Origin of the sequence: Lactococcus sp. AK05 (assembly GCF_041026685.1) — a bacterium.
Lineage (GTDB): Bacteria > Bacillota > Bacilli > Lactobacillales > Streptococcaceae > Lactococcus > Lactococcus lactis.
This window is the reverse complement of the sequence record NZ_JBFTEI010000001.1, coordinates 519,045-576,715: the sequence shown is the minus strand read 5'-3', so window position 1 is coordinate 576,715 and position 57,671 is coordinate 519,045. Positions and strand designations below refer to the sequence as shown.

Sequence of the window (57,671 nt, the reverse complement as noted above, 5' to 3'; positions counted from 1 at the left end):
CAAGTGATTACACTCTGGTCACTCCTATAGAAAATGCTGTTTTAAAAAATACAATCAGTCCATCTGTGCTTAATGACGATTCGACAGCGACAATTACTAAGGCAGTCTCAAGTGTCGTCACTGGACCTGATGGAAAAACTTATCCTGCAAGCAATGTAACGGTTGATACCTCTGGTAATGTTTCTATTGATAAATCTATTTTCACAAAAGCAGGAAATTATACTTTGACTGTCACCTATACTGATAGTACTGGTGCAATTGTCACTGCTTATGATAATATTTCAGTTGCAGTTGCGACAAATGGAATGACTGCTATTGCAACTCCTGTCACTGTGAAAAATACTAACGTTCCTAGTGGAACGCCAACAATCAATGTAACTGGGCCTGACGGAAATAAAGTAGATTCTTCTTCTGTGAAGCTTGCGACACAAGGTTCAGATGGTTTAGTGACTTTAGCGGGACAAAATACTCCAGGTATTTATACGATTACCTTGACCTATCCTTCTGGCTTAGTTATTGAAAATTATATTTCAGTCGCACAAGGCGATAATACAACCGTTGGTATTAACCAAACAGCAACGGTTCAAAATACTGTTGATAAAATTATTAGTCAAAACACAACTGATCATGGCAATACGATTACTAATCCTGTACTAGATTTATCTAGTGGCGTCGTGGGCACAATTACAGCTCCAGCTGGTATCACGGTTAATCCGAGTGATGTTACCATAAATTCAGATGGAACAGTCTCACTTAAAGGTCAAAATACAGCTGGTGTTTATACGATTCCTGTGACTTATACCGAAACTTATGCTGATGGAACCGGTCAAAAAGTTACAATGACGGTGACAGTTAATGATGTTGTGACGGTGGTTGAAAATCAAATTCCGGGCTTTGAAATATCAACAGTTGAAGGAAATTCAATCACAGGTTCTAATGATTTATCAACGGTTGATACTGGTCCACTAGGACTATGGGGCGCCTATAAATCAAGTATTAATATTATTTCGGCGACCGCTCACGATAGCGCCCAAACTCCAATAACGACTGGTTTAAATGGGAAGTTAATTACTAGCTCTGATTTCAAAGTGGGTCAAAATTTATTGGAAATTTTGTCTGGAGGCTATACAGGCGATATCACAGCAAGTGATAATTTACCTGCTGGAGATTATGTTATAAAAGCGACTTATATTGGTCAAGACGGAATTCAATCTTCGGTCAATGATATTTTTCATGTTTATGCTAAACCTATGATTTCAAGTACTGATAAAACAGTTATGGTAGGGGATAATTTTACTGACGGTGATACTTTTACTGGTGGAACAGATAGTATGGGGAATCCAATAAATTATTATTCTGCTATCAAAGATGGAAGTTTAGTAGTTACTGACAACGTTGATTTAACAAGTTCTGGGGATTACACAATCACTTATACTTACACCGACCCAACAACTAAAGCTGTGACTACAACTACTTCAACCCTTCATGTACTTGATGTTCCAACCATTACAGCACCTACGATTTCTGATACAAGTGTTGGTTTGACGGTTTCTACTGCTGGTGCAAAAATTACTGATAAAAATAATCTCGGAAATGGTCAAGTTACTTCTCTGACAGTTACTGCACCTGATGGCAGCACAATTTCCACTGATACTGATGGAAATTTCGATCCTAAAATAGCTGGAAATTATAAAGTAATTTATTCTTATGATTACACTAATCCTGATGGAACAAAACAAACGATAAAGGCAATAACAACGGTGTCAGTTGACGATGAAACATTCATTAGCTCAACTCCTTCAAATACGATTCCAACAGGTCTTTATAATCCAACTCGTGATTATGTGTCATCAAAGAATGCTTCCGGAACGGATGGAAATTTTACAAATACAAATAATGCAAAAGTCGTCGTTGTCATTACTGACAGCACTGGAAATGTTATGACACCAAATGCTGACGGAACTTATTTGCTCAATGATGGTTCTTACACAGAAACTTATAGTGTGACTGATAGCAAAGGAAATGTTCACAGTTCAACAACTTTACTGACAAGCCAAGATTTAACTGCGATTTCGTCAAAAACCAGTGATACTTTGGCAACACCTGCTCCAGGTTTGACACAGGTAACTTATAATCCAATAGATGATTATATAAACTCAGTCAATGCAGATGGTTCAGATGGAAATTTTGATAATACAAACAAGGCAAAGGTAACTGTTGTCATTACTGACGGCGGTGATGAAAATGGTCTTGGTGCGGGCAATATCATCAAGTCTAATTCTGATGGAACTTATGTTTTAACTGCTAATCATCGTTATACTGAAGTTTATAGTGTGACAAATTCCAATGAGCAAACTGTTAGCTCAACCACTCAAATTGCAGTTCCAAATGCCGTTGCTGATTCAAGTATTTTGACTTCAAAATCTATGGATACTCTACCTGCAGGTTCTTATAAGCCCCAAACTGATTTGACTACTGTAACCAATGCAGATGGTTCAAACGGACTTTCTTCATTGACATTAAACAACAGTTCGATTCATGCAATTATTAAAGACCCATCTGGAAAAACTGTTTTTGATGGTGATCTAAGTACTGACAGCTCTGTCAATTTACCGACAGGTTCTTATAATGTAACTTTTACTGGTAAAGATGCTTCCGGAAATACAATTGTTACAACTACCACAATTTCAGTAACTGACAACACTGCGATTTCTTCAAAAAATACTGACAAAGTTTCTGTAGGAACTTATAATCCAACAAATGATTATATAGCTTCAACAAATACTGATGCTTCAAAAGCTTCATTGTCCAATACTAACGGGAATCCTGTTCAAATCACTATCACTGATAGCAGCAAAAATCCAATCACACCATCAGCTGACGGAACTTATAATTTAACTGGCGGAGATTATACAGTTACTTACACTGTTAAAAATTCTGACGGAAATTCTGTCAACGCAACCACTCAATTGACCGTGACTGATAACACTAATCTGACTTCCAAAGATGGAAATACAACAGTTGGCAAATCATTCATACCAAGTGACAATCTGACTGGAATGACAAATGCTGACGGAACGGATGGAACGTCAGATTTAATAAATGGAAAAATCGTCACAGTAGAAATTACTGACAAAAATAATCAAGTAATTTATAGTGGTCCTACCAATCAGCCTGTTCCCGACGGAACTTTAAGTGGTGGAGATTACACAATTACTTATAATGTGACGGATTCAAATGGGAAAATAGTCAGCTCAACAAGTAAATTGACCGTAAGTGATAAAACGGCTATTTCTTCAAAGACTACTGACAACTTAGCTTTGGGTTCTGATTACAAACCAAGTACTGATTTTATTGGTTCAATAAATGCTGACGGAACGGATGGCTCTATAGAGAATACCAACAATGCAACAGTTCAAGTCAAGATTACTGACAAAAATGGTCTAATCATTTGGTCTGGAAATGCTGATGATACTGTTTCGACAACTAAATTACCTCAAGGTCAGTACAATGTGACTTATAGTGTTTTAGATAGTAATAAAGTCGCCCATTCAACCACTACTAAGCTCAATATCACAGCGAGTGCGACCATTTCTTCTAAAGATTCTACAATTAATGTTGGTGCAACTTGGAACGGAAATGATAATTTCTCAGCTGGATTTGATAGTCTTGGAAATCCAATTGCATTTTCTGATGTGACTGTTTCTGGAAATGTAAATACAAAAAAAGCTGGAGCATACACTGTCACTTATACTTTTACTGACCAAAATACTGGTCAAAAGGTGACGACAAGTGCGACTGTAAATGTCATTGACAATACAGCAATTTCTTCTAAAACCTCTGATTCTATCTTAGTTGGAAATGATTTCAGTCCAAAGACTGATTATATTTCTTCAACAAATGCTGATAAAACTTCTGGTTCTCTAACCAGTACAAACTCTGCTAAAATCAGTTTAAAAATTACTGATAGCAATGGCAAAACGGTTTGGATTGGAACTGCTGACGAAAATGTGCCAGCAAGTAAATTAACAACTGGAAATTATAATGTAACTTATCAAGTGACGGATACAAATGGCAAAATCATTTCGTCTACCACAGCACTCAAAGTCATTAACATTGACCAAACAGACCTTGTCAGCAAAACCGCAGATAGTAGCCCAGCAGGGACTTATAATCCTAGCACAAGTTATATTTCATCAAGCAATGCTGATGGCTCTAGCGCTAGTTTAGCAAATACAAATGGAAATTCCGTTCAAGTGACAATCGCTGATAAAATAGGTAAAACAATTTATCAGGGCCCCGCTGACCATCAACTTTCTTTAGTTGGGGGAACTTATAGTCTCCTTTATTCTGTCGAAAATGCAGACGGAAACAAGATACTCAGCACGACACAATTAACAGTGACAGATCAGACGGCAATTTCTTCAAAATCTACTGACATGATTTCTGCAGGAAATTACAATCCTAACACAGATTACATAAGTTCAAAAAATGCTGATGGTACGGACGGAACACTCAGCTCGACCAATGACAAGGCTGTCCTGATAACACTTACTGACAAAAAGGGACAAATCATTACTGCAAATGCTGATGGAACTTATTCTTTGAAATCTGGTGCTTATACAGAAATATACACAGTTACTGACAGCAACGGACATTCAGTAAGTTCAAGCACACTTTTGAACAGTCAAGATTTGACCAGTATCAATTCAAAAGCAAATGTTACAACAGATGCACCAAAAGCAGGGCAATTAACTGTTCCATTTGATCCAGCAAGTGCTTTTGATTCAGCAACGAATACTGATGGTTCAGCAGGAAATCTAACCAATACTAACGGCGCAAAAATAACTGTCACAGTACTAGGAAAAAATGGACAAGTCATTCCACAAAATCCTGATTATACTTATTCACTCACACCAAATGAAAATTATACGGTCACTTACACAGCTAAAAACGCAAGTGGTACAAATGTCAGTACAACAACTGAAGTCAATGTTCCAAATGCCATCATTGATAAAACAAATCTCAAATCAAAAACTATTGTCAGCACAAACGTTAGCACTTACAATCCTGTCAGTGATTTGACCAATGTAAAAAATGCTGATGGAACTGATGGTTCAAGGTCATTACTTTTGAATAACAACCCAATCCATGTCACAATTACTGACGAAAATGGCAAAATACTTTTAGATAATCAGCTCACAACTGACAGTTCCGTCAGACTTACTGGTGGAACTTATACAGTCACCTACACAGGTAAAGATTTGCTTGGAAATATCGTGACAACCACAACAATAGTCAATGTATCTGATCAAACATCATTGGTTTCTAATTCAGTTAATAATAATCTCAAAGCAAACCAAATTTACCAACCAGCAACAGAGATTATTAAGGACAAAAATGCTGACGGAACGGATGGTTCTACTGACAAGACAAATAACCAACCAGTCAAAATTATAATTACTGACGAAAATGGCAAAATAATCGTAGCAAACGCTGACGGTACTTACAAACTTCCTGCTGGTTCATACCTCGTCACTTACCAAACAACTGACAGTAATGGTCAAAATATAATTACCACAACAAAAGTGAACATTGCCGATTTTACGAGTATCGTTACCAAAGGAACTGAACAAATTACTGGCGGAGAAGATTTTAACCCACTTATCAATTTGACCTCTATCACAAATGCTGACGGAACGACTGCATCCGCCACTAATACAAATGGAAAATCTGTTAAAGTTACAATCACTGATAAAAATGGCAAAGTTATCTATGCAGGCGATATTGATGCCAAAATTCCTGCTAAAAAACTACCAGTTGGAGAATATACTGTCACTTATCTTGTTAATAATTCAAATGGAAATATAGTCGAAAATACCACAACTTTAACAGTCCAAGAAAAATCTATCCAAACACCTCCAAATACAACCGACAAAACTTCGCTGACAAGCAAAAAACAAGATGAAATCGCTGACGGAGCAACATATAAACCGAGTGATGACCTTCTCAGCGCTACAGACCAAGTGGGAAACAAACTTTCTAGTTCTGATATTTCAGTCGAAATCACTAACAGTCTAGGTAGGATTATTTGGCTAGATATGACGAATAAAGTTATTCCTAGCAATATTCTTTCACCTGGAGATTATCAAGTGACATATAAATACCATGATAAAACTTCAATTACTTTATTAAAGGTATTGAAAAAAGCCCCAGTATCTATTCAACAATCAATTGATAATAATCCAGAAAATCCAACCAATCCAAAAACACATATTGAAAAGACCGAAAAGAAAAATAATACAAACTTACCTCAAACTGGTGAGCAAGCAAACTCAGTAATTTCTCTTATTGGTATTTTAATAACAATTGAAGCATTATTACTTAGAATTTTCAAAAAGCAACAAAATAATGAATGAAATATAAAAAAACGAGAGATATAATATCTCCCGTTTTTAATTATGTTATTACATAAAACTATGACCTTTGATTAAATTTTAAGGAAACGACGCATTGATAAGAGGGCTCCAAATGAACCAATCAAAATACCAATCACGGCCATCAATCCAACAATTGCAGGAATGAATTGATTTGTCGCATACATTTCAAGTTTTTGTGATTGAAGACTTGGTGTCAAGCTAACAAAAGCAAGACGATAAGCCCAAGCAACGATTAGACTTGGAATAATTGAACCTAAAAGTCCAACCCAAGCCCCTTCCAAGAAGAACGGCCAACGAATGTAACCATTTTTAGCTCCAACCAAACGCATAATCTGAATTTCACGTTGTCTTGATAAGATGGTAATTCGGATGGTGTTAGAAATCAAGAAGATAGCAACGAAAATCAATAAAGCAGCGGCAGCAGTTCCCCAAGTTCGAATTCCTTGAGCAATTTGGAACAGTTTTGCAGTATTGGCGCCACCATAAGTAGCTTTTTCAATTCCTGAAAGTTTTGAAATTTTTGAAGTGACTGATTTTACATTTGCTGGTTTATCAGCTTCAACAATATAAGCGTCATAAAGCGGATTGGCATCACCCTTAAAGAGATTCCAGTTATTACCTAACGCTTTTGTCAATTCTTGTAATTGAGCTTCTTTACTTGAAAAAGTAACAGTTTTTACATTAGGAATTTTTTTAATTGAATCGTAAATCTTCAGGTGATCAGGATTATTGATTGTTTTTTTATTATCTTTTGGATCTTGAATTTTTGTCTCTTGATCATGCACATCTAATTTCATGTAGGCAACAATCCGAACATTGTTTTCAATCCCATTAGATATTTTTGAAGTATTCAAGATAACTGATAGGAAAAGTCCAACTAACACTAAAGTAATTGTTACTGATGAAACAGCCGCAACTGTCATCCAACCATTACGTTTTAAGTTTTTGAGCGATTCCAAAAGGTGTTTGAAGAAATTTCTAATCATCGTAGCCGTAAACTCCTTCCTCTTGGTCGCGGACAATTCGTCCGTTTTCAATTGCGATAACACGGTGTTTTAAAGTGTTAACGATTTGGCTATTATGGGTTGCCATCAAAATGGTTGTCCCTTGAAGATTAATTTTTTCAAGCAGATTCATGATTTCCCAAGAGTTTTCAGGGTCTAAGTTCCCTGTAGGTTCATCAGCAATCAATACTTTTGGTGCATTGGCAATTGAACGAGCAATCGCTACACGCTGTTGCTCCCCACCTGAGAGTTCATTCGGAAATGAACGAATTTTGTGTTTCAGACCAACAAGGTCAAGCACTTCATTCACTCGTTTTTTAATTTCACGAGGACTTTTACCAATAACTTCCATGGCGTAAGAGATATTTTCAAAAACAGTTTTCTTTGGCAAAAGTTTATAGTCTTGGAAAACAACTCCAACAGAGCGACGAAGCATTGGCACATCCCGACGTTTTAATTTAGATAAATCATATTGCGCAACTGTTCCAGAACCACGGTCAATCTTTAATTCACGATAAAGTAGTTTGATAAAGGTCGATTTCCCGGCTCCTGATGGACCAACGATATAGGCAAATTCTCCCGGCTCAATTTCAAGCGAGATATTACGCAAAGCCGTTGTTCCATTAGAATATTTTTTGGAAACGTTGCTTAATTTTATAATACTCATAGTACCTTTCCTATGCTAGATTTTTCTTCCAAGTCCTAACAAACGTTAGGCCTCGTCCGTAAAATCCATTTTTTTAATCACTATGGATGTTTTTAAATTCTGCTCTCAAAAAACAAGAAAACGGGCACACACGTACCTTTTCTTTTTTTTTAAAATAACAGAACTTTTAGCCCTACTGACAGCTTCATAGAATGAATCCATCAATTGAACTCTTATAATTATATCAAAATAAAAGTGCTTTAGGTGGCACTTTTATTTTATAACCTTTTCATTAATAACTTTAATGTTTCGTAAACATTTCAAACGTACGAAGCTTTAATTTATAATCTACAAGTTCCAACGGAGATAGGCATTTATAAACCCATCCAATTCTCCGTCCATCACATTTGAAATTTGTCCAGTTTCATAGCCAGTACGCGTATCTTTAACTAATTGATAAGGCATGAATACGTATGAACGAATTTGACTTCCCCAAGAAATTTCTGATTGGTCGCCACGAAGTTCATCAACTTCAGCTTGCTTTTTATCCATTTCTAATTGATAGAGTTTCGATTTCAGCATAGCCATCGCTTTATCCCGGTTACCATATTGCGTTCTATCCATTGTAGATTGCACAACAATTCCCGTTGGGATGTGAGTCAAACGCACACCAGTAGAGACTTTATTGACATTTTGTCCACCAGCTCCGCCTGAACGGAAAGTATCCATTTTAACATCGGCATCACGAACATCTACTTCAATAGAATCGTCCAACTCAGGCATCACATCAACTGAGGTAAATGAAGTATGACGACGATTGGCTGAATCAAAAGGTGAAATACGTACTAAACGATGTACTCCTTTTTCTCCTCGCAAAAAGCCATAAGCATTTCGTCCAACAAATCGAAGGGCAACTGATTTCAATCCGGCAACATCTCCGTCTTGATAGTCAAGAACTTCAACCTTAAACCCATGTGCTTCTCCCCAACGAGTGTACATCCGCATCAACATTGAGCCCCAGTCCTGCGACTCTGTTCCCCCAGAACCTGGGTGAATTTCAAGAACAGCATTCATATGGTCATAAGGTTGATTGAGCATAATTTCAAGCTCATAAGATTCAATTTTTTGACCGAGCGCGATTGTCATTTCCTCTAACTCAGCTTGCATCTCTTCGTCAGCTTCTTCTTGAAGCATCTCAAGCATCGTTTGCGCTTCCTCAAGCATATTATTCATCGCTTGATAATTGTCATACTTGGCTTTCAAAGCATTTGATTCATCAATCACTTTTTGAGCCGCTGCTTGATCATTCCAAAATTCAGGTTGTGCCATATCGTTTTCTAAAAGAGCTATTTCTTCTTCCAAACGCTCAAGATCTAATGATTCTCGAAAGCCATTAATCTTCTCAGCATATCCTTCAAGTAAATTTCTAATTTCTGATAATTCCATAGTAGCATTATACCATATTCACCACTTATAAGCCTAAAGTAAGCTATTCAATAGATAAGGATTCATCAAAAATTTATTTATTAGATAGAACTTCTATCACATGCTATAATTTTATTATGACTAAAAAAAGACGCTTGGCTGTGATTTCTGATTTTCATATGGATTCTAACCATTTTTCTCAAGAAGAAATTGATATTTTTCTGTCTCTTTTAAAGGATTTAAAGATTACAGATTTACATTTTGCTGGTGATATTTCAAATGATTTTCACGGAATTTCCGAACTATTTTTCAAGCAAATAGAATTACTGACAGAGCTGTCAGTCACTTACAATCTTGGAAATCACGATATGGTTGGTCTTTCTGAAGAAGAAATTTCTGTCAGTAATTTTCAAGTAAAAACTTTTGTTTCTACTGCTTTTGTCAGTTTCCACGGTTGGTATGATTATTCTTTCATGACTGGAAAAATTGATATAAAAAAAATCATAGCTTTTAAAAATTCATTTTATTTTGATAGAAAAATTCATCGTCAATTTGATGATATCAAGATAACAAATCTTGAATTACAGAAATTAGAAAAGTTACTGACAGAACTATCAGCAAATCCTAAGATTGATAGAATTATTGTCAGTACTCATTTCGTTCCTCATCAGCAATTTATCATTAATACTCGTTATGAAAAATTTGCCCGATTTAATGCCTACTTAGGTTCGCAACATTTTCATGAAACCTTTAAGAAATTTCCCAAAATCAGTGATGTTGTTTTTGGTCATCTTCATCAAAGACGACTGCCATTAACTTTTGATAAAGTCCTCTATCACGCTCATCCACTAGGCTATCCTTATGAATGGCAGATGATTAATCACTTTTTAGAAGAATATCCGCAATATCAAATTGCCGAAAACTGGCATTTGCGCAAAAGATACAATGCGATTCGCAAAAGTTCTGATTGGTTAAAATTTCGTAAAGCCCATTTGCGGGAAGAATTTCAGTCTGCCTTGACAATTTTTGACTTGGATGACTAATATTTCTTGATAGTATAAAAACACAGTTCTACTACATAAAAATAAAAAAATCCGAACAATTATTAGTAATTTATTGCTTAAACTAAACATTTTTACTGTAAATTTCATTTAAAAAATGGTATATTAATAGATGAGAACTTTGAATTGAGAAAGAGAGAATAGCCTTGAAAATTCCGAAAGAAGGCGACTTCATCACGATTCAAAGCTATAAACATGATGGGAATCTTCATCGCACTTGGCGTGATACGATGGTTCTAAAAACAAATGAAAATTCAATTATTGGAGTAAACGATCACACATTAGTGACAGAATCTGACGACCGTCGTTGGGTGACACGCGAACCTGCTATTGTTTACTTCCACAAAAAGTTTTGGTTTAACATCATTGCTATGATTCGTGAGGAAGGCGTTAGCTACTACTGCAATCTAGCGAGCCCCTTCGTCCTCGATAACGAAGCGCTGAAATATATTGATTACGACCTTGACGTGAAGGTCTTCAAAGATGGAGAAAAAAAATTACTCGATGTTGAAGAATATGAACGCCACCGCCGCAAAATGCACTATCCAAAAGAAATTGATCATATTCTAAAAGAAAATGTCAAAATTCTTGTTGACTGGATTAACAATGAAAAAGGACCTTTTTCTAAAGAGTACGTCGAGATTTGGTACAATCGTTATCATCAGTTAAAAAAATAGTTACTGACTTTCTGTCAGTAACTTTTTTTATTTATTCTTGATTTTTAAGTTCTTCTTGTTCTCTAGCCTGTCTACGATACCCTAAACTGTAAAAACCAGCAACAAAAATTGATCCACCTAAGAGATTTCCAAGATAAACAAACAAGAAATTATGAGCAAAATCTAGCCAGCTCGCTCCATTTTCAAAAATTGCTGCAGGAATAACAAATGCATTTGCAATACTATGTTGAAAACCAATCGCAACAAAAGCCATCACTGGAAACCAAACGGCCAATATTTTCCCTGCCGCATCCTTAGCTCCATAACACATCCACATAGCTAAACCAACAAACCAATTACAACCAATCCCTGATAGAAATTCTTGTGACCAACTCGCATTAATCTTTGCTTGAGCCAAACTCAAAAGTTCCGTCTTATAATCTCCTGTACCAGTCAATCCTACGAGATGTCCAAAGACGAAAGCGACAAAAATTGCTCCAATCACATTAAACAAAGTAATAATCAACCAATTTTTAAGCAAATCACTCAAACTTACCTTTTTAGCAAATAATGAAGTTGATACAGCTGTCATATTTGAAGTGATTAACTCACCACCTCCCAATAAGATAACAATTAAGCCAATTGGAAAGACACTTGCTCCGATTAAGCTCGCAAGACTTCCAAATTCCTCAGTAACGGAAGCTACTACTCTAATATAAAGTAAATAACCAAAGGAAATCATTGCTCCGCCAATAAAACCAAGCACAGCTTTTTCTAAAAATGGACGTTTAATTTTTTCCTGACCGTGGTGAATGGTCGCAGATAAAATTTCTGCCGGATTCATCATGATAATTTTTCTCCTGAAAGCGTATTTATAAAATAACTCATTCATTCTATCATAAATTTCTTATTAATGCTAAGAAATACTGTAAAATCAGGCTTATACGACATTTTGTTGTTCATTTTACAATTTAAAAGTCAAGCTATTCGCTATTTACTTCCTAATATGTCATTCATAAAATCTGCAACTGAACGGCTAGTATTTTCTAATGCTTCAGTTGAATTATTATATAGAGCGTATAATTCATCCTTATTCAGTTTATTATCTTTCTTATTTAAATCTTCTTCTACCACCTCATCAATCGCCTTTTCTTTATCAGGTGACGATATAATTATATGGGTATTCTTCGCAAAATTATCTAAACTTTTCTCATTTACTTCATTGTTTTTAGGATTCAATATTTTAGGTGTGACTGCTTTAGTGGCCAAGACCCCCAGCTCACTCCCCGGTTTTTTTAGATAATTAAAAGCGCCAAATGTCAATATACTTGCAAGAGCAGCAAAAATAATAATTTTTTTCATAATTCTCCCCTAAATCTTAATTTATATATATTTATTTTACTGTACTTAGTAAGTACTATTCTTACACTTTTGAAAGTAATCTATAAAATATCAATTTTCATAAAAAAAACTATCAATTATGATAGCTTTTATATTTATTTTACCCCGTGATTAAATCGCGTCTTCTATAAGCTCCAAAGCCAAGTAAAATTAATAAAACAGATAAAATCAATATGAATAAAACGGTAGGAAGATTCATTTTCTCAACTGGCAATTTAGGAATATAGTTATAAATACTTAAATTTTCAAGCCATTTTGGCAAAGATAATAATTTTCCAAGATAAGTCATAAAAAGTAAGAAAGCAAGATATACCCAAATTAATTCTGCCAAACGAGGCACAAGCCCAAGTAACAGACTAAGTATTGCTAAAACAAATATGACAGCAACAAGCCAAATCATACCAGATTTCATAATTTCTAAGAAGCTCAAAGCATTTTTATTGCCCAACTGTTCAATAAATATTCCAAAAAGCGCTAAAAACTGAGCTAAAATTACTGACAGAATAGCTGTCAGTAAATAAGTGGAATACACTTTTAGTCGTGAAAGTGGTAAAGCATAAAGAGCTTCCAGACGATTTTTTCTTTCCTCGCTTACCATTTTTGTCAGTAAAATTACACCAAACGCTGCGATTAAGATTGACAATATCGAAAACAGAGTGACCATGAAGTTTCCTCTAATCGCACTCGCTGCCGTTTCATTCCCAACAAAAAGCTCCTTAACGGTTTTATTACTTGAAATAAATTGGTCCATTTGTCCAAACATTGAACCATAAACTAAGCCCAGAACAAAACTTGCCAAAAGCCAACCGATAATCATCTTTTTTTCAAGATTCAAAACGAGACCAGGAAATCCGAAATGTCTCTTTTTCCCATGAAGTCGCGCCTTTCTTTCGGGAAAATACCCCACTCCCACATCTCTTTTAAGCTCTAGGATATAGGATATTCCTAAAAGTAGAAAAGCTAAGAGAAAAGTCAAAAAGACAGCTAACCAATTTTCATGACCTTTAACATAAGGAAAAGCTAGATAAGACCAAGACAGAGGATTGAACCAACCTATGGAAAGATTTGTTACATCTGTTAGCATTCGAACAATATAGAACAAACCCAGTAAACCGAATGTCATCCCTTTAGTTGTACTTGCTTCAGAGAAAATTTGACCGAAAAGTAAAGCAAACATTCCCCAAAGGAAACCCTGAGCACTTGTTGTGAAAGCAAATAGAAAATTGCTGTCTAAATGATTCAAGCCAGCCACGTTTTGGGTCTCTATTGAAAGAGCTAATAAGACAGCCATTATTAAATGTAAGAGCAAAAGTTCCATGACTAAAGCAGTCGTATTTGCCAATTTTCCAATAGAGTAAGACCGAAAAAGTTCTGTAATCCCATCATCTTCTTCTTTTCTGCTTCGATTAACAACATAAATAATCGAAATGATAGCGAAAGTCAGCCCCGTAATTAAAGTCATGGTTTGACCAAAAATCGGCCCCAGACTATAATTAGCTGGATTATTTATTGGAGTTGGTCCAAATAATCCGACCATTGCTGGATTTTTGACAAACATTGTATAAAGAGTACTAGCCGTCGCCGGATTCGAGGCAACTTCCATTTTCCCTGCCCCTGAAGCAGCAAAAGCAAGCATGCCTAAAATCCAGAAAACCAACTTAAACCAATCCCTTTTTATCAAAGTCTTAAATAAAACTCCTGTATTATAAAGTGGTTGTTTCATAATAAGCCTCCTATTGATAATGTCGCATAAACAGGTCTTCAAGTGTTGGCGGTGTAGCTTCAAGTTTCTTTACTCCATAAAGTAAGAGTGTTTTTAGAATTTCATCTATTGCATCTGAATCGGCTTGAAATGTCGCTTCATTCTCTTTAATTTGTAAATCATGAACAGAAGATAATTCTTTTAAACCAACAGCTTCTTGCTCCATTTCAACTTTATACTGATATCTGGTCAAATGTCGTAAGTCATCAAGTGTGCCTGTTTCAACAATCTCTCCTTTTCGGATCACCGCTACCCTATCAGCTAATTTTTCAACTTCTGATAAAATATGACTTGATAAAATAATTGCTTTACCAGCAGCTTTTAGTTCTTTTACTTCTTCTTGAAAAACGGCTTCCATAAGCGGATCCAAACCACTCGTTGGCTCATCAAAAATATAGAGCTCAGCCTCAGTTGCTAAAGCAGCAATGAGCGCAATCTTTTGTCGATTTCCTTTAGAATAAGAGCGCACTTTTTTCTTAGGATTTAAATCAAACTTTTTAATTAATTGGTCTCGTTTTTCTTGATTGATTGCTCCATGAAGTTTTAAAAATAAATCAATCGTTTCTCCGCCAGATAAATTTGGCCAAAGGTAAACATCCCCTGGAACATAAGCAATTTTTTTATGAATCTCAATTGAATCTTGCCAGACATCCTTACCAAAAATTTGAACTTTTCCTTGGGTCGCTCGAATGATTCCAAGCAAAATTCTAATTGTTGTTGATTTCCCAGCACCATTAGGGCCAATATAGCCAAGAACTTCTCCAGCATTTACCTCAAAAGAAACATCTTTTAAGGCTTGAAATTGACCAAAGTTTTTTTGAAGTCCTTTTACCTCAACTAGCTTATCCATCTTTCTTCCTCCTGAATTTTATCCTCTATTATCATAAAATGTACTGAATCATTACTTATAGTTCATATTGTACGCTTACATTTGAAATAGTTCAAGAAAAAAGCTATAATTTTTGATAGTAAATACCCAATCCAATCAAGTTGAAAGGAACTTTTATGAATCAAACAGAAAAAAAGAAAAAAGCGATTCTAGAAACCACTTTTCACTTATTAAACCAAAAAACAATTAGAGAAATTACCGTTGACGAAATTGCACACAAAGCGGATGTTTCAAAAGTGACACTCTTTAAATATTTTCATAGCAAAAATCAATTGATTAACCAGGTTATTAGGCAAAATCTCAATCAATTGTCTTTGGAAATTAAAACTCTTATTGAAAGTAATTTAGATTTTAATCAGACTTATCAAGCAATTCTTCAATTAAAAATTCAGCAACTTGAACATTATCAGCCGATTTTTTCAGAAAACATGATGACTCAATATACAAATAGCCCTGAATTACTAGATGATGATGCCCTTTTTTTACAAAAGCAGATTTATCTATTACTTTTTCAAAAAGGCCAGACGGAAGGAAAAATTTCTAGTGATTATAGCCAAGAAGATTTTCTCCTGATTTTAAGTATTTTCAATTCAGGAATGAAAGGTTTATCAATGAATTTACTTATAGAAAAAGCTGAAATCATTTCTCGTTTTTTCCTCAATGGGTGGAAATAAGAGAAAGTATAAAAAAACTAGCAAGAATATCTAGCTAGTTTTTTTAATTCTCAATTTTTCTTAACTCATTAGCTTGCTCAACAAGTTTTCTAAGTCGGTGATTTACTCCAGACTTCCCTAAAGGTGGTTCAAGCAACTCTCCCAACTCTTTAATTGTTGCTTCAGGATTTTCTAGACGTACACGAGCAATTTCCTTTAAATTCTCTGGAAGTTGTTCTAATTCTTTTCTCTCATTAAGAAATTGAATAGCATTAATTGCTTCTTGAGCCGCCATAACTGATTTAGCAATATTAGCATTTTCAAAATTGGACTGCCGATTAGCTAAACCACGCATTTCACGCATAATCTTCGCCTCTTCAAATTTTAATCTTGCTTTCATCGCTCCAATTAAAGTCAAGAAATCCATTATTTCTTCAGCTTTTGATAAATAGAGTATCCAGCGATTTTTCCTTTCAATAACGCGCGCATTTAAACCAAAATCTCGAAAAATTTCTTGTAAATCTTCCGCATGTTCCTGATAGACACTAGCAATTGATAACTGATACTCACCTTTTTCAGGATTATGGAGAGAGCCTGCCGATAAAAAAGCACCTCGTAAATAGTCCTTTTTGATAAATTCATCATTTTTAACAAATTCTGGCACACCATTATCCAACATCAACGAATCTGCTAAACTTAATTCATCTAATAATTCACTCGCACCCTCAGTTATAAAAAACGTATAAACCCGATTTTTAGAGAGCGTAGTCTTTTGATGAACACGAATTTCAGCATGAACATCGTAGAGTTCTCTTAACATTTGATAAATATATTTAGCAGTTCCAGCATTTTCAGTCGTAATCGATAAAGTTAATCCATTAAAAATACCCACAGAGCCATTCATTCTGACAAGTGCCAAAAGTGCTCCAGTTGTTGCTAAATTACTTGTTAATTCTTTTTTTACATCACTTGTGAAACTCATAATTCTTTCTATACAGGACAGGATATTTTTTCCTGCTCTATTCTTTCTGTCAGACTTTTTTCTTATAAAAATTTACTGACAAACATTCTGTCAGTAAATTATTTTAATGTCTAAACTCTTGCCTTTGTGAAATTGCAACAATTTCTTTAGCAACAGCTTCACCATTATGAAAGGCTCCGCCGTCACGAAGTTCAAGGAAGTTATTAGAGATAACGTTGACCTCTTCTGCTTTTAATGCCTCAAAATCATGGTCAACTTGAACCAGATATTCATCAAATTTATTCGTATTCATGTATTCTTCAGGAACTTCTTGAATATTCACCAAGACAGTATCGATCACTTTTGTCCCAATATGTTCATTTAATACTCGAACATGGTCAGCATCTGAAAAATGCTCTGTTTCCCCACGCTGAGTCATGATATTACAAACATAGACGATTTTAGCCGAGGTTTTCCAAAGAGCCTCACAAATTTCTGGAATAACGATATTAGGTAAAATCGAAGTAAAAAGTGAACCAGGTCCCAAGACAATGGTATCTGCTTCCATAATTGATTTCACTACATTTTTGGACGCAACTGGACTATCACCACTAGCTGTTTGAGTTAAATAAACATGGTCAATCAATCCCTTATAGCTAGCAATATGACTTTCACCTAAGACCTCATGACCATCCTTAAAAACAGCATGTAAGGTCAACGCGGCATCAGACGAAGGATAAATTTTCCCTTCCACATGAAAAAATTGAGCTAATGTTTGAATTGCACGATAAGTTGAACCCTGCATTTCAGAAACTGCTGCAATAATTAGATTACCCAGAGGATGACCAGCTAATTCACCATCAGATTTATCAAAACGATATTGTAAAATATCAGCATAAAACTTGGGCATATCTGACATGGCAATCAATACATTACGCAAATCACCTGGCGGTGCAATATTCACCGCTGAACGAATTCGCCCAGAAGACCCACCATCGTCTGCCACAGTTACAATAGCCGTTAAATCAATTTTTTCTTTACGAAGTGCTTTTAAGACAACTGGAATTCCAGTTCCTCCACCAATAACTACAACTTTTGGATTGCTCATGAACGATTTACCGTTTCCTTTCTACGGTCTTTATCTCTATGACTGACATTGAGATGCCATTTATCCTTCAAAGCCGAAGAGACTCTTTCAGCAAAAGCAACCGACCGGTGTTGACCACCCGTACAACCAAAAGCGATTGTTAAAACCGATTTACCTTCTTTTTTATAAGCTGGAAGAATTGGAACTAACATTTTCATCAAATTTTCATAAAATTCTTCCGACTGTGGATGTTCCATAACATAGTCATAAACTTCTTTATCTGTTCCATTTTTATCACGTAATTCAGCAATATAATGCGGATTTGGCAAGAAACGGACGTCAAAGACTAAATCGGCATCTAAAGGCAAGCCATACTTAAATCCAAATGACATAACTTCAATTCTAAATGTAGATTCCGTACTAGAAGCAAATTTTTGTAAAATTCTTGCTCGAAGATTTCTTGGAGTCAATTCGCTTGTATCAATAACCACTTCTGAAAGATTTTTTAAATCAGCTAAAATTTCACGTTCTTTAGTAATTCCATCAAGCGTTCTACCATCAATAGCAAGAGGATGACTTCTTCTAGTTTCCTTATATCTTGAAACCAATTCAGTATCATTTGCATCTAAAAATAAAAGTTTGAAATTAACAGACCCGTTATCCGTCAATTCAGTCACAATACTTTGAATATCTTCAAAGAAAGCGCGTGAACGCATATCGACAACCAAGGCAACTTTATCAATCTTATTATCTGGTGTATTCAAAAGGCCCACAAATTTTTCAATTAAATTTGGTGGCATATTATCTACCGTGAAATAACCCATGTCCTCAAAGGATTGAATGGCAACCGTTTTACCTGCCCCAGACATCCCTGTAATAATCACAATATTGAGTTTATTCTCCATTTCTCTCCTCCATTTTCATCCTACTCTTTTAAATTTTTTCTTCAATAAGTCTTACTACTTCAATTTTTAATAATAGGTATCAGAGCATTGGTGCAATTAAACGAGCTAAACCTTCTTTAAAACGAACTAACTTAGAACGTTCTTCATAACGCTCTAAAGTTAATGGACGGCTCAATTTCAAATCCTTCATAAAATCATTTCGTAATTTTTGAGAAATGTCATAATCATAGATAACAACATTGGCCTCAAAACATAATTGCAAACTTCGATAATCTAAATTAGCCGACCCAACTGAGGCATACTCTCCATCAATAATCAATGTTTTAGAGTGAACAAATCCATTTTCGTAAGTATAAACTTTCGCGCCATATTTAACTAAATCAGCAGCATGGAAATAAGTCGCCCAATAAACCAGTGGGTGGTCCGGCTTATTTGGAATCAATAATTTAACCTGTACACCCGATAATAATGCTAATTTTATAGATTCATGTAAAGCATCAGACGGAATATAATAAGGGGTTTGAATGATAATCTCTCGCTCTGCACCTGAAATCATCTTCATGTAAGTTAATTTAATTTGCTCCTTGTCCTCATCTGGTCCCGAAGTTACAAGTTGAGTCGCTACATGGCCTTCAACAATCGAATCTGGGAAATAAGGCTCTCCCTCGGTTACTTCAAAATGATGTTGAGAATTCCAGTCTAAAATAAAACGATGTTGTAGGCTATAAACAATATCACCAGTCAAACGTAAATGATTATCACGCCAATAACCAAATTTTTTTGTAATTGAAGCATATTCATCACCAACATTAAATCCTCCCGTATAGCCAATCACACCATCAATCACAACGATTTTACGGTGTAAACGATAGTTTGTTCGTGGATTAACTAAAGGCATAATTAATGGAAAAAATTGCGCTACATGCCCACCAGCCTCCTGAAGTTCTTTAAAATTAGACATTTTTGTTTTATTTGAACCCCAAGCGTCAATTAAAAGTTTAACTTCCACTCCTCGTTTTGCAGCTGCAAGTAAAGCTTCATAGATTTCATGACCCATTCGATCCATCCGAAAAATATAATATTCCATATGAACGTGATGTTTTGCTTTATTAATATCATCAATCAGAGCATTAAATTTCTGACGTCCATCATTGAAGATTTTCACACCAGTATTTGTTGAAATAATTGATTTTTCTTCAACATAAAGCATATGAATCAACTGACCAATTACATGATTTTGTCTCATTTTTTTAATAAATAATCGATCTGTGTAAGATTTTTCAGCATGTTCCAATTGTTTTTCAAAACCCAACTGAAACCTTTTTCGGTCTTTAAAAATACGATAATGTGAAATGCCACGTCCAATGAGTAAATATAAAATAAAGCCTATGATAGGCAGTAAATTAACTACAAAGAGCCATGACCAAGTTGCCGCTGTTGATTTTCTTTCCCTAAAAATAATGACAAAGGATAATATAACATTAAGGAAAAAAAGCGCCAGCTCAAAAAGTGCAATAAAACTCAAAATAATCTCTCCCAATCCCCCAGTTTACTTCCTCTATTATATCAAAAAAAGCGGTATTAAACCGCTCTTATTATTCTCATTCATTTTTATTTTGCTTTTTTCAATGCACCAAATAATAGGCCTGAAACAATTGCGCCAATCAAGATGAACAAGAGATAAAGTAAAGGATTGTTTGTCAAAGCGAGAACGAAGACTCCACCATGTGGTGCCATCAATTTAATGTTTGCCATACCAGTCAAACCACCAGCTACTGCTGCTCCAATCATAAATGATGGAATTGCGCGTGCGGGGTCAGATGCACCAAATGGAATTGACCCTTCAGTGATGAATGAAAGCCCCATAACGATATTTGTCAAACCAGCATTGCGTTCTTCTTTAGTAAATTTATTTTTAAACAAGATAACAGCGACTGTAGTTGCAAGTGGTGGAACCATCCCACCAGCCATAACGGCAGCCATTGTTACTGAACCACCAGTTGAAACTGTTGCTGCTAAAGTACCAGTTGCAAAGATATAAGCAGCTTTGTTAATTGGACCGCCAAGGTCAATAGCCATCATTCCACCAACAACTAAACCAAGTACAAGGGCAGATGCTCCTGATAGACTCGCTAAGAAGTTAGAGAGACCGGTATTAATTGCTGCCATTGGGATATTGACAAAGAGCATTAGGAAACCTGTAATAAATGTTCCAACTAATGGATAAATCAAGATAGCTTTAATTCCATCAAGTGAACGAGGAAGTTTTGCAAAAGCTTTACGTAAAAGGATAATGACACCACCGGCAAGGAAACCACCAACTAGGGCTCCTAAGAAACCAGACGGAATCATTTTAGCAGGATCTAAATGACCAAATGCAAGACCAGAAGATGCCATAGAACCAGCGACAAAACCAGCAACTAAACCAGGTTTATCAGCAATAGAGTTGGCAATGAAACCAGCTAGAACAGGTAACATAAAAGCAAAAGCTGCACCACCAACATTTTTAAAGTAAGCTGCTAAAGGATGATAAACTCCTAGATTAGCCAATTGACTTTGAGGAACTCCCATTGCTTGGTCAATCAAGAAAGCAAGAGCAATAAGTATCCCACCACCAACAACGAATGGAAGCATTGCAGAAACCCCACCCATTAAGTGTTTATAGAATGCTTTTCCTAATCCACCAGATGCTTCTTCTTTTACTTCATCAGATCCGTCTGCTTCATAAATTGGTGCTTTACCTGAAAGTGCACGATTAATTAATTCTTCCGTATCTCGAATGGCATGTGCAACTGGAACTTGAACCATTTCTTTACCAGCAAAACGATTCATTTCAACTTTCTTATCCGCAGCTACAATAACAGCATCTGCTTTTTGGATATCAGCTGCACTTAATTTATTATCAATTCCACGCGCACCATTAGTTTCAACTTTAATTCCAACGCCCATTTCCAGGGCTTGTTTTTTAAGCGCTTCTTCAGCCATATAAGTATGAGCAATACCCGTTGTACAAGCCGTTACAGCTACAATATAATGTTCAGCATTTTCAACAGTCTTAATTTCTTCTTGTTTTTCAGAAAAAAGCTGAATGACCTCTCTTGGATACTCAACTTTTCTCAAACGATCTTGGAAACCGTCTTTAAGAAGATAAGTGGAAAGTTGTGCTAAAGCTTCCAAGTGAGTATCATTAGCACCGTCTGGTGCTGCTATCATGAAGAAAAGATTGACAGGTTGTCCATCTAATGCGGCGTAGTCAACACCAACTTTTGATTTTGCAAAGAGAACGACTGGCTCATTAACCGCTATATTTTTACTGTGAGGCATTGCAATTCCGTCACCAAGTCCAGTTGAAGTCTGTGCCTCACGTGCCATAATTCCTGCTTTAAAAGTTGCGAAATCATTGACATATCCTTCAGAAACTAATTTATTGACCATTTCATCAATAACGGCTTCTTTGCTAGTTGCTTGGAGGTCAAGAATCATAACCTCTGTTTTAAGTAAATCTTTTATTTCCATCATTTCACCTCTGAAATATTAACTTTTTTATAAATTTCTTCCAAAAATGCTCGGCTTGGCATATCATCTGAGAATGCCTTTGAAGTTCCACAAGCGATTGCTTGTCTAAATGCTAATAGTGGGTCTTTAGACTGGCTATATTCAGCTAAAAATCCTGCAACGGTCGAATCACCAGCACCAATAGAATTTTTTAACTCTCCTTTAATCCCTTGAGCAAAATAAACTTTCTCATTTGTAAAGAGGAGTGCTCCATCACCAGCCATTGATACGATAACATTTTGAGCACCCATTTCTAAAAGTTTTTGACCATAAGGAATGATTTGCTCATTATTTTTGAAGCTTGTTTCAAAGATTGCTTCTAGTTCTTCTCGGTTTGGTTTAATGAGTAGGGGATTAGCAGGAAGCGAATCAAGTAATTTTTGACCATCAACATCCATGACAAAAGTTGCTTTTTGCTTTTGTACTTTAGCAATCAAACGCTCATAGAAATCTTCACCAAGACTTTTAGGGATTGTACCTGCAAAGACAACGATATCATCTTCTTTCAAATGATCAAATTTTTCAAGAAAATGATTAATTTCACTTTCTTGAAGTTTTGGTCCAGCCGCATCAAGACTTGTTTCGTTTTCCTGACTTTTCAGCTTGACATTAATTCTTGTCAAATCTTCTATTTCTGTGAAATCCGAATCAATCTGGTTCTCATTTAAGAAATCTTTAATATATTGACCAGAAAATCCACCTAGAAATCCTAGTGCCTTGCTTTTGGCACCTATAAGACTTAGCATGCGGCTTTCCATAATTCCTTTACCACCTGCTGAAACCTGTGTTTTCCCTGTTCGATTCACCTCACCAAGTGCTAACTCTTCATAATTCATGAAGTAGTCAAGTGCTGGGTTGAGTGTTACTGTATAAATCATAATTCTCCTTTATGTAAGACGTAGGTTTTACAAATACTAACTTTTAGTGAAATTTTTTTCACACGATTCATTTAAAAACAAACGCTAATTGTTCTCGGTAATTAATTCAACTTCTTCAGAATTAGCAAATTTGACAAAACTCATTTGTCCTAATTTAGAAGAGTCGGCTAATATGAAAGCATTCTGACTTTGTTTGACTGCTAGTCCTTTTATTGCTGCCTCTTCATGGTCTGGTGTCATTGCTCCGTGTTCATTGTCAAAGCCGTTAGCTCCAACAAAAGCACTATTGAATTGATATGCAGAAAGTTGTTCTAAAGCCTGACTCCCAATAATTGCATCTGTTACCTTTTTCACTCGTCCACCGAGCAGATAAACGATCAATCGGTCATCTGTTAATTTCGCCAAATGACTGACAGAGTTGGTTACAATCGTTAAATAAAGATGAGATTGATTGATAAATTCAGCTAAGATACCGGTTGTAGTCCCAGCATCTAAAAAAATAATATCTCCATCTTTAATTTTCGATAATGCTTTTTGAGCGATTTCTTCTTTTTCTTGAATGTTTTTGGAAGTTTTTTCGGAAATACTTAATTCTTCCGATAAGTCTTGTGTAAGTTCTGCACCACCATGAACTCGTCTTAAAGATTTTTCTTTTTCCAATTCGTTCAAATCTCGTCTAAGTGTTGATATAGAGCAATCCATTAATGTAAGAAGTTCTTCAATTGTTGCTCTTCTTTTTAATTTTAGATAGTCAACAATCCGTCTTTTTCTTTCATTTGCTAACATTTCCATCTCCTGAATTCGTTTACAAAAATCATTATAACACCTTTATCTTTCAAAATCAATCATTAACTATCATTTTCTTCCAAAAAAATTCAAAAATAAAAAAACTATCTATTAATAGTTTTTATTTAAAGTGTTCAAGTAATTGATGAGCGCTTTCCAAATAGTAGTCAACAGCAACTTTTAGAGTTTCATCTTGAACGACCATATCAGCAAAATGAAGTCCAGAGGCCCCTTGTTCATTTGAACCTATAAAAGCAAAGACACTTGGAGCTTGCTTTTGATAATTAGCGAAGTCTTCCCCCGCACTTGATGGCTCTGGATATACCACTTTATCATGCCATTGCTCGGTTCTTTTCCTGATAACATCTGTCAACTCGAAATCGTTAAACGTGAGGTCCGCTTCCATTAACCATTTAATCTCTAGTTCAACATCATAAGCTTTTGCAGTGGCTTCGATAATTTGGCTAAATTTTCTCTTAGTTAAAGAACGTACTTCATTGTCAAAAGTTCGTATTGTCCCTTCTAAGCGAGCATTGTTTGGTAAAACATTCCAAGTATTTCCGGCTTCAATGTGTGTGACAGATACAACAGCAGCTCTCAGTGGTGAAATATTTCTAGAAACAATTTGTTGTAGATTTTGAACGATCGCAGCACTAGCTAAAATCAAATCTTGACCTTCTTGCGGATATGCCGCATGACTTCCTTGACCTTTTATTAAAATTTCAAAACGTTCAACGGCTGCCATTACTCCACCCTTACGTAAGCCAATTACTCCAGCTGACAAAGTAGGCATATTATGGTAGCCAATAAAAGCTTGAACATCTGAAACTAATCCTGTTTTTAGAATTTCTTTGGCTCCTTCGCCAATTTCTTCGGCAGGTTGAAATATGAGTTTGATTGTCCCACTAAGCTGACTTTCCTTCTCTTTTAGAATTTTAGCAGCTCCTAAAAGACTAGTCATATGTAAGTCATGACCACAAGCATGCATTGCTCCTTTGTTTACAGATGAAAATTCTAATCCTGTTTCTTCTAGAATAGGCAAGGCGTCAATATCTGCTCTTAGCGCTATAATCGGTTTTCCAGAGCCAATTTTTGCAACAAGTCCTGTTTTAAGCTGACTATCCATTATTTCAATTTGCCAATCTGCTAATTTTTGACGAATAAATTTTGTCGTTTCAACTTCTTTTTCTGATATTTCGGGATGAGCATGAAGATAATGTCTAATTTCAACAAGCTCTTGGTATAAATTTTCTTCAATCATAAGAATAATTGTATCAAAAATAGCGAAGGCTGCTCCTTCGCTATTTCTTGTGACTTCATTTAAATTTTAAATCAGACCCGCATCTTCTAAAAGTTCTTCAATATATGTCCCTTTGATTTTCTTAAGTCCCACTTTGAGCGCTTGTTTTTTAATAAATGAGAGCTCTAAATCTTCTAATTTTTGCTTATCTGATAGATAGTAGGCTGAACTTGCTAAAGTTCGTAAATCATAAGCTGAAGCATAGACTTCCGGAACACCGCGATCAAAATTTAATAATTGATAAACAGCTTCCATCGCAGTTCTGACTGAATACTCGGTTGTAAAGACTGTATCACGCTCAGTTTCCGCAAAATTTCCTAAAAACGCTAAATTGACTGATTTTTCAGGTACTACAAGAGGCCGATCCCCTGGTTCACGAAGCATGAAATAAGAAGTAATGAAAGGCATATATACTGGGATTGTATTAGTATTTTCTTTAACAAATGCTTCAATTTCTTCTTCTGGCATTCCTAAATGATAAAGTAATTCTTGAGTAATTTCTTCGCCTGTACAATCTTCAATTGGTTTTTTGATATAGTTCCCAGGTGTATTTGAAAGAAGACCATAAACCCAAGTTACTGTTTCTTGGTCATTTTGTTCTTTAAAATGAGGTTGGCGGTGAGTTGTAAATGAAAGGAGCCAATTTGAATCTTTAACAGTAATAATTCCTCCTGTGACAACTTTTCCTGAACGCAATTGACGATGTGTTAATTTTTCAAAATAAGGTTGAATCTTTAAATTTTTCCAAGTGACAGTTGCTGATACAACCCAAGCTTCTTTTGGAATGTCCTTACAAAAAACATCTGGATGTCCAAATTCTTCTGATTGTTTAGCTAAATTTTGCCAGAGTTTCCAAGAGCCACCAAGTTCACTAGTTTTTGGAGCGGCTTGTGTTGGTGAACCTTGAGTTGAACTTTCTGTAATTGAACCATTTGTGACAAAAACTAAGTCATTTTCTGTCAGTTCTTTTATTTTTTTGTCAGCAAATACAATAGCTTTTGCTACCTTTTTGCCATTTGAAAAGTCAACTTCAACATTTTCAACCTGTGCTCCATATTTAAAATCAACTCCATGATCTTTTAAGTATGAAATTAATGGTTTTACTAGCGATTCATATTGATTATATTTTGTAAATTTTAGGGCAGAAAAATCAGGTAATCCCTCAATATGATGGATGAAACGCATAATGTAACGACGCATTTCAATAGCTGAATGCCATTTTTCAAAAGCAAACATTGAACACCAATAAAGCCAAAAATTTGATTCGAAGAACTCATCAGTAAAGCAATCTTCTATTGTTTTACCTACAAGTAGTTCTTCTTTAGTCATGAACAATTTGATTATTTCTTCTTGAGCTTTTGGACTTAGGGTAAATTTTCCATCGTCATCAGCCCGTTCACCACGATTATGGATAATACGACAGTTAGATGAATTTGGGTCATCCCGGTCAATTCGATAAAACTCATCTAAAACAGATGCATCGTCCACTTCTAATGACGGAATTGTTCGGAATAAGTCCCAAAGACATTCAAAATGGTTTTCCATTTCACGTCCACCACGAACAACGAAACCATCATGTGGAATAAATGAACCGTCAAGAGAACCTCCTGACAACGATAACTCTTCTAAAATATGAATACGGTCTCCTGACATTTGACCGTCACGAATTAAAAATACTGCTGTTGCAAGCCCTGCAAGGCCTGCCCCAATAATGTAAGCTGATTTTTGATCAACATTTTCTGGTTTTCTTGGGTGAACGAAAGCTTCATAATTTCCATTTGTATAACGCATAATAATTAACCTCCTCTAATCTAAACAACATCAGTTTGACTAAATTTTTAGTCTCTTTACTTTTAATTCTCCTCCAATCTCTTACTAATTTCATCATAGTACAAGAAGAAAATGATTGCAAGAATCTGAAATAGTTTTTAGACAACATGTCTATTTTGTCCAATTTTTATAAAAAAAAGCACCGACAAAAGAATCAGTGCTTTTATAAATTATTATTTGCTTTCTTCAAAGTCACCATCAAATGTATTATCATCTTTCGGAGCTTCTTGAGCATCAGTTGCTTGTCCAGCTTCACCTTGAGCTGCATTTGCTTGTTCATAAAGTTTTACAGCAAGGTTTTGAGCGATTTCAGAAAGTGTTTCTGATTTAGCTTTGATATCATCAATATCTTCACCTTCAAGCGCTTTTTTGAGTTCTTCTTTAGCGTCTTCAGCTTTTTTAACTTCAGCTTCTTCTACTTTTCCTTCAAGATCTTTCAAAGTTTTTTCAGTTTGGAAAACTAAAGCATCAGCTTCATTACGTGTATCAACTTCTTCTTTACGTTTTGCATCAGCGTCAGCATTTGCTTCAGCATCTTTCATCATTTTATCAATTTCTTCATCAGAAAGACCTGAGTTTGATTTGATAACGATTGTTTGTTCTTTTTGTGTACCAAGGTCTTTAGCTTTAACAGAAACAATACCATTTTTATCAATATCAAATGTTACTTCGATTTGCGGAATACCACGTGGTGCTGCAGGGATATCTGTTAATTGGAAACGACCCAAGGTTTTGTTATCAGCTGCCATTGGACGTTCACCTTGAAGTACATGAATATCTACAGCGGGTTGATTGTCAGCAGCAGTTGAGAAGACTTGTGATTTAGAAGTTGGGATAGTTGTATTACGGTCAATCAATTTTGTGAAGACACCACCCATTGTTTCAATACCAAGTGAAAGTGGAGTAACGTCAAGGAGAACAACATCTTTAACGTCACCAGTAATAACACCACCTTGAATTGCTGCACCCATAGCAACAACTTCATCAGGGTTTACTGATTTATTTGGTTCTTTGTTTGTTTCGTGACGAACAAGTTCAACAACAGCAGGGATACGAGTTGAACCACCAACCAAGAGAACTTCGTCAATATCAGAAGTTGACAAGCCAGCATCAGAAAGGGCTTGGCGAACTGGTTGACGTGTCGCTTCAACAAGATCATGTGTCAATTCATCAAATTTAGCACGAGTCAAAGCCATTTCCAAGTGAAGAGGGCCAGCAGCACCAGCTGTGATGAATGGCAAGCTGATTTGAGTAGTTGTTACACCTGAAAGGTCTTTTTTCGCTTTTTCAGCGGCATCTTTCAAACGTTGCAAAGCCATTTTATCTTGGGCAAGGTCAATTCCGTTTTCTTTCTTGAATTCGGCAACCATCCAGTCAATGATTTTTTGGTCAAAATCATCACCACCGAGTTTGTTGTTACCAGCAGTTGCAAGAACATCAAAGACACCATCACCAAGTTCAAGAATTGAAACGTCGAATGTACCACCACCAAGGTCAAATACAAGAATCTTTTCATCTTTATCTGTTTTATCAAGACCATAAGCAAGAGCTGCTGCTGTTGGTTCGTTAACGATACGTTCTACTTCAAGACCAGCAATTTTACCAGCATCTTTAGTTGCTTGACGTTGAGCATCATTGAAGTATGCAGGTACAGTGATAACTGCTTTTTCTACTTTTTCTCCAAGATAAGCTTCTGCTGTAGCTTTCAAGTTTTGAAGAATCATTGCTGAAATTTCTTGTGGTGTGTATTCTTTACCATTTGCAGAAACTTTTTCAGATGTTCCCATTTTTGATTTAATAGAAATAATTGTTTCTGGGTTAGTTACCGCTTGACGTTTTGCAGCGTCACCGACAATGATTTCACCATTTTTGAAAGCTACAACTGAAGGTGTTGTACGATTTCCTTCTGGATTTGGAATAATTTTTGATTCAGTTCCTTCAAGAACTGCTACTGCTGAGTTTGTTGTACCAAGGTCAATACCGATAATTTTAGACATATTATTAAATCTCCTTTATTTCTTATTACTTATGAATAGTTTAAAGACTTTGCGGTCAATTTATTTTTTAATTTACTGTGCTACGACAACCATTGCTGGACGAAGTAAACGTTCGTGAAGTTGGTAACCTTTTTGGAAAACTTGCACGATGCTGTCAGCTGGATGTTCATCATCAGCTGGGACAGTTTGAACAGCCATGTGAAGATTATGGTCGAAGCTTTCATAAGAAACTTCTTCAACGCCTTCTTCTTTAAGCGCTGAAATCAAGCTTTCTTGGACCATTTCAAGGCCTTTTTTAACATCATCCGTTAATCCTTCAACAGCAAGTGCACGTTCAAGATTATCTAGTGAAGATAAGATTTTTTTTGCTAAATCTTGTGAACGATATTTGATAAGTTGCAAACGTTCTTCATTTCCACGACGTTGTACGTTTTGCATTTCTGCAGAAACGCGAAGGAATTTATTTTCCCACTCAGTCGCTAACTTTTGTGCTTCATCAAGTTCGTTAATTTCTTCTTCAACAATATCCTCAAGTGCTTCCTCTGTTAACTCCTCAGTCACTTCTTCATCAACTTTTTCATTTTTGATTTCTTCTTTAGTTTCTTCGGACATAGGCCCTCCTTTTTTAAATAACTTTTTTATCATTTACTAATTTCATAATGGTTACCATCAAGATAACGATAATAGTCACTCAGCTTCATAGTTAAAACTTTAGCAACTAAGTCAAGAACTGATAACGTCCTTTGATAATCCATTTCTACAGGTCCAACGACTGTTAGAGTACCAAAACCGCGATATGGAATAACAAATTTTTGCGAAATAATCGTTAAATTTTTCATGTATTTTTCGTCATTGTCAAATTTAACGGCACGCATTTCATCGTTATTAGTGATTTCGCGAATTTCATGAAGCATCCGTTCATCATCGCTAAAGAGTTTATATAATTCTGCAAGATTGTCAGTTGCATAATCAAAGATATTTTTACGCCCAGCGACGGTCAGCCGTTCTTTGAACAAATCATCAAAAATTGATTCAAAGAGTTGGAGAACTTCACTCGTAACTTTGAAATAACGCTGAACAATCTGGGGAATCTCTGTTCGTAAAGTATAGTGAATATCAATCACTTTTTTACCAACCAGACGTTCTTTAACTAGATTACTAAAGACTGCTAAATCAGCTTCGGTCATCGATTTTGGAAGAATAAATTGATTTGTTCTTACTTCACCAGTCCCTAATGTTATAACTGAAAGTACTGAATGACTATCCAGCATGACCATTTCAAATGAAACTAATTGTTGGTCACGTTGAGGAGCATTAAGAACAAAGCTTGTCAAACCAGTGAGTTCTGATAAACTTTTAGCTGCTGTTTTAAACAGGTCAGATAGGCGATAAAAATCACCATCAAAAGCTTTCATCACTTTAAATAAGTCATTTTGACTAAATTCATCTAACTGGATGACATTTTCTACAAAATACTTATAACCTGAAACACTTGGAACACGTCCACTTGAGGTGTGTTCTTTTTGAATCAAGCCTAGTTTTTCCAAAACTTTCATGTCGTTTCGGATTGTAGCGCTAGAAGCTTGAATACTATCAAGGAGCGACTTTGAACCGATTGGCGTATGCTCTTTGGCATAAAGAGAAACAATCAAATTTAAAATTTGTCTTTGACGTTCTGTAATCATGGCTACTCCTTTCTCCACAGATAGGAAGTTTTGCAAAACTTCTTTCGCAAGCTCTAAAATTTCTTGAGCTTTTGACTTCTGTTTAGTATCTACAAGCTTTTTTCTGTTTTAGCACTCTTCATCTCTAAGTGCTAACAAATTTATTATAACCCTTTGTTTATACCTTGTCAAGCAAAAAGACATAAAAATTAGCACTCTTTTTATTAGAGTGCTAATTTGATTTATAAAAGATTGGAATCTTTGGATGTTTGCCAAATATTCATGACTGTAATTACCATTACAGCAATGACAAAGAGGCTTTCATACTTTACTTCATGTTGAATGAAAAGTATGGCATAATCTATAATCAAAAGTGCCGAAATAATTTCTAAAAGTATAAAAGTAAAACGCCAAAATTTCAATAATAGAAAGATTAATAAAGCAAAAATCAATAAATAGATTAAACTTTGCCAACTCGTAATTGTTGACGAAATTTTAGTCGTTAATGTTTTTATATTTGTCGATAAGTTATTAAAAAATTGACTAAAGAAATTATTATGAACAAGGAGAACTTTAATCATTTCCGAGACACTGTAAATAAATAGAGCAACATTAACATAGAGTAGAAGTCTGGTTCGGTTTAGCATGAATTCATTTCCTTTATGCTGGTAATAGTTTTAGATATTCTTCTAAAGTAAGATTGTGTTCGGTCATATATTTAGCATTTTCTAAACCAACATATCTAAAATGCCAGTCTTCATAGCCAATTCCTGTCTCTGCCTTTTTCCCTTCTGGAAAACGAAGAACAAATCCATATTTGGGAGCAATTGCTGCAACTTGTTTTGCATATTGACTCTCATTCAGGCTATCAATATTACTCATATCAATCGCTAATCCTGTTTGATGCTCTGAACTTCTTGGTGGCTGAGAATAAGTTTGCACATTTTTTATCGCTTCTTCTTCTGAAATTGGATTTCCACTAGAATTTACTGTTCCTTGACCATTCATTTCTGCTTGGACATAAGATTGATAAAGCCCTTCTTGATATGAGACTGACCGATAACCTGAGATTAAATGTTCAGCTGGTGATATTTGTTGGGCTGCTGCTAAAAATTGTTGAACCGCTGATGCTATCCTTTGATCAACTTGAATCCCATTTACGGTTGCCAGTGTTGGGTTCATTTCATCTTTAGGTGATTTTCGACTCACCAATACTAAATCCCAATCTGATTGTTTAGCGTCAGGTAAATCTTTTTTCTTTGCCACCTCTTTAGATGACGAAATACTTGTTTTTTTAGCTGATTCGTTTGTTGAATTTGACTTATCATTGGTGATTAAAATAAATCCTAAAGCGCCAATGATTAAAAGAACAAGCACGATTAAACTAAATATTATTCTTCTTTTCATTTTTTAGCTAACTTTTCACTCCCTATTTCTCGATAAGACATGTCTCCGACTTTTCCAATGGTGAATTTTCCATCCTCAAAACTTAAATGAGTGACAGAACCATTATCAAGACCATGTGGACGAGGGAGTTCTGGGTGAGCGAGTTTTACAAAAGTTCCAATGGTCATTCCATGGCTGACAATAACAATATTTTTAGCCCCTTTTGCTTCAGATTCCTTGGCAATATCTGTAAAACCATCCATGATACGTCCTGAAAGTTTTTCCCAAGGTTCAGCCCAGCCAGCCGTATCAACTTCAAAAATCGCATTAGCAATTACTTCATCTGGAGGAAATTCGTCGGTATGATGATTTCCAGTTTCGGTAAATATTCTTGGTAAAACGCCATCAAAAAGTTCTCCGTCATAGCCACCATCAAATGAACCAAAACACCACTCACGGATTCTTTTATCATAAGTGTATGGAATTCCTTCATTATCAGAATTAGCCAAGATAAAACCCATTGTTTGGATTGTACGTCCAGAATCAGATGAATAAGCTCGGTCAAATTTAATGCCTTTTTCTTTGAAGCCTAGACCAAGTTCAATAATTCCTTGTTCTCCTGCCGCAGTTAAAGGTGTATCAGACCAACCTTGCGCTCTGCCAATTGTATTAAACATTGTCTTTCCATGTCGAACTAAATAAATATTTACCATTTCTACTCCCCTTTTTAATGATTCTAACAAAAAATTACGATAGGATATTTCTATCTATATAGAAAATTACAGCCATTCCTGTTTAATTGTAAAGTAGGAACCTCTTATCTCACCTGCGAGTTTTGAACGTTGGCGTGCAAATTTGAATTTTCCCTCAAGTTCTTTGGGGATTTCCATACCCACTGACAACTTTATTCCAACTGCCCGTTTTGGTTTCTTGCCCTCTTGTCCAACTTTTTCATAGAGTAGATTTAAAACCATACCATCTTCGTAATAGAATTCAGGCCAATAGAGTTCATCATTTTCATAGATAGCAACTTCGAGTATTTTTGCTGAAAATTTTAAATTACGTTCTTCAAGTAAAATTTTCTCAAACAAAGCGACTTCGTCGGCTTTTTCATGAGCTGGATATGTGAGATACTCAAATTTATACTTATTCCAAAAATAACGTGCTTCATTAGCTCGTAAACCTGCTAAAGCATCAGCTACGGGCGAAGTTTCCAAGCCAACTGTTTCTACATCTTTAAAATTCACTTTGTAAGCCATAAAATAACCTCCGTATTTTTTCACTTCTTCTATTATATCATTTTTGGAAGCGCTCATCATTTTTTAGAAATATTTAGGAGCTGAATTATAAAAGTATTTTTAGTTTTTAAATGAATGAATTGGTGCTGGAATTTGACCGCCACGAGCAATAAAATCTGCTGACGATGCTTTGTTTACTCGCATAACTGGGGCTACACCGAAAAGTCCACCAAATTCAATTTGTTCGCCTTCTTTGCCCATTGGAATAATCCGTACTGCTGTCGTTTTTTGATTAATGACCCCGATGGCGGCTTCATCAGCAATCATTGCTGCAATGGTAGATGCCGGTGTTTCTTCAGGAATTGCAATCATATCCAAGCCAACTGAACAAACACAAGTCATGGCTTCTAATTTTTCAATATTCAATGCCCCAGAATTGACAGCGGCAATCATTCCTTCGTCTTCTGAAACTGGGATAAAGGCTCCTGAAAGTCCACCAACACGTTCAGCTGCCATAACTCCGCCTTTTTTCACGGCGTCGTTAAGCATTGCAAGAGCGGCTGTTGTGCCATGAGTCCCAACAGTTTCAAGTCCCATTTCTTCCAAAACGCGTGCAACCGAATCGCCAATTGCTGGTGTAGGTGCAAGTGATAAATCAACTATTCCAAATTCAACATTAAGTCTTTCTGAAGCCATTTGACCAACAAGTTGACCAATTCTTGTAATTTTAAAAGCTGTCTTTTTAATGGTTTCGGCTAAAATATCAAAAGATTCTCCGCGGACTTTTTCAAGAGCACGTTTAACTACACCTGGTCCTGAAACTCCGACGTTGATAATCGTATCTGCTTCCCCAACTCCATGAAAAGCTCCTGCCATAAATGGATTGTCTTCAACGGCATTAGCAAAGACAACAAGTTTGGCATTGAGCCATTTATCACCTTTAGACATGATTTTTATGGTTTCACCCATATCTCGAACTGCTGTCATATTAATACCTGTTTTAGTTGAACCAACATTTACCGAAGCACATACGCGCTCAGTTGCTGCTAGTGCTTTAGGCATTGATTTAATCAAAATTTCATCACCTTTTTGATAGCCTTTTTGCACAAGAGCAGAATAGCCACCAATAAAGTCGATGCCAATCTCTTTTGCTGCACGATCCATCGCAAGAGCAAGTGGTGTGTAATCATCAGCAGCTGTTGCTGCTCCGATAATTGCAATGGGTGTTACAGAAACACGTTTGTTTACAATTTTAATACCGAGTTCATGTCCAATCTCGTTACCTACTTCAACAAGTTTTCCTGCTTTTTTGACAATTTTTTGATAGATTTTTTCAGCTGCTTTATCAATATCAGCATCGATACAATCAAGAAGACTGATTCCCATTGTTATTGTGCGAATGTCGAAATTTTGTTCTTCAATCATCGCAATTGTTTCTTTGATATTTTGAATATCCATTATTTAATTTCCTTAGTTTTGATTAAAATTTTACTGACAGAAATTTTTTTCGTGCTGTCAGTAAAAATACTTTTAAATAAAAGTCATTTATTGGCTAATTTTTTTTCTGTCAGTAAATTATAATTTGTGCATGGCGTTAAAAATTGCTTCATTTTGAACATGAATATTGACACCCAAGGCTTCACCTTTTCTTGAAAGTTCTGCTTGAAAGGCTGAAAAATCACTATTTTGTGTTTCAACTACCATCATCATGGTAAAAGCTCCACTCATCAAGGTTTGTGAAATTTCAATGATATTTGCTTCAAGTTCTGCTAATGTTGCTGTGACTCCAGCAACAATCCCAATTTTATCTGCTCCTACTACTGTTACAACTGCGCGCATTTTGTTTCTCCATTCAAATTTTTATCCTATTATAACATTTTTATTTAAATTTTCAGTCAATTTTCTTGTCAGTAAAATAAACTTTTGCTGACAGCTCTGTCAGTCAAAATCATTCATGATTTATTGGCTAGTTTTTGCTATAATCAGCTTATCATGACTTTAACAACTTTTTTTAATTTTACACGTATTCAAACCTTGCCCGCAGCATTATTATCACCGATTGCTGGCTGTCTTTTTGCCTTTTGGTACTTTGGAAGTTTTCATTTTTGGCCTACGCTTCTATTTTTTATTGGTTTAGCAAGCATTAATCTTTTTGTTTCGGCTTGGAATAATCTGATGGATTATCAAAAAGCACTTGATCCTGAGTATAAGAAATGGAATATTATCGTTGCTAAATCGATTAATCCTAAACTTGCTTTAAACATTTGTTTGGCACTTTTAGCGATTGATGTAGTCGTTGGACTCATTGTTCTTTCCTTGACTAATCTTGCGATTTTACCAATTGGTGGACTTTGTTTCTTAATTGCTATTTTCTATACTTATGGTCCTTTTGCTTTTTCTCGTTTTCCTTTGGGCGAAATTTTAGCGGGTCTTTGCGAAGGGTTCTTTGGTTTTTTCCTTGCTGTCTATATTAATTCTTATGATAAAGGCTATTTTTTCATTAATTTTGACAGGAATTGGTTCATGACATGGACTTGGGACTTTAAAATTCTTTTACCAATCCTTCTAGTCGGTCTGATGTGTTTCGTTCAAAATTTTAATATTATGTTTTCTGATAATATTTGCGATTTAGAACAGGACATTCGCAATGAGCGTTATACTTTACCTTATTATCTAAAGATTCCACTCAGTTTAAAAGTATTTACTGGACTATATTTATTTGCTGGACTTTGTATTTTAATTGCCATTGCTTTGGGAATTTTACCAATTTGGTCATTATTAATGAGCATCATTGCCCTGAAAGTTATTCCTAATATTAAAAAATTTAGAGCCAAACAAAGTAAATCAGAGACTTTCCACCTTCAAATTGACAATCTGATGTTATTTAATGCTTCTCTTGCCCTTACGTTGTTACTGGGAATTATTTTTAAGTAAAATAAAAAAGCGCTAAGCGCTTTTTTTACTTTTCCAAAGAGAAATCCATGACGACCGGCTGGTGGTCCGATGATTTGAATTGGTTATCAATGGTTTGTATTTTTAAGTCTTTTATATTATTTGAAACAAGAAATCCGTCAATAATTCCAAATGTATTTTTGGGATTTTTCTTATCATAAGCATAATCAAGTGAACGAACTGTTGGTGCATTGGTTGGTGCGACCACTCGCATTCCTTTTGTCAAATTTTCCGTGGGAAATTCCTTCATCCATGTTAATTCTGGATGAGCTTTACCAGCTAGGGCATGGTTATAATCAGCCCCACAAATGACATAATCTCCTTTAGAAACATACTTTTTCATCTCATCAAATAAAGTCAATAATTGTTGTTTTTGAATTTTTTGGTCAGTAATAAATGCTGACAGATGTGTATTAAAGATTACGAATTTTTTATCTGAATTCTTAATTGGCAAAATACTGACAGAAAAAGCTCGATCTAAATCAAAAAATTTATTAAAATTAGTTTCGATAGGCAACTTATATCTTGTTGAACTTTCAATTTCATATTTAGAATAAGTCATAATTCCAGATTTAGCTTTTCCAATTGGCTTGGTCACCGGATAAAAAAGATAGGCTGAATCGTAATTCTGTGTCAGAACACTGGTATAATCGGAAAGACCAGCACGAACCATTTGAGGTTCATTTACTTGTTGGCTGCGATCTCCTTGCCAATCAATTTCTTGAATATTTCCAAAGTCTGGCTTCTCTTTATTAATAAGTCTGATATCTTCTTGAATTGCAGATTTGACAGCAGATTTACTATAAGCTCGCACATCATCCCCACCATCCATGAAAAAATTGAAAGAAGGAGGGTAAGACCCATAACCGATATTAAAAGTCATCATTTTATAGGTTTGCCCCAGCTCAACTTGCTGAGTTTGAGGATTTTTAATTGTCTGCTTCATATCATTAGGAAGGCGATGATATTGTGCATAAACATAGATGACATAAGACCCAATAATCAGAGCAAATACTAAAATAATGCTGACAAGGATTTTTCCAATTAACTTTAAGCGATTTTTCATATTATTCACTAAATAATTCTAGGAAAATTTACTGACAGCCACTCCTAAACAGTCTGTCAGTAAAATATTTATCCCAAACTTATTTACTTTCTTCAATCATTTTTAAAACTTCTTGTGTTGAGCGAACTCGTCCAAGGCGTGGGAAAATTCCCTCAACAATTCCTTGATGGAGTTGTCCATTAAAATCTGTCATTGCATCTTCAATAGCAATAACTTGATAACCATGCTGGAAAGCTTCACGGGCCGTAGTATCACAACCGATAGTTGTAGCAATTCCAGTCAAGAGGATTTCATCAATTCCACGACGACGTAATTGGACATCTAAATCCGTGCCGTAAAATGCGCCCCAGTTATGTTTAGCGACATGAATGACATTATTATATTCTTTATCATAAGCTTCAGGCATGACAAAATCAGCAAAATCTGCCGGAATTTGTCCTTGTGCAACAGCTGGATTGTCAGTTTTTGGTTTTAAAGTTTCGCCACCATAGTTTTTGACGTGAACAAAAACAATTAATGCGCCTGTATTTTTTAAACTTGTTACAAGTTCTTTATTTTTGGCTAAAACCTCTTGCGCAGAATAAGGAGCAAATCCCTCACGCCCTGCAATTCCTTTTTGTAGGTCAATAATAACCAAGGCTGTTTTTTCTAAATTTAAAGTTGTCATATTTTTTTCTCTCAAATTTTAGCCTCTTTTATGTGGCTTTTTTCTTCCGTCAGTAAATTTTTTGCCATTATCTTTTTTGTCAGTAAATTTGCCCTTAGCAGCTTTACTGTAAAATGGTTTCTTGGCTGATTTCTTTTTCTTTTTATCAAATTCAGATTTCTCGTCAGCTCTTCTGACATTTTTTGATTTATTAGCAGATTTGTCAGTAGATTTTGGCGCTACTGATTTAACCTTAAGAGATTGATTTGATTTTTTGCGACCTTTATGATCAGGTTTTTTCTTAGCTTTCGCTGCTTTATCAATCAAATCTAATTCTGAAGGTAGATATTCAAAATCAATCTCCCCAGTCATTCTATCAGCTTTGACAACTTTTATTTTAATAGGCTGACCAATTTTAAAGGTAAGTCCACTTCGTTCGCCAATAAGCGCCAACATTCGTTCTTGATAATTAAAATAATCACCTTTAAGGGTTGAAATATGAACTAAACCTTCAATCGTATTTTCAAGTTCAATAAACATTCCAAAACGAGTAACTGAAGCAATAATCCCTTCAAACTCTTCACCCACATGTTCTTCCATGAATTCGGCTTTTTTCATTTTTTCAACTTCACGTTCAGCATCAACCGCTCGGCGTTCACGATGACTAGAATGTTCTGCAATTTCAGGAATTTTATCTTCCCATTTTTGTAAAATATTAGCTGGTGTTTTCCCCTCACCAATTTCACGAATCAATCGATGAACCAACAAATCGGGATAACGACGAATTGGTGAAGTAAAGTGCGTATAATTTTCCGCAGCTAAACCAAAGTGGCCCTCATTGTTTTCTGAATAACGCGCTTGTTGCATACTCCGTAACAACATAGTTGACAAGACCATTTCGCCAGGCTGACCTTTAATTTTCTTCATGAAAGCTTGTAAAACCTTCTGATCAATGCCACTTGAAGTTCCTTCAATCTGCATTCCAAAAGTTGCCGCAAAATCAATAAAACGTTGCAATCTGTCAGCTTTTGGTTGTTCGTGAATCCGATAGATAAAAGGCAGACCGTGTGCTTCAAAATGTGTCGCAACTGTTTCATTCGCTTCAAGCATGAATGATTCAATCATTCGCTCAGCAACGCCACGTGTCCGTTTTCTAATTTCAATTGGCAGTCCTTTTTCATTGACAATGATTTTCGCTTCTACTGTATCAAAATCAATGGCCCCGCGTCTTTTACGCATGGCTTCTAAGATATGGTGAAGTTCAACCATTATTTTTACAGAATCTGCAATTTTAGCATATTTTTCAAGTGCTGCTTCATCTCCTGCAATCATTTGATTAACGGCATCATAAGTCATTCTTTCTGTCGTTTTAATAATTGATTGAGAAATTTGATAGTTGATCACTCGACCTTCAGGACTAATTTCCATGACACAAGATTGTGTTAGACGATTGATTCGAGGATTCAATGAACAAATTCCATTAGAGAGACGTTCGGGCAGCATTGGAACTACTCGATCCGTCACATAAACAGAAGTTCCACGTTCGTAAGCTTCTTTATCTAATGGAGAATTTTCAGTGACGTAGTGTGAAACATCCGCAATATGTACTCCTAATTCATAGTTTCCATTTTCCAAACGTTTAGCATGCACAGCATCATCAAGGTCTTTTGCGTCTGCTCCATCAATTGTAAAAGTGATTTCATTACGATAATCGACCCGTCCCACAATTTCATTTTCTGGAACTTCTTCTGGAACAGCTTCAGCTTGGTCTAAAACTTCTTTTGGAAATTCAGAAACAATATCCATTGAAGCCAAAACTTCCAAAACGTCAATTCCTTGATCATCTGCTTGACCAATAATTTCAGTGACTAATCCTTGCATTGTCTGTGGAAATTCCTTATCTGGATAATGAGTGATTTCAACACGCACAATCGCTTTATTTTCAGGAATTAATCCTTCATTTCCTAAATAAACACGATAAGGGATTTTTTTATTCCGAGATTTAACAAAACCAATCAGTCCTGTTTGCTCTTTTTCATCATCATTCAAAGCTACAAAGGTTCCAACAACCTGATGGACGTCATGGCGAATGATTTCGACAACATGTCCTTCAGCAGAAGTTCCTTTGAGCGCATTGGCATTTTTATCAATTTCAATAAAAACTTCGTCACCATCAAGAGCGAAAGCCGTTTGACCTCTTGCGACAAAAACGTCTGGTTCTTCAGCATCAATACTGACAAAACCAAAGCCAGCTGCATTGGCCCGGAAAATTCCGCTGATGACAACTTTTGCCTCTTCTTTTTCGGCTAGCTCAACTTTACCTTTTGCAGTAAAATTAAGCAAATGCTCGGCTTCTAGTGAAGCTAAAGTTTTGACAAATACTTTGTAATCTTTAGCCTTATTCATATGTAACGCAACTGACAATTCTTCTACTGACAGTGCTTTTTTTGAACTATTCTCAAGATAGTCCATGATTACTTCTCTAATACTCATTATATTCTCTCAATGAACTTTTTGACCACAAAAATTGGACAAAAAGCCCCTTTCTTTTTTTGTTTCAAATATTAACTTGATTTTTTAGCTAATATTTTAAGAGATTATCAGTGGTATTAATCATTTTATCAGACATTTTTGACTGATAGAATCAATTCTACCACTGACAATTTGGACAACTAAACATTTGACACAATTAGAAAAACATTTATAAGAAAATAAAATACGGACTGTTTTCAGCCCGCAATTTTAACGTGTTGATAAAACAACAAGAGCAAATCCAATAACTAACCATAAGCCAATCATGATTGCTGTAAAACGCTGCATCACTGCCTCAAAACCGCGCGCTTTACGACGTTCAAACAATTCACCTGTTCCACCCGAAAAAGCATCTGCTGCTCCATCTTGTTTTGAAGGTTGCATGAAAATCGCTACAATAATAAATGCTGAAACTACAAGCATTGCAACAAGCAAAATGTCATAAATTACTTTTTCCATAGTCTTATAAATTACTTAGGCGATAAACCTAATCTCCTTTTTCAAAATTGCGTTACTTACATTTTACCATATTTTCGATTAAAAGTCATTCCGAATCCTTTAATAAAAAATTACTGACGATTTTGTCAGTAATTTTTTATTTTAATCAAGTTCAGCTACAAATTTATAAGCTTCTTGAGCTGCTTGCGCTCCATCACCAATAGCTGTAGTGATTTGACGGAAATCTTTTTGACGAACATCACCTACGGCAAAAATACCAGGTAGACTTGTTCTCATATGGTCATCGGTAATAATCCAACCGGCTTCATCAGTAATTCCAAGATTACCAGCAAATTCAGCAACTGGGTCAAGTCCCACATAAATGAAGATTCCACCAAAAGCTTTTTCAGTTACTTCACCCGTTTTAACGTTTTTATAAACAACGGATTGAACTTTTTTGTCATCCCCTTTAATTTCCATAGGAACAGAATCCCAAATAAAGTTGATTTTTTCTTCTTTGAAAGCTCTTTGTTGGATAATTTCTTGTGCACGCAATTTATCACGACGATGCATAATTGTTACGGATTGACCAAAACGAGTCAAGTAGAGAGCTTCTTCAACAGCAGAGTCACCACCACCAATAACTAAAATTTCTTGGTTTCTAAAGAAAGCACCATCACAAACGGCACAGTAGGAAACTCCGCGAGCCCCATATTCTTCCTCACCGGGAATTTCAAGCTTACGGTGATTAGCTCCTGTCGCGATAATAATTGATTTAGTGACAAACTCATCATCTTCTGTGATAATTTTTTTGTAATCCCCATGGTCTTCAATAGCCGTCACAAAACCATAAGCATTTTCTACACCTAAACCTTCCAAAGGTTCAGCCATTTTCATTGAAAGTTCAGGACCCATGATTGTTTCATAGCCAGGATAATTTTCAATTTCAGCTGTGTTATTCATTTGACCACCAGGAACACCACGTTCTAAAAGCAAAGTTTTCATTTCAGAACGTGCAGTATACATCGCTGCAGTCATTCCCGCAGGGCCTGAACCAATGATGACAACATCATATTTCTTTTCTGTCATTTTTAATCCCTTTTCTAAGAGCTAAAGAACTCCCCTTAAATTCATAAACTCAAGCTAGCATTTCAGCAAACTTGAGCCATTTTTTATTAGTTCTAAAAACTCTTTTTTCTAATATCTAAAATCTTATAGCACCATTTTACATTGTCAAACGATATTTTTCCATTAATTAGATTTATTTAAAGCATAAATAGAAATCAAAGTCCACGAATTCTTAGTATTACAAGTACTCCTAAAACAGCAAAACTCAGGATAGGCGTCGTTAAAATACCAACTAAAATTAAATCAAAAATTCGATTTCTTCTTTCAGTCCACGGTTTTTTCGTATTTCGCACAAGGTAAGTGAAAGCATATAATCCACCTACCAATAAAACAAAGATAGCTGAAATTAATAGACCTTTTAAATAAAACTGTAAAATCATCATTTTAGTTATTAACCTCTAAATTCTTGACATGACGTGATAAAAACTCTCGTGTACGAGGATTTTTTGGTGAGTAGAAAACTTCTTGAGGAGTTCCCGCTTCAATGATTTTCCCTTGTTCAAGAAAAAGCACTTTTGTTGCTACATTATAAACAAAGTCCATTTCATGACTGACAAGAACCATTGTTTGTTTATTTTGAGCGGCATTTAAAATCACTTCTTGAACTTCACCAACTAATTCAGGGTCAAGGGCAGATGTCGGTTCATCTAAAAGTAAAAGTTTTGGTTGCATCGCTAAAGCACGAGCGATTCCAACCCTTTGTTTTTGACCACCTGATAAAAATTTTGGATAGTAATCTTTCCGGTCAGTTAGACCAACCTTATCTAATTCAGCTTCGGCAATCTCTTTTGCTTGCGCCTTAGATAATTTTTTAACCTGAATCAACCCTTCCATTACATTTTCAAGGGCAGTCCGACGTTCAAAAAGATTAAATTGTTGAAAAACCATTCCAGTCTTTCTGCGAAGTTCAAGTACTTCTTGCTTTGTGATTGTCGAATAATCAATCTTTAAGTCATCAATTTCAATTTGACCACTATCTGGTCTTTCAAGATCATTTAAAGCCCGGAGAAAGGTTGATTTACCAGCACCAGAAGCGCCAATAAGGGCAACAACATCTCCTTCTTCAATTTCCAAGCTAATGTCATTGAGAACTTGATTACCCGAAAATGTTTTACTTATATTTGTAATTTTAATCATTATCGTCCTCCTTAGGCTTGGTTAAATGGGTTCTTGCTCAATGAAATTTGTGCACGATTTTTACGTTTGTCATTTGGCATTCTTACGTCTAATTTACGCTCTAATCCACGAATTAAGAGTTCAAAAATAATACAAATTGGCCAGTAAACTAAAGCTAAGGCTAAATAAGTTTCAAATAAACGGAAGGTTGAGCCCCCAATAATTTGAGCACGAGCTGTCATTTCTACCACACCTGCAACGAAGGCAAGTGAAGTTGATTTCAAAAGTCCAATCAGAGCGTTTCCTAAAGGAGCCGTTGCAACGGTTGCTGCTTCAGGTAAAGTCACGCGCATAAAAACTTGGAAGTTTGTCATTCCGAGTGATTTGGCTGCTTCGATTTGTCCTTTATCAACGGATTGAATTGCAGCACGAATTGTTTCCGAGTTATAAGCCCCTTCGTTGAGTGCGAAGGCAACAATGACAAAAAGCATAGCTGGAATTGTATTGACATTAAAATTCGTTCCATAATTCATATTGATTGCTTTTAAAATCAACGGAATCCCCGTATATGAAAGGTATAATTGTACCAAAATAGGGGTTCCACGAATGAAACTAACAAACAAAGCACGCAATTGATTCAAAATTGGAATTTTATTAATACGAACCAAAGCAAGAATGAGTCCTAAAAGCAACCCAAAGGCCATGGCAATTATTGTCATTTCAAGAGACGACGGAATCATTTTTATAATTGGTAAAAAGGCATCTACAAATGCTGACCAACTAAAAATCTTTGTGAAAAACATGGTCCAAAAGTCATGAAAATTATACTGACCTTTGATTAAGAGAAAGGGAAGAGCTGGCAAGATAATTAAAGCCAAAAGCAAGACAATCCCAAGAATTATTTTTTTATTTTTTTTCATATTTTTTATTTTTCTAATAGGGAAAACTCTGTCAGTAAAAAAGTGACAGAGTTTATTCGGATTTATTGAACTTATCATTTAATATTTTTACATTTACTTATAAGTTCGATTTTTACCTGACCATCACTTCTACTATTATACAAAATTTTGGTCTTTTTTTCTCCTATTTTTTACGAACTGAGCTGTCAGTAAATTTTGATTGGTCAAGAGACAAATATTTTACTGACAGCTCTTCGATTTTAGGTTAAATTTCTTGTCAGTAAAATTTACTTAAACATTTCTGCTTTTGGCACGAAATCCCCACCAAGATATTTCTTGGAAATTTTCGCCAAACTACCATCAGCCTGCATTTTTGCCAAAACTCCATTCACATCTTTTTGAAGTTTTTTACCTTGCGAATCTTTGCCAAAGAGGAAATATTCATAACCGTCATGTTCAGCATCACCAGTATCCATACTGATATCTTCAATTTTTAGATTGTCAAAACCTTGTTCTTTAACTGCAGACTCTAAAGAAATCTTATCATAAAGCATGAAATCAATTTTTCCTGATTCAACTTGCGTGAATCTTGTGTTAATTGAAGTAGAATCTGCTGAGTAACTAATTTTAATTTCTTTATCTGGATTGGCTTTGTTCCAATCTTGAATTGACTTTGTATAATTTGATGCTGGATTACCAATTGTCGATTTCCCAGCCAAATCTGCCAAAGTTTTGTAAGTCCCAGACTTCACAAGAACTGCATTGTTTGATTTTGACAGTGGTGATGAGAAATAATATTTTTCAGCTCTCGTTTTTTCCCAACCAAAATCATTAGCACCCATTTGGTAACGGCCAGAATCAATCCCTGGTGAAATCCCAGAAAAATCTGTCACTTGAAATTTCACTTTATACTGTGGCAATTTCTTGAAAACCGCACGAGCAACCTCAATATCGTAACCCGTTAAATTTCCTTGACTATCTGAATAAGTAAATGGCTTTGTTGCCCCATCTGTCGCAATCACAACAGATGTTGCTTTATCTGATAAATCTTTTGAACCTGATGAGCATGCAACCAAAGTTCCAGCAGCGATAAGTGAAAGAGCGGCAAATGTGACCTTTAGTGATGTTCTCATAAAAGTTCCCCTTTAAAAATTTGATAGACCTATCTTAACACGAACTTAAGTCCTTTGCCATAAAAAAAACTTATAGCCAGATTTAGCTATAAGAATAACAAAAAAATAGCAATAAATGCTATTTCCTTCTATTATATTTAATACTCTAATGCAAAATCAGCCGACATATCAGTAACTGAACTGATTTTAACTGACTCACCAGGTTGTGGTGCATGAATCACTTGGCCATTTCCAAGATAAATTCCCACATGGTCTCCACCATAAAAGATAATCAAATCTCCAACTTTGGCTTGGTCAAGGCCGACTTGTTTTCCACTTGCAATTTGGTCCCAAGTTGTACGACCAATTTCTTTACCTAAAACTTCTCTATAGACGTAACTTGTGAATCCTGAACAATCAAAGCCAGCTGGTGTAGTTCCACCCCAAACATAGGGAACACCTAAATATTTTTTGGCTGTACTGACAAGTTTGTCAGCTCGTGTCTGAACTTCTTTAGCCGCACTTTGTGTTTTTTCTACTTTTGAAACGGCACTGACAGTATCATTCATTGTTTTTGTTAAAACATCAAGTGAATTTGTTGCTGCTGACAAATCTGTCAGTGAACTTTGTGCCTTATTATCATCAAATACTGAATCTGCTTTTGCAGGATTCGCAATCAGGGCAGCACTAAAACTTGTAAGAAGTGCTGCAGAAATAATTATTTTTTTCAACATTGTTAGCAAGTATAACACAAAAAAACCGCCTGACAAGCGGTTTTACAAGCTTTTAATTTTTTGTAAATTTGTTACCGAAAAAATTTACATTTAATCTTTACGTAACAAAATCACTTAAACTCATTTCTAAAATAATCCTGAGATTTTTCCATCATCAGTGACATCCATTTTTAAAGCTGCTGGATTTTTAGGAAGCCCTGGCATTGTCATCACATCCCCCAAAAGAGCAACGATAAATCCAGCTCCAATTTTTGGAAGTAGCTCACGAACTGTAACTTCAAAGCCTTCTGGCGCCGCTAAAAGATTTGGTTGGTCTGAAAATGAATATTGAGTTTTAGCCATGCATACTGGCAAATCATTCCAACCATTTTCTTCAATTTCTCTCATCTGACGCTTAGCCTTTGGTGAATAATTGACTTTGGAACCGCCATAAATTTCTGTCACAACTTTGTCAATTTTATCTGATAATGGCTCTTTTAGGTCATAAAGATAGCTAAAATCAGATTTTTCTTGTAACATTCCTGACAGTTTTTCGGCCAAATCTAAACCACCTTCACCACCCTTAGCAAAGACTTGGGTCAATGAAACTGGAACTCCCAATGCTTCTGTCAGCTCTTTTAATGCTGAAATTTCAGATTTAGTATCTGATGCAAACTCATTAATTGCCACAATTACTGGCAAACCGTAACTCTGCATATTTTTAATATGACGTTCTAAATTAGCAAAGCCCTTTTTAACGGCCTCTACGTTTTCCTTAGTCAATTCTTTTTTATCAAGGCCACCATGCATTTTAAGTGCACGAAGCGTAGCCACAATTACTACCGCATCAGGTTGTTTTCCGAGCTGACGAGTTTTGATATCTAAAAATTTCTCACCACCAAGGTCAGCTCCAAACCCAGCTTCTGTAATGACAATATCCGATAGTTTTAAGGCCGTTTTTGTTGCCAAAACAGAATTACAACCATGCGCAATATTGGCAAAAGGCCCACCGTGAATCAAAGCTGGCGTTCCCTCAATTGTCTGAACAAGGTTTGGTTTCAGTGCATCTTTCAAGAGCATCGCAATAGCCCCTTGAACCCCTAAATCACCAAGGGTTACAGGTTTACGGTCATAAGACTGAGCCAGAACAATTTTTCCTAAACGTTCTTTCAAATCGCTGATTGAAGTTGCCAAACATAAAACCGCCATAATTTCACTGGCTACTGTAATATCAAAACCATCTTCACGGGGCATACCGTTTAAAGGGCCACCAAGTCCAACAGTGACATGACGAAGGGCACGGTCATTCAAATCAACAACACGTTTCCAAATGATTCTTCTTGGGTCGATATTTAACGGATTTCCTTGATGAAGCGAATTATCAAGAAATGCCGAAATAGCATTGTTGGCAGTTGTAATCGCATGAATATCGCCCGTAAAATGAAGATTAATATCTTCCATTGGCAATACCTGTGCAAAACCACCACCAGCAGCTCCACCCTTAATTCCCATAACAGGCCCTAAAGAAGGTTCACGCAAGGCCACCATTACATTTTTACCTTGTCTTGCAAACGCATCAGCCAAACCGACAGTAACTGTCGATTTTCCTTCACCAGCAGGTGTGGGATTAATTGATGTCACCAAAACAAGTTTTCCTTCAGACTGTTGGTCAAATTTATCTAAAACCTCTAAAGGAATTTTAGCTTTGTATTTACCATAAAGTTCGATATCATCAAATGATAGTCCAATCTTTTCAGCAATTTTGGTAATAGGTTGAATGTCAGCAGCTTGAGCAATTTCAATATCCGTTTTCATAATTCTCCTCTAAAGGCATCTCATATTTGAGTTTAATTATACTAATTTTAATATTATTCTAACAAAAAATGAAGGAATTTTCCCTTAATAGTATTTCTTTTGGCAGGCTTAACTAAAAATTGTTCGGAAATAAAAAAACTAGTTTTCGCTAGCCTTTAGATTTTTTCAATTTTAACAGCTGTTCCATAAGCAGCGACAGAATCAATATTTTGGAAAGTCGATGAGTCAAAACGCATCGCAACAATTGCATTTGCTCCTTTGGCTTTAGCTTCCTCTCTCATACGATCAATCGAAGTTTCACGGGTTTCATGTTGAAGTTTTGTATAACCATTTATTTCACCACCCACAACTGTTTTCATTTGTTGACCAGCACTTGAAAATAAATTTCTTGAACGCGTTGTTAATCCGAAAACTTCACCATATACTTCAGTAATTCGATAACCAGCCACTTCATTTGTAGTCACAATAAGTATTTCTTCCATCATATCCCTCTTTTCATAAAGCATAATTTTAAAATAATTATAGCACGACTTAAAAAATAGTCAACATTTTTTATTTACTACTTTTAGTTTTGGTAAAGAACTTCAAATTCTTCGCAAAGCACTTCCATATCAGGACTATATACTTTTAAATCACTCCAAAAGTCTTGATGAACTTCCCGCCAGTAGTCTAAACTTTGGTCCCCTTCTCCTTCTTTAAAAGCATGTTCAGCGCTGACATCAAAAAAATTTCGCACATAAACTTTAGAAGTTGTAATAGCAGCTCTTGGTTGACCTTTTCCATCTAGTAAAATATCAAATTTTCCATCAACTGAAGGGAATGGTTCATCTTCACCATACTCAGCTACAGCGCTAGCCGTCGCACTTTTCTTTCCTTCTAATACTAAATCTAAAAGTTTATCAGCCAATTCTGGCTCAGTTATTGGACCATCAACCTCATTACAAAATGCCCAAGCCCATCTAAAATTTTCTCTTGCCAATCCTGCTTCTTTGATAAAATCTTCGTAAGTCATCTTTTCTCCCTTGTTTGAAGGAAAATTTATTTTCCTATTTATTCCATCATATCAAAAATTTTTAAGCACAGATGATTAAATGCATTTTTATTGATAATAAATAAAAAAGTCCTGCCATTAAGACAAGAACTTTAACTAATTATTCAGAAATCAAAGTTTCCAATCCAACTTTCATCATATCTGTGAAAGTCAATTGACGCTCTTCAGAAGTTGTTGACTCTCCAGTCAAAATATGGTCAGAAATTGTCATAATTCCCAAAGTTTGAACTTTATATTTTGCCCCAAGATAATAAAGGCCAGCAGCTTCCATTTCAACAGCCTTCACACCAAGTTTTCCAACTTTAACTGCATCTGGTCCACCGTAGAACAAATCAGAGCTGAGAATATTTCCAACGTGAGTTGTAATTCCAAGGTCTTTTGCAATATGATATGCTTTATCAAGCAAATCAAAATCAGCAATTTGTGGGAAATCAAAATCAGGGAAATCATTACGGATAATCGCTGAAGTTGTCGCAGCTGCTTGCCCAATGACAAGGTCACGAATATGAACCTCTTCATTTACAGAACCTGCAGTCCCAACACGAATTAATCTTTTTACACCGTATTCTGTAATTAATTCATTAGCATAGATTGAGATTGAAGGAATTCCCATTCCTGTTCCCATAACAGAAACACGATGACCCTTGTAAGTTCCAGTAAAGCCAAGCATTCCGCGAACTTGGTTAAATTGCACAGCATCTTCAAGGAAGTTTTCTGCGATGAATTTTGCGCGAAGTGGATCTCCTGGTAAGAGAATTTTATCTGCGATTTCGCCTTTTTGAGCTTCGATATGTGGTGTTGGCATTTTTAATTTCCTTTTCTTTTAATATAATTATCAAATTTACTGACAGAATTTCCATCAGTAAGTTAAGAACTTAATTTTTCCAGCGTTTCAAACCTTTGAGTTGCATTGGATAAAGCTTTTTGAAAAGCCATTTTTGCATTTTGGGCATTGAATTATTATCTAAACCTTTTCGCCCAATTTCAACCATTTCAGCAAAAGTAAGTTCGGGTTGGACAAATCGTCCTTGCATATAGCAATAGATACAATAGTCTGTTGAAAACTCTCCATTTGCTTCAGTTCCCTTATAAGAATCATCAGCAATTGGCATTCCACACGACTGACAAAATGCTTTCTTAGCCATAAATAAATCTTTCTAAACTCTGTCAGTAAAACTTACTGACAGAAATTTTTTCCTATTAAACCAAAGCATCCAAGAATGATTCACCAGTTTGAGCCTTCTTAACAGAGAAGTTTTCGGCAACAGTTGCTGAAATATCAGCAAAATGTCCCACTGGTAAAACTTTAGGGTCTTTCAATGATTTAGAGAAAATCACGAGTGGAATATATTCACGAGTATGGTCAGTTCCTACGTATGAAGGGTCATTTCCGTGGTCAGCAGTAATCATCAACAAATCATCTTCTTTCATTGCATCAATGATTTCTGGCAAACGACCGTCAAAGTCTTCAATTGCTTTTCCGTAACCTTCAACATCGCGACGATGTCCATATTTAGCATCGAAGTCAACTAAGTTTGTGAAAGAAAATCCTTCAGTAAACTCAGCTTTTGTCATTGCTTTAAGCAGACGGTCAACCCCGTCCATATCGTTATGATTATGCCCCATATCATATTTCACACCTACTGTGTTGAAAATATCTGAAATCTTCCCAACTGAATAAGTATCAATTCCAGCCTTATAAAGTTTTTCCAAAACTGTTTCAGCAAATGGTGATAAAGCATAGTCACGACGTCCATCAGTCCGTTCAAAGTTTCCAGCTTCTCCAACATAAGGACGAGCGATGATTCGACCAATCATGATTCCAGACCCTTCAAGGGTAATTGAACGAACATATTCACAAATTTTATAAAGTTCTTCACGAGAAATGACATCTTCATGTGCCGCAATTTGCAAAACAGGGTCTGCTGATGTATAAATAATCAACTCACCAGTTTCCAATTGACGAGGACCAAAATCTTCAATGACTGCTGTTCCAGAATAAGGTTTATTTGCTTCACGAATGATTTTACGGCCAGAAAATTCTTCAATTTTTTCAAGTAAATCCTCTGGATAACCTTCTGGATAAGTTGGGAAAGGCGTTTGAATATTTAAGCCCATAATTTCCCAGTGTCCAGTCATTGTATCCTTACCTTTTGAAATTTCTTCTAGTTTAGTGACATATGCTGCTGGTTTATCAGCTTTTGGAACCGTTTTGAGCGGACTTTTACGCGGGATATTTCCCCAACCTAATTTTTGAAGGTTAGGCACATCAAGCCCACGAATTTCTGAAATATGACCAATCGTGTCTGAGTTCACATCATTAATTGCTTCATGCGTTTCAACGTCATGATTAAAGAATTTGTCAGCATCTGGTGCAGCACCAATTCCGACAGAGTCCATTACAACAAGATGAATACGACCAAATTTTTTAGGCATTATATCTCTCCATTTCTGCTGCTATATCAATAGCAAAACTAACTAATTCTATTATACATAAACTCTTCCAAAAAGGGCAGTCAAAGCTGTTAAAAAAATACAATTTTCTTTCTAAAATCTACTTTTTTGATTAATAATTGTCATAAAAAAATCATTAGAAATTTTATCTAATGATTTTTATTCTTTTATTTTAAACTTTCTTGAAATTGTATTTTTGCCAAATCAAGATTTGCTTGTGAAATTGTCGTCACTCCTGACTGTTCCACTACTTTTTCACTATGGATATTAATTTCTTTAATACGTGTTGCACTATGATAATTTAATGCTAAAGCCTTAACATTTCCAAAATTGAAACTTGTGTTAAAAACTTTTGGAAATGTTGTCAAAATTTCCCCATAATGTCTAAGTAAAATAAGTGGACTTTTAACTTTACTTACGACTGCCATTACAACTTCTTGCTGACGTGCAAAAGCTTTTTTAGTATCTCCAGCATTTAACAAAGTAAAATATGCTGCCACTTCCTCTGCTTTATTTAAAACAACTGTTCCTTGAGGAAACTTAAATCCTTGTGCAGCAAATCCATTAGCATTTTGAATGGATACACCACCAATCGCTTGAACTAATTCTCCCATTTGATCTAATTCAATTCTTACAAATTTATTGGTTTTAACTTGAAGAAGATTTTCCATTTCTTTAATAACCGCAGCTTCTCCCTCAGAATTATAGAGATTTAGTAAGGTTTGCTTGTCTGGAAGTATGGCGCTTGTAGAAAGATTGATAACGGTAGTTTGTTGTAAACGAGGGTTTGTTGCTGCCAAATTTGCCGACACCAATACATCTTTCCCATCAATTTTACTTATTCCAAGAATTGCCGTCGTAAATGCCTCTTTCTTTTTTAAGGAAACAGAGGTCATTTGTGTTGGCGGATTCACATAAGCCTTCGTTACGGCTGTTTTCAAATCAAAATAAACTTTTCCACCAACAGCTCCTAAAATAATGATAAAAAACAAAAGTACAAATAAAAATATTTTTAAACCTTTCCTCTTCTTCTTTTTGTTTCCACGTTTTATTTGCCTTCCATCTTCTGCCACTCTAGATTTAACCATTTTATTCTCCTTAACCTGCCATAATTGACTCAATCAAATCTAAGACTCGGTCCGTTGATTTTCCATCTCGAAATTTATACATTTTATCAGTAAATAATTGCCGTTTCAAATCATCACTCTCTTTTTCACCATTAACAGCTAATATTGCGTTAATTAACTCATCTTCGTTTTTAGTGACTTGCCCTGGAAATTCATTTTCATAATCAATCGTAAATCCAGGCTTATGTGAATATGTCATTAAATCAGGACTATAAGCAATAATTGGTTTATTAAAGACCATCCAATCAATTGCAATTGCCGAATAATCTGTCACTAAAATATCTGTCACGCAAAAAAGTGAGGAAATCAACTCATCTTGAATATATAAAACATGTTCATTTTTTTCATAATTTGAATGCTGAATAAGTGGGTGACTTTTATAAATGATTATATAATCATTTCCAATTGCCTGATGAACCTTTTCCATATCAACCAGTGCTTCCTTAAAATGCGTACTAATCCGTCCTCTAAATGTTGGAGCATATGTAATAATTTTCTTTCCTTTTAAAAGAGGATATTTCCCTAGCAATCTCTGATAAGTCAAGTCAACAAAATTTTGGTCGAAAATCTTATCATTATTTGGAATTCCAGTAACAAAAACCTGATCCTCTATAACATTAAATGCACGCGCAAAAATTGGTTTTAAGAAGTCGGAGTTAACAATCGTATAGTCATAATGATTAACGATATAGTCTCGCTCCACATCATTTCCAAATTTTTTCAAAGCGCCTGTCGCATGCCACAACTGCAAAACTTTAACATTCTTACGGTGTGGAAACTTGGAAACAACAAAATTATTGTAATCAATAATGACTAAACGTGAACTTTCAATCAAAAATAATTGGCGAATACAAGCATAACCATATTTTATATTTCCCCAAAGTGATGATTCAAATTTGAACAAAACTGTCCGCAATTCATATTTATTTTTTTCGTTCAACCGATCATAAATCAACTTAAAATCTTTTGATAAATTATCATGTTCCAAAGAAATAAAAGTAATCCGATTCTTCTTCACCCTCAAAATGAGGGAAAAAGGATAAAAAATTCCAAGAATTATTGTCAAAATAATTGATTTAGTTTTCATAAAAAATCCTCTTAGCAACCTTAGAACTAACTTTGCCATCGTTCCATGAATTAAAGACTTGATTAAATGCTTGCAAACGGTCATAGTCAAAGATATCTTCTTTAATTCTTCTCAACAATTCTTTTTCTGTTCTAATCACATCATTAGGCAACTCATCAGGAACCTTTAAGTAGAATCCCCTTAATTCTTGCTCATATTGTTCAAAGTCATACATATAAAAATAAATTGGACGGTTTAAATTCGCATAATCAAAAAATACACTAGAATAATCTGTAATTAGAACATCACTCATTAAATAAGCATCATTAATATCCGCACTTGCTGCCATAAGATACACAAAATCACTCAAATCATTCGGAACCTGATAAACATTAGAAATCAAATAATGAGGTTTAAACAAAATAACTGTGTCATCACCTAAGTGATTCTTCCACTTATAAAAATCAACAGCCAATTTAAATCTATATCCTTTTATTCCAAAAGAATCATCGCGCCAAGTTGGAGCATAGAGAACAATTTTTTTATCAATTGGCAAACCATAGCGCTGTTTTAGTTCCATACATTTACTAGAATCAACATTTACCAAACAATCAACCCTCGGATACCCAACTTCCAATAGTTTCCCTTTATCTAGATTAAAAGCGCTAGTAAAAGCTTGACTTGAAAAAGGATTAGGCGAAATCAAATAATCCCAATGCCGACTATCTTCGTCATAACTCCTAAGCATCTGCTGATAAGATAAACGACTTCGATAATAAGTAATACCATTATCTAAAATATCATGTCCCAAACGTTTCAAAGGCGTTCCATGCCAAGTTTGTAAATAAACCTGCTCCCCCTTTTTATGATAATAAGGAGCCATTTTTGAATTAAATACCCAATACTTTGCTTTGGAAAGTAAATAATAATAACTAAATGAGTTAAATTTAACTACCTTAGCCCTATTAACGGACCGTTTTACTTTAAAAGCCCAGACAAAATGATAACTAGCAAATTCCTCATGATCTCTTAAATATTCAAAAAGATATCTTGGATTATCTGAATAAGCCTTTCCATTAAAAGAAGCGAAAATAACCAATTTATCATCTGTTTTTACAAATTTCCCTAAAATCAAAAGGAAAAGAGATAACATTTTTCTAAGTATTAATAATCGCATTTTGACTAATAAATTTAGCATTTTTCCCCTTTCAAATGATTTTAGCTCATTTGTTTTCGAATAATTTTTATCAACTCTTTAATTGATAAATTTGTTAAAAACGAATCTGAAATTTCATTAATAATTTCTTGACACTTTTTCAAATCCTTTTCTTTACGCAAAGCTTTTAAAATTTGATTAAGATCACCATCTTCCGGTTTACCTACAATTTTTAAAGAATTAGCAAGCGCTAATTTTGAAATAATAATCACGTTTGCTTCATTTGGTAAGATCACTTCTTTAATAAACTTTTTCTTATGCAATCGATAGATATCATCTTCGACTTTAACGTATAACTCATCACTGACATCTGGTTTAGGATAATTTGATTTTTGTTTTTTTATCAAATTTTCAAGTTGCAAAAATATTTTGATTAGTTTAGTTGGATTTCCTAAAAAAGAAAATTTAGAAAAAATCAGACTTAAATCGCTCATACACTCTTTTTCTATTAATTAGCTCTTATCACTTATTCGTTTGGTAGTATTATGACTACTTTCCCTTTTTGAGTAAAGTTTTCCAATTTCCTTTTTTATATTTGAAGAAGAAACTTTACCACGTGGAAAATACATAATTTTCAAATTAGGAAATTCTTCTTTTAGAAAATCAAATTTTCCTTTCCAGTCATCTCCCATCGCAAAAATATCAACATCGAACATATCAATATAAAGACTTTTATCATTCCAAGACTGCTCTGGTACAACTAAATCCACATAACGAATTGATTCTAAAACATACTTTCTTGTATCATAGTCTTGAAAACACTTTTTCCCCTTTTCATTATTAAATTCATCCGTTGATAGCATCACAATTAACTTACTTCCAAGATTTTTAGCATTTCTTAGCATATTAACATGACTCTCATGCAAGATATCAAACGTTCCAGCAACTAAAACTACTTTTTCTTTATCCATTTAAAGTTCTCTTTTTTATATTTACTTTTTCAGTGTTAATGATAAATTTCGATATCGAAAATGTCCCGCTCCCACCATATGAGGACCTAATTCCAAATATCTACCTTTGCAATATAATTCAATTTTTATATGCTTCCACTTCCTTGAACTAAGGTTTTCTAATTTTGAAGAATAAATCTTGACTTCTCGAAGCTCTCTACTCACCTTATCATCATAAGTCCAAACATAAAAAAACGCATCATTTAAGTGTAAACTAAATAAATTTTCAACCCAAACTTCCATAGAAATCTCAAATTTCTGAGTTACATATTCACAATTTGGAATTTGAATAGGCGAACTATGAAGGATAGTGAATCCATCCATACTTGTTCTTTCGATTTCTAATATGCCATTTTCTACAAAATATTCATTAGAGTCATCTCGCCAATACTTCTTCCCCTCACTAAAACTTGCATTTCTGATTAGATTGTACTTGAGAGAAGCTTCTGAAATCTCAACTTCCTCTTTTCTTAGATATCGAGAAATTTCTGTTGAATCATAGATTACTGGAAGTCCCTTTTTTTCTGCATATTCATTAAACCTCTGCCAAACTTGACTCATATTGCTGTTAAATCCTATCTCTTTGAAAAATTCAATGCTATTAATCAAAATGACTGTATTTGGTAAATATTTTTGAACAGATTCAATAAAGAGATTAAAAGCCTTACACCAAAGCGAAGAATAGTTGATAAATTCTTGAACCGAATGGTTAGAATTCAAAACCCTTTTTATTTTAATATGAGAAAAAGAATAAACTTCCGCCATATTTTCAAAGGAATTTGTCAAGAAACTTTGGTCTTGTGTCTCCACTACTCCATGAAAAACATCACTATAAAAATCCAATAATAATAAGTCTGGCTGCGCAACAATTAAACTGCTTAAAGTTTCTTTATCTAATTCATTCAATATTTGTTCAGCTTTTTCAAAGCTTATTTCCTTATCTAATTGATTAAAATTGTAATCAACTGCTTTTGCCATAAGTGAAATAAATGAAAGATTTTTTCGATAAAGTACAACTTCAAAATTAGATTTACTTTTATCAAAAAGTTCTCTTGATAAGTCTGAACCAATAATTGCCACTCGATTTTTCATGTTTTTTCCTTTTTAATTAAACAAACAACAGTTTTAAAGATTTTACTTATTAAGTTATTAAAGCCCTCAACTCTAAAATTTATCACTACCTTCAAAACCAAATTCTTTTTCGATACTTTTTAAGGCAAGTCCAAAAACTTGGTCCATATCATAATATTGATAATTTCCCAAACGACCACCAAAAATAACCGTTTTTTCATTATCCGCTAATTTACGATATTTCTTAAAAAGTTCTGAGTTTTTTGTATCATTGACAGGATAATAGGCTTCTTTTGTAGGATCCCAATCTTGAGGATATTCTTTAGTGATGATTGTTTTATTATCATCGCCTTTTTTGTCAAAATGACGCCATTCCATCACCCGAGTGAACGGAGTTTCAGCATCTGTATAATTAATAACAGCATTTCCTTGCTTGTTATCTGTTTCAAAAGTTTCTGATTCAAAACGAACTGAGCGATACTCTAATTCTCCAAATTCATAGTTGAAATATTGGTCAATCATCCCTGTATAAACAATTTTAGGGAATTCCGCTAAATAATCCTCTTTATTTGAGAAGAAATCAGTATTTACTTGTACATCAATCAAATCAGAATCCAGCATCTTATCAAAAATTGCTCTATAACCATCTACTGGAACCCCTTGATATCGATGGTTGAAATAGTTATTATCAAAAGTGTAACGAACTGGCAAACGACGGATAATAAAACTTGGAAGTTCTGTTGCTTTACGCCCCCATTGTTTTTCAGTGTAACCTTTGATCAATTTTGTATAGAT

The 57,671-nt window shown here is 35.1% G+C and carries 53 protein-coding genes (2 of these 53 cut by a window edge); 5 read left to right on the top strand and 48 right to left on the bottom strand.

The genetic code is table 11. The annotated features are described in order from the left end of the window. Positions 1-6,419, top strand: the 3' portion of a protein-coding gene (locus tag AB6B24_RS02770) for an immunoglobulin-like domain-containing protein (RefSeq protein ID WP_311805060.1). It extends 1,057 nt beyond the left edge of the window; 6,419 of the gene's 7,476 nt are visible here — the last part of the coding sequence; the start codon falls outside the window, past its left edge; it ends in the stop codon at positions 6,417-6,419. Between the two features lie 71 nt (positions 6,420-6,490). Here AB6B24_RS02770 and ftsX read toward each other — a convergent pair whose 3' ends face one another. From ftsX to prfB, 3 genes are all read right to left on the bottom strand, one after another. Further along, positions 6,491-7,426, bottom strand: a complete 936-nt coding sequence (gene ftsX, locus AB6B24_RS02765; protein WP_153241380.1) for a permease-like cell division protein FtsX — start codon at positions 7,424-7,426, stop codon at positions 6,491-6,493. Then, positions 7,419-8,111, bottom strand: a complete 693-nt coding sequence (ftsE, locus tag AB6B24_RS02760; RefSeq protein ID WP_015426249.1) for a cell division ATP-binding protein FtsE — start codon at positions 8,109-8,111, stop codon at positions 7,419-7,421. The genes ftsX and ftsE overlap by 8 nt, the downstream gene beginning before the upstream one ends. Before the next feature lie 327 nt (positions 8,112-8,438). Beyond that, on the bottom strand, positions 8,439-9,536 hold the full coding sequence (prfB, locus tag AB6B24_RS02755; protein WP_311802542.1) for a peptide chain release factor 2: 1,098 nt from the start codon (positions 9,534-9,536) through the stop codon (positions 8,439-8,441). 116 nt (positions 9,537-9,652) lie between these two features. Here prfB and AB6B24_RS02750 point away from each other — a divergent pair, with 116 nt between their 5' ends. Then, complete coding sequence (locus AB6B24_RS02750) at positions 9,653-10,558, top strand: metallophosphoesterase (RefSeq protein ID WP_311802541.1); 906 nt, start codon at positions 9,653-9,655, stop codon at positions 10,556-10,558. 164 nt (positions 10,559-10,722) lie between these two features. Beyond that, positions 10,723-11,253 (top strand): DUF402 domain-containing protein, encoded by a 531-nt coding sequence (locus AB6B24_RS02745; protein WP_003130958.1) that lies wholly within the window; start codon positions 10,723-10,725, stop codon positions 11,251-11,253. 31 nt (positions 11,254-11,284) lie between these two features. On the opposite strand, the gene AB6B24_RS02740 is transcribed toward AB6B24_RS02745, so the two are convergent. The 4 genes from AB6B24_RS02740 to AB6B24_RS02725 all read right to left on the bottom strand — a co-directional run bounded on the left by AB6B24_RS02740 (position 11,285) and on the right by AB6B24_RS02725 (position 15,245). After that, the gene (locus AB6B24_RS02740; protein WP_369164128.1) at positions 11,285-12,079 is read right to left on the bottom strand and encodes a formate/nitrite transporter family protein; all 795 of its coding nucleotides are present in this window, start codon (positions 12,077-12,079) and stop codon (positions 11,285-11,287) included. A 143-nt stretch (positions 12,080-12,222) separates the two neighbouring features. Then, positions 12,223-12,594: a hypothetical protein gene (locus tag AB6B24_RS02735; RefSeq protein WP_369164126.1), complete on the bottom strand. Its 372-nt coding sequence runs from the start codon at positions 12,592-12,594 to the stop codon at positions 12,223-12,225. A gap of 139 nt (positions 12,595-12,733) precedes the next feature. Next, positions 12,734-14,356, bottom strand: a complete 1,623-nt coding sequence (locus AB6B24_RS02730; RefSeq protein WP_311805058.1) for an ABC transporter permease — start codon at positions 14,354-14,356, stop codon at positions 12,734-12,736. Between the two features lie 10 nt (positions 14,357-14,366). Then, complete coding sequence (locus AB6B24_RS02725; RefSeq protein WP_311802538.1) at positions 14,367-15,245, bottom strand: ABC transporter ATP-binding protein; 879 nt, start codon at positions 15,243-15,245, stop codon at positions 14,367-14,369. 155 nt (positions 15,246-15,400) lie between these two features. Between AB6B24_RS02725 and AB6B24_RS02720 the strand changes: the two genes are divergently transcribed. After that, positions 15,401-15,958 carry a TetR/AcrR family transcriptional regulator gene (locus AB6B24_RS02720; RefSeq protein WP_311802537.1) on the top strand — a complete coding sequence of 186 codons (558 nt, stop codon included), beginning with the start codon at positions 15,401-15,403 and terminating at the stop codon, positions 15,956-15,958. A 43-nt stretch (positions 15,959-16,001) separates the two neighbouring features. On the opposite strand, the gene whiA is transcribed toward AB6B24_RS02720, so the two are convergent. The 18 genes from whiA to AB6B24_RS02630 form a co-directional block, all read right to left on the bottom strand. Continuing rightward, positions 16,002-16,919 carry a DNA-binding protein WhiA gene (whiA, locus tag AB6B24_RS02715; protein ID WP_369164124.1) on the bottom strand — a complete coding sequence of 306 codons (918 nt, stop codon included), beginning with the start codon at positions 16,917-16,919 and terminating at the stop codon, positions 16,002-16,004. Positions 16,920-17,022: 103 nt separating this feature from the next. Next, entirely contained in the window at positions 17,023-18,006 is a 984-nt protein-coding gene (gene yvcK, locus AB6B24_RS02710) for a YvcK family protein (protein WP_010905658.1), read from the bottom strand. Further along, positions 18,003-18,890, bottom strand: coding sequence for an RNase adapter RapZ (gene rapZ, locus AB6B24_RS02705; RefSeq protein WP_047206334.1), 888 nt, complete (start codon positions 18,888-18,890; stop codon positions 18,003-18,005). The genes yvcK and rapZ overlap by 4 nt, the downstream gene beginning before the upstream one ends. A 79-nt stretch (positions 18,891-18,969) precedes the next feature. Then, the gene (cls, locus tag AB6B24_RS02700) at positions 18,970-20,415 is read right to left on the bottom strand and encodes a cardiolipin synthase (protein WP_311802536.1); all 1,446 of its coding nucleotides are present in this window, start codon (positions 20,413-20,415) and stop codon (positions 18,970-18,972) included. An 86-nt stretch (positions 20,416-20,501) separates the two neighbouring features. Next, entirely contained in the window at positions 20,502-22,406 is a 1,905-nt protein-coding gene (locus tag AB6B24_RS02695) for a fructose-specific PTS transporter subunit EIIC (RefSeq protein WP_311802645.1), read from the bottom strand. Beyond that, positions 22,406-23,323 (bottom strand): 1-phosphofructokinase, encoded by a 918-nt coding sequence (gene pfkB / locus AB6B24_RS02690; RefSeq protein WP_311802535.1) that lies wholly within the window; start codon positions 23,321-23,323, stop codon positions 22,406-22,408. Before pfkB ends, AB6B24_RS02695 begins: the two co-directional genes overlap by 1 nt. Positions 23,324-23,407: 84 nt before the next feature. Beyond that, positions 23,408-24,109, bottom strand: coding sequence for a DeoR/GlpR family DNA-binding transcription regulator (locus AB6B24_RS02685; protein WP_047206337.1), 702 nt, complete (start codon positions 24,107-24,109; stop codon positions 23,408-23,410). A 121-nt stretch (positions 24,110-24,230) separates the two neighbouring features. Beyond that, the gene (locus AB6B24_RS02680) at positions 24,231-25,370 is read right to left on the bottom strand and encodes a M20 peptidase aminoacylase family protein (RefSeq protein WP_311802532.1); all 1,140 of its coding nucleotides are present in this window, start codon (positions 25,368-25,370) and stop codon (positions 24,231-24,233) included. 66 nt (positions 25,371-25,436) lie between these two features. Continuing rightward, positions 25,437-27,200: an oleate hydratase gene (locus tag AB6B24_RS02675; protein ID WP_369164121.1), complete on the bottom strand. Its 1,764-nt coding sequence runs from the start codon at positions 27,198-27,200 to the stop codon at positions 25,437-25,439. Positions 27,201-27,412: 212 nt separating this feature from the next. Continuing rightward, on the bottom strand, positions 27,413-29,236 hold the full coding sequence (gene dnaK / locus AB6B24_RS02670; RefSeq protein WP_311802529.1) for a molecular chaperone DnaK: 1,824 nt from the start codon (positions 29,234-29,236) through the stop codon (positions 27,413-27,415). A gap of 72 nt (positions 29,237-29,308) precedes the next feature. Next, positions 29,309-29,848, bottom strand: a complete 540-nt coding sequence (grpE, locus tag AB6B24_RS02665; protein WP_012897593.1) for a nucleotide exchange factor GrpE — start codon at positions 29,846-29,848, stop codon at positions 29,309-29,311. Positions 29,849-29,877: 29 nt separating this feature from the next. Then, entirely contained in the window at positions 29,878-30,921 is a 1,044-nt protein-coding gene (gene hrcA / locus AB6B24_RS02660) for a heat-inducible transcriptional repressor HrcA (protein ID WP_015426234.1), read from the bottom strand. A gap of 221 nt (positions 30,922-31,142) precedes the next feature. Next, positions 31,143-31,547: a hypothetical protein gene (locus AB6B24_RS02655; protein ID WP_017864407.1), complete on the bottom strand. Its 405-nt coding sequence runs from the start codon at positions 31,545-31,547 to the stop codon at positions 31,143-31,145. Between the two features lie 13 nt (positions 31,548-31,560). Continuing rightward, on the bottom strand, positions 31,561-32,307 hold the full coding sequence (locus AB6B24_RS02650; RefSeq protein WP_311802525.1) for a D-alanyl-D-alanine carboxypeptidase family protein: 747 nt from the start codon (positions 32,305-32,307) through the stop codon (positions 31,561-31,563). Beyond that, complete coding sequence (locus AB6B24_RS02645; protein WP_003130927.1) at positions 32,304-32,999, bottom strand: histidine phosphatase family protein; 696 nt, start codon at positions 32,997-32,999, stop codon at positions 32,304-32,306. Before AB6B24_RS02645 ends, AB6B24_RS02650 begins: the two co-directional genes overlap by 4 nt. Positions 33,000-33,065: 66 nt before the next feature. Further along, positions 33,066-33,545: a hypothetical protein gene (locus AB6B24_RS02640; RefSeq protein ID WP_058220042.1), complete on the bottom strand. Its 480-nt coding sequence runs from the start codon at positions 33,543-33,545 to the stop codon at positions 33,066-33,068. A gap of 99 nt (positions 33,546-33,644) precedes the next feature. Beyond that, on the bottom strand, positions 33,645-34,982 hold the full coding sequence (locus AB6B24_RS02635) for a PFL family protein (RefSeq protein WP_003130925.1): 1,338 nt from the start codon (positions 34,980-34,982) through the stop codon (positions 33,645-33,647). A gap of 117 nt (positions 34,983-35,099) precedes the next feature. Next, positions 35,100-35,363 carry an ACT domain-containing protein gene (locus AB6B24_RS02630; RefSeq protein WP_003130922.1) on the bottom strand — a complete coding sequence of 88 codons (264 nt, stop codon included), beginning with the start codon at positions 35,361-35,363 and terminating at the stop codon, positions 35,100-35,102. Between the two features lie 153 nt (positions 35,364-35,516). On the opposite strand from AB6B24_RS02630, the gene AB6B24_RS02625 reads away from it, so the two are divergent. Next, positions 35,517-36,458, top strand: a complete 942-nt coding sequence (locus AB6B24_RS02625) for a prenyltransferase (RefSeq protein ID WP_311802522.1) — start codon at positions 35,517-35,519, stop codon at positions 36,456-36,458. A 25-nt stretch (positions 36,459-36,483) separates the two neighbouring features. Here AB6B24_RS02625 and AB6B24_RS02620 read toward each other — a convergent pair whose 3' ends face one another. The 23 genes from AB6B24_RS02620 to glf all read right to left on the bottom strand — a co-directional run. Then, positions 36,484-37,542, bottom strand: coding sequence for an endonuclease/exonuclease/phosphatase family protein (locus tag AB6B24_RS02620; RefSeq protein ID WP_311802643.1), 1,059 nt, complete (start codon positions 37,540-37,542; stop codon positions 36,484-36,486). A 79-nt stretch (positions 37,543-37,621) separates the two neighbouring features. Continuing rightward, positions 37,622-38,209, bottom strand: a complete 588-nt coding sequence (locus tag AB6B24_RS02615; protein ID WP_003130916.1) for an isochorismatase family protein — start codon at positions 38,207-38,209, stop codon at positions 37,622-37,624. Between the two features lie 18 nt (positions 38,210-38,227). Beyond that, positions 38,228-40,681 carry a ribonuclease R gene (rnr, locus tag AB6B24_RS02610; RefSeq protein ID WP_311802521.1) on the bottom strand — a complete coding sequence of 818 codons (2,454 nt, stop codon included), beginning with the start codon at positions 40,679-40,681 and terminating at the stop codon, positions 38,228-38,230. A 249-nt stretch (positions 40,682-40,930) separates the two neighbouring features. Beyond that, on the bottom strand, positions 40,931-41,179 hold the full coding sequence (gene secG, locus AB6B24_RS02605; protein ID WP_003130913.1) for a preprotein translocase subunit SecG: 249 nt from the start codon (positions 41,177-41,179) through the stop codon (positions 40,931-40,933). A gap of 141 nt (positions 41,180-41,320) precedes the next feature. Continuing rightward, positions 41,321-42,247, bottom strand: a complete 927-nt coding sequence (trxB, locus tag AB6B24_RS02600; RefSeq protein WP_010905642.1) for a thioredoxin-disulfide reductase — start codon at positions 42,245-42,247, stop codon at positions 41,321-41,323. Between the two features lie 194 nt (positions 42,248-42,441). Beyond that, positions 42,442-42,669 (bottom strand): DUF4059 family protein, encoded by a 228-nt coding sequence (locus AB6B24_RS02595; RefSeq protein WP_004255037.1) that lies wholly within the window; start codon positions 42,667-42,669, stop codon positions 42,442-42,444. Between the two features lies 1 nt (position 42,670). Then, positions 42,671-43,423 carry an amino acid ABC transporter ATP-binding protein gene (locus tag AB6B24_RS02590; protein WP_004255031.1) on the bottom strand — a complete coding sequence of 251 codons (753 nt, stop codon included), beginning with the start codon at positions 43,421-43,423 and terminating at the stop codon, positions 42,671-42,673. Positions 43,424-43,434: 11 nt separating this feature from the next. After that, positions 43,435-44,322, bottom strand: a complete 888-nt coding sequence (locus AB6B24_RS02585; RefSeq protein ID WP_153241371.1) for an amino acid ABC transporter permease — start codon at positions 44,320-44,322, stop codon at positions 43,435-43,437. Between the two features lie 266 nt (positions 44,323-44,588). Further along, positions 44,589-45,434, bottom strand: coding sequence for an amino acid ABC transporter substrate-binding protein (locus tag AB6B24_RS02580; RefSeq protein WP_311802519.1), 846 nt, complete (start codon positions 45,432-45,434; stop codon positions 44,589-44,591). A 137-nt stretch (positions 45,435-45,571) separates the two neighbouring features. Further along, positions 45,572-46,165, bottom strand: coding sequence for a C40 family peptidase (locus tag AB6B24_RS02575; RefSeq protein WP_038601356.1), 594 nt, complete (start codon positions 46,163-46,165; stop codon positions 45,572-45,574). Between the two features lie 108 nt (positions 46,166-46,273). After that, a complete protein-coding gene (locus tag AB6B24_RS02570) occupies positions 46,274-47,941 on the bottom strand; it encodes a formate--tetrahydrofolate ligase (protein ID WP_311802517.1) in 1,668 nt (555 codons plus the stop codon). Between the two features lie 155 nt (positions 47,942-48,096). Continuing rightward, positions 48,097-48,423: a heavy metal-binding domain-containing protein gene (locus tag AB6B24_RS02565; RefSeq protein ID WP_010905638.1), complete on the bottom strand. Its 327-nt coding sequence runs from the start codon at positions 48,421-48,423 to the stop codon at positions 48,097-48,099. An 83-nt stretch (positions 48,424-48,506) separates the two neighbouring features. Beyond that, entirely contained in the window at positions 48,507-48,953 is a 447-nt protein-coding gene (locus AB6B24_RS02560; protein WP_195935448.1) for an ASCH domain-containing protein, read from the bottom strand. Between the two features lie 139 nt (positions 48,954-49,092). Further along, on the bottom strand, positions 49,093-49,797 hold the full coding sequence (deoD, locus tag AB6B24_RS02555; RefSeq protein WP_038601359.1) for a purine-nucleoside phosphorylase: 705 nt from the start codon (positions 49,795-49,797) through the stop codon (positions 49,093-49,095). Between the two features lie 70 nt (positions 49,798-49,867). Then, the gene (locus AB6B24_RS02550; protein ID WP_029343730.1) at positions 49,868-50,137 is read right to left on the bottom strand and encodes a zinc ribbon domain-containing protein; all 270 of its coding nucleotides are present in this window, start codon (positions 50,135-50,137) and stop codon (positions 49,868-49,870) included. Between the two features lie 55 nt (positions 50,138-50,192). Beyond that, positions 50,193-51,428, bottom strand: coding sequence for a phosphopentomutase (locus AB6B24_RS02545; protein ID WP_311802516.1), 1,236 nt, complete (start codon positions 51,426-51,428; stop codon positions 50,193-50,195). A 185-nt stretch (positions 51,429-51,613) separates the two neighbouring features. Then, complete coding sequence (locus tag AB6B24_RS02540) at positions 51,614-52,534, bottom strand: LCP family protein (RefSeq protein WP_311802515.1); 921 nt, start codon at positions 52,532-52,534, stop codon at positions 51,614-51,616. 10 nt (positions 52,535-52,544) lie between these two features. Continuing rightward, on the bottom strand, positions 52,545-53,660 hold the full coding sequence (locus AB6B24_RS02535) for a CDP-glycerol glycerophosphotransferase family protein (protein WP_311802514.1): 1,116 nt from the start codon (positions 53,658-53,660) through the stop codon (positions 52,545-52,547). Next, entirely contained in the window at positions 53,650-54,837 is a 1,188-nt protein-coding gene (locus AB6B24_RS02530; protein ID WP_311802513.1) for a CDP-glycerol glycerophosphotransferase family protein, read from the bottom strand. Before AB6B24_RS02530 ends, AB6B24_RS02535 begins: the two co-directional genes overlap by 11 nt. Before the next feature lie 20 nt (positions 54,838-54,857). Continuing rightward, positions 54,858-55,289 carry a hypothetical protein gene (locus AB6B24_RS02525; RefSeq protein WP_047206368.1) on the bottom strand — a complete coding sequence of 144 codons (432 nt, stop codon included), beginning with the start codon at positions 55,287-55,289 and terminating at the stop codon, positions 54,858-54,860. Positions 55,290-55,307: 18 nt separating this feature from the next. Then, positions 55,308-55,766 carry a glycerol-3-phosphate cytidylyltransferase gene (gene tagD / locus AB6B24_RS02520; RefSeq protein WP_153241363.1) on the bottom strand — a complete coding sequence of 153 codons (459 nt, stop codon included), beginning with the start codon at positions 55,764-55,766 and terminating at the stop codon, positions 55,308-55,310. Positions 55,767-55,787: 21 nt separating this feature from the next. Continuing rightward, on the bottom strand, positions 55,788-56,897 hold the full coding sequence (locus AB6B24_RS02515) for a DUF6270 domain-containing protein (protein ID WP_311802512.1): 1,110 nt from the start codon (positions 56,895-56,897) through the stop codon (positions 55,788-55,790). 72 nt (positions 56,898-56,969) lie between these two features. Continuing rightward, a protein-coding gene (gene glf, locus AB6B24_RS02510) for a UDP-galactopyranose mutase (protein WP_195935454.1) crosses the window boundary here: on the bottom strand, positions 56,970-57,671 show its 3' portion. The gene runs 447 nt beyond the window's last position; 702 of the gene's 1,149 nt are visible here — the last part of the coding sequence; its start codon lies off the right edge, out of view; the stop codon is at positions 56,970-56,972.

Bases quoted from the DNA above. Each gene is read 5' to 3' on its own strand.
- AB6B24_RS02740 (WP_369164128.1), bottom strand. From the start codon at position 12,079: ATGATGAATCCGGCAGAAATTTTATCTGCGACCATTCACCACGGTCAG.
- AB6B24_RS02535 (WP_311802514.1), bottom strand. From the start codon at position 53,660: ATGAAAACTAAATCAATTATTTTGACAATAATTCTTGGAATTTTTTAT.
- trxB (WP_010905642.1), bottom strand. From the start codon at position 42,247: ATGACAGAAAAGAAATATGATGTTGTCATCATTGGTTCAGGCCCTGCG.
- AB6B24_RS02565 (WP_010905638.1), bottom strand. From the start codon at position 48,423: ATGGAAGAAATACTTATTGTGACTACAAATGAAGTGGCTGGTTATCGA.
- AB6B24_RS02735 (WP_369164126.1), bottom strand. From the start codon at position 12,594: ATGAAAAAAATTATTATTTTTGCTGCTCTTGCAAGTATATTGACATTT.
- AB6B24_RS02530 (WP_311802513.1), bottom strand. From the start codon at position 54,837: ATGCTAAATTTATTAGTCAAAATGCGATTATTAATACTTAGAAAAATG.
- rapZ (WP_047206334.1), bottom strand. From the start codon at position 18,890: ATGGAGAATAAACTCAATATTGTGATTATTACAGGGATGTCTGGGGCA.
- AB6B24_RS02645 (WP_003130927.1), bottom strand. From the start codon at position 32,999: ATGGTAAATATTTATTTAGTTCGACATGGAAAGACAATGTTTAATACA.
- ftsX (WP_153241380.1), bottom strand. From the start codon at position 7,426: ATGATTAGAAATTTCTTCAAACACCTTTTGGAATCGCTCAAAAACTTA.
- deoD (WP_038601359.1), bottom strand. From the start codon at position 49,797: ATGCCAACACCACATATCGAAGCTCAAAAAGGCGAAATCGCAGATAAA.
- AB6B24_RS02635 (WP_003130925.1), bottom strand. From the start codon at position 34,982: ATGGATATTCAAAATATCAAAGAAACAATTGCGATGATTGAAGAACAA.
- pfkB (WP_311802535.1), bottom strand. From the start codon at position 23,323: ATGATTTATACAGTAACACTCAACCCAGCACTTGACTACTTCATGAAT.
- AB6B24_RS02545 (WP_311802516.1), bottom strand. From the start codon at position 51,428: ATGCCTAAAAAATTTGGTCGTATTCATCTTGTTGTAATGGACTCTGTC.
- tagD (WP_153241363.1), bottom strand. From the start codon at position 55,766: ATGGATAAAGAAAAAGTAGTTTTAGTTGCTGGAACGTTTGATATCTTG.
- prfB (WP_311802542.1), bottom strand. From the start codon at position 9,536: ATGGAATTATCAGAAATTAGAAATTTACTTGAAGGATATGCTGAGAAG.
- AB6B24_RS02540 (WP_311802515.1), bottom strand. From the start codon at position 52,534: ATGGTTAAATCTAGAGTGGCAGAAGATGGAAGGCAAATAAAACGTGGA.
- AB6B24_RS02655 (WP_017864407.1), bottom strand. From the start codon at position 31,547: ATGCTAAACCGAACCAGACTTCTACTCTATGTTAATGTTGCTCTATTT.
- AB6B24_RS02640 (WP_058220042.1), bottom strand. From the start codon at position 33,545: ATGGCTTACAAAGTGAATTTTAAAGATGTAGAAACAGTTGGCTTGGAA.
- AB6B24_RS02675 (WP_369164121.1), bottom strand. From the start codon at position 27,200: ATGCGTTATACAAATGGAAATTATGAAGCTTTCGTTCACCCAAGAAAA.
- AB6B24_RS02695 (WP_311802645.1), bottom strand. From the start codon at position 22,406: ATGGAAATAAAAGATTTACTTAAAACAGAGGTTATGATTCTTGACCTC.
- AB6B24_RS02750 (WP_311802541.1), top strand. From the start codon at position 9,653: ATGACTAAAAAAAGACGCTTGGCTGTGATTTCTGATTTTCATATGGAT.
- AB6B24_RS02630 (WP_003130922.1), bottom strand. From the start codon at position 35,363: ATGCGCGCAGTTGTAACAGTAGTAGGAGCAGATAAAATTGGGATTGTT.
- AB6B24_RS02730 (WP_311805058.1), bottom strand. From the start codon at position 14,356: ATGAAACAACCACTTTATAATACAGGAGTTTTATTTAAGACTTTGATA.
- AB6B24_RS02525 (WP_047206368.1), bottom strand. From the start codon at position 55,289: ATGAGCGATTTAAGTCTGATTTTTTCTAAATTTTCTTTTTTAGGAAAT.
- rnr (WP_311802521.1), bottom strand. From the start codon at position 40,681: ATGAGTATTAGAGAAGTAATCATGGACTATCTTGAGAATAGTTCAAAA.
- AB6B24_RS02580 (WP_311802519.1), bottom strand. From the start codon at position 45,434: ATGAGAACATCACTAAAGGTCACATTTGCCGCTCTTTCACTTATCGCT.
- AB6B24_RS02570 (WP_311802517.1), bottom strand. From the start codon at position 47,941: ATGAAAACGGATATTGAAATTGCTCAAGCTGCTGACATTCAACCTATT.
- dnaK (WP_311802529.1), bottom strand. From the start codon at position 29,236: ATGTCTAAAATTATCGGTATTGACCTTGGTACAACAAACTCAGCAGTA.
- AB6B24_RS02560 (WP_195935448.1), bottom strand. From the start codon at position 48,953: ATGACTTACGAAGATTTTATCAAAGAAGCAGGATTGGCAAGAGAAAAT.
- AB6B24_RS02650 (WP_311802525.1), bottom strand. From the start codon at position 32,307: ATGAAAAGAAGAATAATATTTAGTTTAATCGTGCTTGTTCTTTTAATC.
- whiA (WP_369164124.1), bottom strand. From the start codon at position 16,919: ATGAGTTTCACAAGTGATGTAAAAAAAGAATTAACAAGTAATTTAGCA.
- AB6B24_RS02515 (WP_311802512.1), bottom strand. From the start codon at position 56,897: ATGAAAAATCGAGTGGCAATTATTGGTTCAGACTTATCAAGAGAACTT.
- AB6B24_RS02625 (WP_311802522.1), top strand. From the start codon at position 35,517: ATGACTTTAACAACTTTTTTTAATTTTACACGTATTCAAACCTTGCCC.
- AB6B24_RS02620 (WP_311802643.1), bottom strand. From the start codon at position 37,542: ATGAAAAATCGCTTAAAGTTAATTGGAAAAATCCTTGTCAGCATTATT.
- AB6B24_RS02585 (WP_153241371.1), bottom strand. From the start codon at position 44,322: ATGAAAAAAAATAAAAAAATAATTCTTGGGATTGTCTTGCTTTTGGCT.
- AB6B24_RS02595 (WP_004255037.1), bottom strand. From the start codon at position 42,669: ATGATGATTTTACAGTTTTATTTAAAAGGTCTATTAATTTCAGCTATC.
- hrcA (WP_015426234.1), bottom strand. From the start codon at position 30,921: ATGATTACAGAACGTCAAAGACAAATTTTAAATTTGATTGTTTCTCTT.
- ftsE (WP_015426249.1), bottom strand. From the start codon at position 8,111: ATGAGTATTATAAAATTAAGCAACGTTTCCAAAAAATATTCTAATGGA.
- AB6B24_RS02685 (WP_047206337.1), bottom strand. From the start codon at position 24,109: ATGTTAGCAAATGAAAGAAAAAGACGGATTGTTGACTATCTAAAATTA.
- AB6B24_RS02725 (WP_311802538.1), bottom strand. From the start codon at position 15,245: ATGGATAAGCTAGTTGAGGTAAAAGGACTTCAAAAAAACTTTGGTCAA.
- secG (WP_003130913.1), bottom strand. From the start codon at position 41,179: ATGGAAAAAGTAATTTATGACATTTTGCTTGTTGCAATGCTTGTAGTT.
- AB6B24_RS02680 (WP_311802532.1), bottom strand. From the start codon at position 25,370: ATGATTGAAGAAAATTTATACCAAGAGCTTGTTGAAATTAGACATTAT.
- grpE (WP_012897593.1), bottom strand. From the start codon at position 29,848: ATGTCCGAAGAAACTAAAGAAGAAATCAAAAATGAAAAAGTTGATGAA.
- yvcK (WP_010905658.1), bottom strand. From the start codon at position 18,006: ATGAGCAATCCAAAAGTTGTAGTTATTGGTGGAGGAACTGGAATTCCA.
- AB6B24_RS02550 (WP_029343730.1), bottom strand. From the start codon at position 50,137: ATGGCTAAGAAAGCATTTTGTCAGTCGTGTGGAATGCCAATTGCTGAT.
- AB6B24_RS02720 (WP_311802537.1), top strand. From the start codon at position 15,401: ATGAATCAAACAGAAAAAAAGAAAAAAGCGATTCTAGAAACCACTTTT.
- AB6B24_RS02590 (WP_004255031.1), bottom strand. From the start codon at position 43,423: ATGATTAAAATTACAAATATAAGTAAAACATTTTCGGGTAATCAAGTT.
- AB6B24_RS02615 (WP_003130916.1), bottom strand. From the start codon at position 38,209: ATGACAACTTTAAATTTAGAAAAAACAGCCTTGGTTATTATTGACCTA.